The organism is Aeromonas sp. A600620 (assembly GCF_029479985.1).
GTDB lineage: Bacteria > Pseudomonadota > Gammaproteobacteria > Enterobacterales > Aeromonadaceae > Aeromonas > Aeromonas veronii_A.
In genome coordinates, this window is sequence record NZ_JAAKXB010000011.1 from 56,182 (window position 1) to 113,852 (window position 57,671).

The following is a 57,671-nucleotide window of genomic DNA, read 5'->3' on the forward strand; positions in this document are numbered from 1 at the left end:
GTGAACCACCCAGGTAGGCCAGAATAATCATCAAAATCGTCAGGGCCGTCATCTTGGTCGTTTTTACCACGATATGAATGGGGTATGATGCGGGCCACATACGCTGGCATGGGCCCATGCCCACCCAGAGCGCCTCGGCAAGCCTGTTGCCCGGCCAGCATCCCTGCGCTGTCATCACAGCCCATCAAGAGTAAAGAAGAAGTACAGTCATGGACAAGGTGTTTATTCGCGGACTCGAAGTTTTGACCACCATCGGTGTATATGAGTGGGAGAAGGGCATTCGCCAAAAGCTCCGTTTTGACCTCGAGATGGGGTTCGACAACCGCCCCGCGGCAGCAACCGACGACATCAATCTGGCACTGGATTATGCCGACCTCTCCAACAAGATTTGCGAGCATGTCAGCGGCAAGGTGGTCGAGCTGGTCGAGACCATGGCCGAGCAGGTTGCCATGCTGGTGCTCGCCGACGAGCGGGTGCAGTGGGTCAAGGTGACCCTCACCAAGCCAGGCGCCGTGCCCAATGCCGCCGGGGTCGGCGTCGAGATCCTGCGCCATCGCACTCCGGCCGCGAGCAGCAACTGATGACCACCATCTATATCAGCCTCGGCTCCAACATCGAGCGGGATCGCCATATCCGTGCCGGACTCGATGCCCTGCACGCCGAATTTGGCGAGTTGCGGGTCTCCCGGGTATTCGAGAGCGAAGCGGTCGGCTTCAACGGCCGCCCCTTCTACAATTTGGTGGCGGCTGCCGAGACCGATCTGCCGCTGGCCACCGTCTGCCAGCGACTGCGGGCCATGGAGTTCGCCCACGGCCGCGAGCCGGATGCCAAGAAGTTCGCCCCGCGCACCCTGGATCTCGACCTGCTGCTCTATGGCGATCTGGTCTGCGACACCCCGCTGGTGCTGCCGCGCGGTGAAGTGCTCACCAACGCCTTCGTGCTCTGGCCGCTGGCCGAACTGGCCCCCAATCTGCGCCACCCCGTCGATGGCCGCACCATGGGCGAGCTGTGGCAAGCCTATGACAAGGCCTCCCAGCAGCTGTGCCCTATTCCCTTTCACTGGGAAGCGTGCGAATTGCAACATCACTGATCCGCAAGGGCGCCTCACGGCGCCCTTGTTGTTTGCACGGACAGGGTTGCTTATCACGGATAAGAAAGTGTCATTGGGCCTGCCCCTGCGAGGCTGGCAGGATAGCGCCCACTACAGGAGAACCCCATGCCACTCGATACCATTCACCACTTCAACTGCCAGCTGCTGGCCGAACTGCCCCACCAGCGCTATGAGCATGAACCCATCCTCGACTACGCCACCGACGAGAAGGTCAAGGCCCGCCTCGGCTGGCAGGCTGAGTTCAGCAAGACCCTGTTTCTCAAGTTCAAGGATGGCCGCTTCGCTCTGCTGCTGACCCACAGGGACGGGCGGCTCGACAACAAGGCGGTCAAGGCCGCACTCGGTGCCAAGCCCTCCATCTGCACCGCCGAAGAGATGCAGGCGGAGATTGGCTGCCTGCCGGGAGCGGTCTGCCCCTTCCTGCCCCGCGCCGATATTCCGCTACTGGTGGATCCGCAACTGCTCAACCACACCGCCTTCACCTGGACTCCGGGCCACCCGGAGCAGACCTTTCTGCTGGCGACCGAGCATCTGGCCGAAGTGTTGGCGCAGCTCCCCTGCGAGGTCAGCTATCTGCCCGCGCCGACGGCGTAGCCCCATCGCGCGCCAGCTGGGCGAAGATCAGCGCCGCCAGCATGGAGAGCAACCCGACACAGAGGTAGGTAAGGTGGAACCCGGCCAGCCACTGACCCTCGGCCACTAAGGTGCCCGCTGAGGTGCCCGCCGAGAAGAGCCCGAGCAGGCTGGCGGCAATCGCCACCCCCAAACTCATGGAGAGTTGCATCACCACCGAGAGCAGACCGTTGCCACTGCTGGCCAGGGTCGAGCTGAGATCTTGCAGCGTGAGAGTGTTCATGGCGGAGAACTGCAGCGAGTTGATGGCGCCGAAGATCGCCAGCCAGCCCAGCAAGACTCCGTAAGGGAGCTGGTTGTCGATAAAGTAGAAGCTGGCGATCATCGCCCCCAGCAACAGGGTGTTGCCGATCAGAATGCGGCGATAGCCCACCTTCGGAATCAGCTTGTTCACCAGCGTCTTGGTCAGCATGGCGCCAATCACGGTAGGGATCATGGTCATCCCCGCCTTGCTTGGCGAGAAACCGAGCCCCAGCTGCAGAAACAGCGGGGTGAGGAAGGGCATGGCGCCGCTGCCGAGGCGGGCAAACAGGTTGCCCCAGATGCCGATGGCAAAGGTGGTGGTCTTGAACAGGTTCAGGCTAAAGAGCGGCTGCGGTGCATTGGCGGCATAGAGCCAGTAGCTCGCCATCGCCGCTAAGCCGAAGATCAGTGCAAACAACGCCCAACCAGTGGAGATGCTGTGCTCCCCCAGTCCCTGCAAGCCGACCGACACCAACACCATGCCGACGCTGAACATCACAAAGCCCTGCCAGTCGAACCGGGCGGTCTGCTGCCGCAGCTCCGGCATAAAGTGCCAGCTGGCGATAAAGCCGAGCAGCCCCACCGGCAGGTTGATGAGGAACACCCAGTGCCAGCTCGCCACTTCCACCAGCCAGCCACCGAGCGCCGGCCCCATCAACGGGCCGAGCAGCCCAGGGATGGTGACAAACGACATCACCCGCAGCAGCTCGTGCTTGTCATAGACACGCAGCACCGCCAACCGCCCCACCGGCATCAGCAGCGCACCGCCAATCCCCTGAAGCACCCGGGCGGCCACCAGCATGGAGAGGGAATTGGAGGCGGCACAGGCGAGAGAGCCCAACGTGAACAGCGAGATGGCGGCCAGATAGATACGGCGGGTGCCGAATCTGTCAGCCAGCCAGCCGGAAGCCGGGATCAGCAACGCCACCGTCAACATGTAGGCAATGATCACCGACTGCATCTGCAGCGGGCTCTCTCCCAAGGTCTCGGCCATGCTGGGCAGGGCGGTGTTGAGAATGGTGCCATCCAGCGCCTGCATAAAGAAACCGACCGCCGCCAGCAGGGGCAGCCACTTGCGCTGGGCATCTGTCACTGTGTGGCTCATTGCCACCTCCATTATTTTTGCGGGGGAGCGGCGGCGGTCAGGAAGAGATCGACACAACTCAGGGTCCAGGCATCCTGCTCGGCAGCACTCTGGGTCAACGGCAGACCCAGCTCACGGAGCATTCGCTCCTTGCCCTGCCACATCAGCAACAGCTGCAAGGCGGCCTGTTCGCTGTCTTGATGGCAAAGCAGGCCTTGCTGCTTCTGCTGCTCCAGCCAGTTGGACAGCATCTCGGTCACATAGAGCGGGCCCGCCTCGAAAAAAAGGGTGGCCAGCTGGGCATCGTTGCAGCTGATGCAGGTGCGAAAGATATTGATGGCATCATCGCTCAGGATCAACTTGCGAAAGCTGCGGCCAAAGGCAATCAGGCTCTCCCGCACATTGTTGCCACGCAACAATACCTCCGGCATCAGCTCACTGCTGACGCACTTGCTGCCCACCGCTTCGGCAAATAGCGACTCCTTGTTGGCAAAATGGCTGTAGACCGTCTGCTTGGAGACGCCCGCTTCACTGGCCACCATGTCCATGCTGACCAGATGCAGACCGTGCTGACAGAAGAGCCGCCCGGCAGCATCGAGGATCGCAGCCCGCTTCTGCTGACTACGGGGTGAAATGTTCATTTTTCCTCCACAATCAAACTGGACAGTCTAGTTTCGAAAAACTAGACTCACCGGTGTGATTTGATGTTATGTCAACCAGAGGATGATGTCATGACACTTTGCTTAATCCTGCTGGCGCTGTTACTGAGTGGCTGCAGCCCGGTCACTGAGTCAGAAGAAACACCCGCCCTGACCCGGGTGATCGCCCAGCCGCTGCAAGCCAGCGATCACTACCCGGTGCTGCACCGCTTCAATGGCCGGGTGATCGCCCCCGAGCACAGCCAGATAGGCTTCGAGCTGGCAGGGCGGATCGCCACTCTGCACAAGGGACGCGGAGAGCCGGTCGCGGCCGGCGAACTGCTCGCCACACTGGACACCCGGCTGCTGGCAGTGGAAGCCAAAGAGCTGGCCGCCCGGGCCGCCCAGAACGAGGCCGAGCTGACCCTTGCCCGGCAGACGCTCGATCGACTCACCGCCCTGCGCCAGCAGCAGTTCAGCTCCCGTCAGGCGCTGGATGAACAGCAAGGCAAAGTCCGCATGCTGGAGGCAAGCGCCAACCAGCTGGCCGCCGCCCTCGAAGCCAACCGGGTCAAACAGGAGAAATCACAGCTGCGCGCCCCCTTCAACGGGATTGTGGTCAGCCGCGAGCAGGCATTGGGGGCCGTGGTGGCCGCAGGCCAGCCTCTCTTCTCCCTGACCCGCAGCGGCCAGTGGGAGGCCGATATCGGCGTGCCGGTGAAACAGGCCGAGACCCTGATCGTCGGCCAACGCTACCCCCTGCAAAGCGGTGTGCAATCACTGGAGGGGCGCCTGCTTAATCTGGGGGTACAAGTGGACGGGCAGACCCACACCCGCACCGCCCGCTTCCAGCTGACCCGGGGCGGCGAACAACTGGCAGAGGGGCAACTGATCACCCTGTTGCATCAGACCCGCGAGCCCACCCGTGCTTACGAGGTGCCGCTCACCGCGCTGACCCAGGGATTGCGCGGCAGCTGGACCCTCTATCTGCTCAACGACGAAACGCCACCCCGAGTAGTCAGTCGGGACGTCACCCTGCTGCAGCAAGATGGCGAACGAGCCTGGATCAGTGGTGCCCTGAACGGACAAGAACAGCTGGTGACCGATGGCCTGCATAAACTGGTGCCGGGCCAGCAGGTCACCCTGACCACCAGCGTGGATCATCAGGTGGCGCATCCGGAGCCACAGTCATGATCCGCCCGTTTATCGAGAATGGCCGCCTGCTGCTGTTGACGGTCGCACTGCTGCTGACGGCCGCCCTTGCGGCATTGCAGACCCTGCCCAGAACCGAAGATCCCCAGCTCACCAGCCGTTTTGCCAGCGTGGTTACCCACTTCCCCGGGGCCAGCGCCGAACGGGTGGAAGCGCTGGTGAGCGAGCCCATCGAGAACCGGCTGCGGGCCCAGAGCGAGATCAAGCTGATCGAGTCGAGCTCTCGCCCTGGTCTCTCCATCATCAATCTGGAGCTCAAGGATGAGGTCAGCGATGTCGAGCCTGTCTGGTCCAGAGTTCGTGACCGGCTGGCAGATCTGGCCGCCGGACTGCCAGCAGGCGCCAGTGCCCCCAAGCTGGATGACGAGAAGGGCTACCCCTTCACCCGGCTGGTCAATGTGGTCTGGCGCGGGCCGGGCCAGCCGCAGCTGGATCGCCTCGCCCGCTACAGCGCCGAGCTGGAACGCCGGGCTCGCCAGCTGCCGGGCACCGAATACGTCGAGCGGGTCGGGACACCACAGGAGGAGATCGAGGTGCGGTTCGATCCCCTCGCCCTCAGTGCCAGCGGCATGAGTGGCGAACAGCTTGCCCAGGCGCTGAGCGGTGCCGATGCCAAAGTAACCGCCGGAGAGTTGCAGGGCAGCCACAATCGCTTTCAGGTGGAGATCCGCGGCGCCCTCGATACCCTGGAGCGGATCCGCCAGATCCCGCTGCGTACCGGCGAGCAGGGCCAGACCCTGCGCCTTGGCGATCTGGCCGAGGTAAGACGTACCCTGCACCAGCCGGAGAGTCAGCTGGCCTTTGCCAATGGTGAACGGGCCGTGGTGGTCGGCCTGCGGATGGCACAGGATCACCGCATCGACCTCTGGTCGGCACGGGTCGATACAATGCTGGCCAAGCTGCAACAGGACTTGCCGGATAATATCGGCCTCGTCACCAGCTTCGATCAGCAGCGTTATACCGATCAGCGGCTCGATACCCTGCTGCTCAACATTGTGCAGGGCTTCCTCATCATCGTGGCAGTGCTGCTGGTGACCTTGGGAGTCAAGGCCGCCATTATCGTGGCCCTGTCGCTGCCGCTTACCGTGGCGTTCTCTTTCGCCTGCATGAACCTGATCAATCTGCCCATTCACCAGATGTCGGTCACCGGTCTGGTGGTGGCGCTCGGGATCATGGTGGACAACGCCATCGTCATGGCGGATCGGGTGCAGTATCAGCGCCGCCACGGCATGGCCATGAGTGCCGCCGCACTGGAAGCCATCGGCCACCTCTGGCTGCCACTGCTGGGCTCCACCCTCACCACCATGCTCGCCTTTATGCCGATCATTCTGATGCCGGGCCCGGCGGGCGAGTTTGTCGGCGGCATCGCCTGGGCGGTGATCTGTTCGCTGCTGGGATCCTACCTCATCGCCCACACCCTAGTGGCTGGCCTCGCAGCCCGCTGGATTGGCAGTGACCAGGGGGGGCGCTGGTATCAGGATGGCTTGCACCTGCCCCGGGTGAGCGCCCGTTTCCAGCAGAGCATCGCCATGGCGCTGGCTCACCCCTGGCGTACCCTGCTGCTGGTCAGTCTGCTGCCCCTGCTCGGTTTCTGGGTGGCGGGCCGCCTCACCGAACAGTTCTTTCCCCCTGCCGACCGGGACATGATCCACATCGAGGCCGGCCTCTCCCCACAGGCGAGCCTGGCGCGCACCCGCGAGCTGGCTCTGGGGATCTCCGCCGAGCTGGCCAGTCTCCCCGAGCTGATTCGTCAGGATTGGGTGGTGGGCGACAACGCCCCCAGCTTCTACTACAACCTGGTGCCCAGAAAACAGGGGCGGGCCGATTACGCCCAGGGGATGATCACTCTGCAGGATGCCGATGCTGCCGAGCGGCTCATTCCACAACTGCAGCAGCGGCTCGATGCAACATTTCCCGAAGCGCAGATCCTGGTGCGCAAGCTGGAACAGGGGCCACCTTTCAATGCCCCGGTCGAGCTGCGGCTGTTTGGCCCCGACCTTGAACAACTACACCGTCTGGGAGAGGAGCTGCGCAGTCTGCTCGCCAATACCCCGGCCGTGGTGCAGACCCGCGCCACCTTGCAGGCAGGGGCACCCAAACTCTGGTTGCAGGTCGATGAGGAGGCAGCCCGACTGGCAGGCATGAGCCTGACCGATGTTGCCTCCCGGCTGGCGGGCGCACTGGATGGCAGGTTGGGCGGCACTGTGCTGGAAGGCACCGAGTCAATCCCGGTTCGGGTGCGGCTGGCCGAGCCCTTGCGTCAGGATCCGGATGCGCTGCTCAATGTGCCGCTGTCGCTCACCGGCACCGGCCAGCAAGGGGCAGCCAATCTCACCTTGCGGGCGCTGGCCACTCCCGAGCTGCTGCCAAGCTGGGGGGAGATCAGCCGCCGGGATGGTGAGCGGGTCAATGTGATGGAGGCCTATCTGGCGGTCGGCGTACTGCCGCAAACCGTGCTGGAGCAGGTCAAAGAGAGGCTGGCCGCCAAGGCGCTGGCATTGCCGCCGGGCTATCGACTGGAGTTTGGCGGGGAAGCCGCCAAGCGGGATGAATCGGTGGGCAATCTGATGGCGCACGTCAGCCTGGTCGCCGTGCTGCTGGTGGCCGTGCTGGTGCTCAGCTTCAACTCGTTCCGGCTGGCAGGCATCGTCACCCTGGTGGCGATCCAGTCGGCTGGGCTCGGGCTGCTGTGGGTCTGGCTACTGGGGTACCCCTTCGGGTTTACGGTGATCATCGCCCTGCTGGGACTGATGGGGCTGGCCATCAACGCCGCCATCGTCATTCTGGCCGAGCTGAGGGCAGACCCGCTGGCACAACAGGGCAATCTGCCGCAGATCCGCGATCTGGTGGCCGGTTGCAGCCGCCACATCGTCTCGACCACCATCACCACGGTGGGCGGCTTCATCCCGCTATTGCTGGGGGGCGGCGGCTTCTGGCCCCCCTTTGCCATCGCCATCGCCGGTGGCACAGCGCTGGCGACCCTGCTCTCGTTCTACTTCGTGCCGGTGGCGTTTGTGCTGTTCAACCGTCGCCGTCCTGACCTGATGCAGGAGAGCTGCAACGCGCAAGATCAGTTGTCGGGCTGACCCAGCATGGCTTTGAGCCGCTCTTCCAGAGTGGGCTCGGGGGCCTTGAGGGTCGCCATAAAGAGCTGCTCGATACCGGCCTTGTCCTGACTTTTCACGATAAACACCAGTCGGGACTGGGCCTTGCCCTCCGGCCAGTCGCCCAGCGCCTGCAGCGGATAGAGCTGGCCGTGGACGCCGTGGATCACCACCGGCTGGCTCTCCCCTTCCAGCTGCAAAATCCCCTTGAGGCGCAGCAGGGCATCGCCATATTGGGCCTGCACCGCATCGATGGCGGCCAGCAAGCGAGAGGGTTTGAGCGGCTCGCCGATACGCAGGGAGAAACTCTCGATGTTGCCGTGCTCGAAGTGGGTGGGTGCAGCAGTGCCTACCTTGGCGGCGAACGGTTGCATCTTCGGCTGCATCGGTGACGCCAGCCCCTGCTTGGGAGATTCGGTGCGCAGCCAGGCCAGCAGCTGGCGCACATCGCGCCCTGCCGCTTCGTTGTAGACGCCGAGCTTCTCCAGCACTGCTGGCGACAGTTCACCATTGGTCACCTGCTGGATCGGGGCCGCCGGATTGAGTGCCGCCAACTGGGCTTCGACCCGTGCCAGCTGCTCGTCATCCACCAGATCGCCTTTGCTCACCACCAGCAGATCCGCCAGCGCCACCTGTTTCACCGCTTCATATTGAGCCGCCAGCTGTTGCTCGATATGGCCGGCATCCACGACGGTGACAGTGCCATCGAAGCGGTAGCGCTGGGCAATAAAGCCCTCTTCCCTCAACGTGAACAGCACGGGGGCCGGATCGGCGAGGCCAGTGGTCTCGATAATCAGCCGCTTGAACGGTTTGATCTTGCGCTGGATGGCCTTCATAAAGAGCCCCTGCAACGCCTCCACCAAAGAGCCCTGCACCGAACAACAGATGCAGCCGGAGTCGAGCAGCATCACCTGCTCATCCACCTGTTGCACCAGATGGTGATCCAGCCCCACCGAGCCGAACTCGTTGATCAGCACGGCGCACTCACCAAGCTCCGGCTGCTTGACCCAGTGATTGAGCAAGGTGGTCTTGCCGCTACCGAGAAAGCCGGTCAGCAGGGTCACTGGGATACGGGTATCTTGCATATCGGTCATGTCAGATCCTTACCGGTTGGCAAACAGGTCGCTGAGCCAGCGGTTTTCAAAGCGGCCATAGGGGTCGAGCTCGGCTTTCAACGCCACGAAGTCGTTCCAGCGCGGCAGCAGGGCCGGGAAGTCGTAGAGATCCATCGCCAGATGTTTGCCGAAGTGGGGAATGCCGCCGAGCGGCACCAGCAGTTGTTGCAGCTCGCGCATCTGCTCCATGGAGCCGTTGACGAAGGTGCCGTCCGCCGCCAGATAGACCAGAAAACCGATCCAGCAGACCGGCTGGCCATAAGCGGCGCTGAGCCAGGCCTCAGAGGGGCCGGTACAGCGCAGGATAAAGGGGTAGTGCAGCACGCCCGGGTTGGCCTGCTGCCAGGCCTGCAGGGTCTCCAGTGCCTCGTTCATCCGATGAAGCGGCACCGCCACCTCACAGTTGATCTGAGGTGCCGGGATCCCCTTGCAGAGGATCTGGTAGACGTTGCCCACCAGATCGGAGGCATCCTTGAAGCGGCGCACCGTCTCGAAGTGCTCACCGGCCAGCGCCTCATCCTTGGTATCTTTCGCCATCTTCTGCAAGGTGGCATCAATGGTGGCGTTCATGCGGGCGTCGATATCGCCATCCAGCAGCAGCGGCTCGCTGCCGCCAGCGCGGTAGCGGGCCACCTCGTCATCGGAGGCGGGATCCACCAGCCAGATGTGGCTCTCGCCGGTCCAGGCAAACCACCAGCTCTTCACAAAGCCGTGCTCGCGGTTGAGCCGTTCGTTGTGCTCCAGCAGGAAGGGGTAGTCGGTGGTGAACTTGGTGCAGCGCATGATGCGATTTGGCACGGTGCGCAGGGTGACGTCGAGCAGGATGCCGAGCATCCCCATCCCCATCACGAAGGCGCCGAAGCGCGGATCGGTGCGATCCACCCGGATGATGTCGCCATTGGCCAGCATCACCGTCATCGCCTCCACCACATCGCAGAGGGCAGACTGGTGCAGCCCCTGACCGTGGGTACCTGTGCTGAGGGCGCCGCCCAGGGTCTGGATGCCGATAACGCCCGGGGATGCGGGCAGCATCCGCTCCATGGCGATCAGCTCGGCATAAACGGTATCGAGCGGCGTCCCCGCCTGATAGGTCACGGTATCGGCGGTTTTCGCCAACTGGCCGCGCAGGTGGTGCAAGTCCACCAGCAGTGCCTGACTGCCCTCGGTATAGACGCTGTGAATGGGCTCAAAAGAGAGGCCGGAGCCGATAAGACGCAGCTTGCGCTCGGGGTGTTCCCGCAGCAGCGCCTGCAGCTCGTCGCGGTTTTTCGGGCGCCACACCTGATCCAGCGCCCCGAGGGGATTGGTTCTCGACCAGTTGAACAGCACCTCCCGATTACCGATCGCCTTGATGCTGTGAAATGCCTGGAACTGAACCGTCATACCGCGCCTCATCTTTTACTGACGTCAAAATGAGCGCCGATTCTACCGAAAAGTGAGCCACAAGGCATGGAAAACAAGCCCCTGCACTAGAGGGGGGATAGGGGGAGAGCACTCCCCTACCCTGCCAGACGGGAGCGTGGCCGCCCGTCTGTCACCGATAGATCAGGTGGCGTTCGGGATGCCTCGCACCCCATCTGGCTGGCGGGTCTGTGCCTCTTCCGGCAGCAGCTCCTCACAGAACTGGCGCAGCGGCATGGGGCGGGCAAACAGGTACCCCTGCAGATAATCGACCCCTTTGGCCCTGAGGTAGTCAGCCTGACGCTCACTCTCCACCCCTTCCGCCACCAGCGCCAGACCGAGCCGGGTCGCCAGATCGATCACGTTATCCACGATATGCTCCGAGAGCGACTCGGTACCGATGCGGGCAATAAAGGATTTGTCGATCTTGAGGTAATCCACATGAAACTGCTGCAGGTAAGCCAGGCTGGAGTGGCCGGTGCCAAAGTCGTCGATGGCGAGTTTGACCCCCATCTCGTCCAGCTGGCGGAACAGGGAGAGGGTCTGGGGATCTGACATCAGCAGCTCCCGCTCGGTCAGTTCCAGCACCAGTACCACCTTGCCGGGAACAAAGTGACCGAGGAAAGCGCGACACTCGGCCAGCAGGGCAAAATCGTGGCAATGGGCGGCGCTGATGTTGAAGCTGATATGAAACCCGTCGGGCAACTGCTCCTGAGAGCGGTTCAACCGTGTCGCCACCTGCTTCATGATATGGGTGGTCATGGGGACGATCAGTCCCGACTCCTCCGCTTGCGGAATAAAGAGATCGGGCCGGATCACCCCTTCATTGACATGTTCCCAGCGCATCAGCACCTCGGCGCCCATCATCTTGCCGTCGTGGCTGGCAATCAGCGGCTGCAGATAGGGAACAAACTCCCTGGCCCGCAGGGCACGTCGCAACTCATCTGTTGGCGAGCCGGGCCGCCCCAGCACCCACCACACCAGCCAGGCCAGCAAAAGCGAGGAAACCGCCAGCCACGACAGCGCCACATGCCGCGCGGCCCACAGCGACTTCCAGTAGACCGGCATGGCATAACCGGCATGGATGGTGAAAGGATAATGGGATGATGTGAGGGCCTGGCTGATCCCGCGATGGAGGGTGGGCGCCTCGCTCAGATAGCGGCCAGACTCATTGAGCCAGGCCGATCCCACCTGCAGATAGAGCGCACTGGATTTTCCGCTCATGGAGAGCATGAAGCTGAGCTGGGTACTGTCGATGGCGCTCAAGGCGGCATCCTTCCCCTGTTCGGTGCGCACCACCAGCAGCGGGTGATTTTGCCGCACCCGGTTGCCACTCATCAGCAGCAGCTTGCGGCCAGTGTAGATGGAGCCGTCATCGGCATCATTGGCCTCACCAAACAGCGAAGTGCAATTGATGATGCCGTTTCGCACCAGATTGACCGAACGCAGGAAAGGCTCGATGGCGACCTTCTTGCGCAGCACCAGCAGGTTGTCGCGACAGGGAGCATTCACCAAGGGCAGCACGGAGCGATTGGCCTGCTCCGCATGATCCAGCATCGACTCCATCAGGGTTCTGGCCTTGTGGGCCGAGGCACTGGATTCCGCTTTCAGCTCCTGCACATAATTGCTGTGGATGAGCCAAGCTCCCACCAGCAGCGGCAGGGTAAAGACCAGCAAAGCACCGCCGAAGCGTAACCCGGTTCGGGAGAGATCGATCCTGAACAGAAACATAAAGAACCACGCCGCAATTCGTCAGGCCTGCCAACGCAAGCACCCAGTGAACAGATATCCACTTTCCCTCGATAACGATGCCTCATCATTACCGCACATAACCGAACAACATAACCCAAAGCGTTTATAAAACGAACCACCAAACAGGTGGTTGGATCTCTCTAGCAAGGATCGTGCAAACAATCTTCAAAAAAAACGGTGAATAACACACAAATAAATAATGCCGCGTAAATACGCGGCATTATTGGCTTCTTATCGCGCAAATCGCGCAAGAACTCCGTTAAACGGCTTGCTGCAGGATCACCGCATCAGCCTTCTTGGTGTAGGAGGCGATCTCGTTGAAGTTGAGGTAGCGGTAAGTATCTGCCGCAGTGGCATCAAGCGCCTTGGCGTACTGCAGGTACTCCGCCACGGTCGGGATCTTGCCGAGGATGGCGGCAACGGCGGCCAGCTCCGCAGAGGCCAGGTAGACGTTGGCACCTTTACCCAGACGGTTCGGGAAGTTACGGGTGGAGGTGGAAACCACAGAGGCTCCTTCCGCTACCCGCGCCTGGTTGCCCATGCACAGGGAACAGCCCGGGATCTCGATGCGGGCACCGACGCGACCAAAGATGCCGTAGTAGCCCTCTTCGGTCAGCTGATCCTTGTCCATCTTGGTGGGCGGCGCGATCCACATGCGGGTCGGTAGCTCGCCCTGATACTTCTCGAGCAGTTTGCCGGCGGCGCGGAAGTGACCGATGTTGGTCATGCAGGAACCGATGAACACCTCGTCGATCTTGTCGCCAGCCACGTCGCTCAGCAGACGGGCATCGTCCGGATCGTTCGGCGCACACAGGATCGGCTCCTTGATGGTGGCCAGATCGATCTCGATGATTTCGGCGTACTCGGCATCCTTGTCCGCTTCCATCAGGGTCGGGTTGGCCAGCCACTCTTCCATCCCCTTGATGCGACGGGTGATGGTGCGCACGTCGCCGTAGCCTTCGGAGAGCATCCATTTCAGCATCACGATGTTGGACTTCAGATACTCGATGATCGGCTCTTTATCCAGCTTGATGGTGCAACCGGCAGCGGAGCGCTCGGCGCTGGCATCTGCCAGCTCGAAGGCTTGCTCCACCTTCAAGGTCGGCAGACCTTCGATCTCGAGGATGCGGCCGGAGAAGATGTTCTTCTTGCCCGCTTTCTCGACGGTCAGCAGCCCTTTCTGGATGGCGGCGTAGGGAATGGCATGAACCAGATCACGCAGGGTGATGCCCGGTTGCAATTCGCCCTTGAAGCGCACCAGCACGGACTCCGGCATATCCAGCGGCATCACGCCGGTGGCGGCGGCGAAGGCCACCAGACCGGAGCCCGCCGGGAAGGAGATACCGATGGGGAAACGGGTGTGGGAGTCACCACCGGTACCCACGGTATCCGGCAGCAGCATGCGGTTCAGCCAGGAGTGGATGACGCCATCCCCCGGACGCAAGCTCACACCGCCGCGGTTCATGATGAAGTCCGGCAGGGTGTGGTGGGTCTGTACGTCGATGGGCTTGGGATAAGCTGCGGTGTGGCAGAAGGACTGCATGGTCAGATCGGCGGAGAAGCCGAGGCAGGCCAGATCCTTGAGCTCGTCGCGGGTCATCGGGCCCGTGGTGTCCTGAGAGCCGACCGTGGTCATCTTGGGCTCGCAGTAAGTGCCCGGGCGAATGCCCTTCACGCCGCACGCCTTGCCCACCATCTTCTGGGCCAGGGTGAAGCCTTTACCGGTATCGGCCACCGGCTGCGGGCGACGGAATACGGTGGAGAACGGCAGACCCAGCGCTTCGCGGGCCTTGTCAGTGAGGCCGCGACCGATGATCAGCGGAATACGGCCACCGGCGCGCACTTCGTCGATCAGCACGTCGGTTTTCAGTTCAAACTGCGCCAGCACCTGTTCGGTGCCGTGTTTGCAGATCTTGCCGGCATAGGGGTAGATGTCGATCACATCGCCCATTTCCAGCTTGGAGACGTCCACTTCGATAGGCAGTGCGCCGGCATCTTCCATGGTGTTGAAGAAGATCGGGGCAATCTTGCCACCCAGACAGACACAGCCAGCGCGCTTGTTCGGCACGAACGGAATGTCGTCACCCATGAACCAGAGCACCGAGTTGGTGGCGGATTTACGGGAAGAACCGGTACCGACCACGTCACCCACATAAGCCAGCGGGAAGCCTTTCTCTTTCAGGGCATCGATGGTCTTGATGGGGCCGACGGCGCCATCCTTGTCCGGAGTAATGCCGGGACGGGCGTTTTTCAGCATCGCCAACGCGTGCAGCGGAATGTCCGGGCGGGACCAGGCGTCCGGTGCCGGCGAGAGGTCGTCGGTGTTGGTTTCGCCAGTCACCTTGAACACGGTGACGGTGATCTTCTCGGCCAACTCCGGGCGGGAGAGGAACCACTCGGCATCAGCCCAGGACTGCATCACCTGTTTGGCGTGGACATTGCCCGCCTTGGCCTTCTCTTCCACGTCGTGGAAGGAGTCAAACATCAGCAGGGTGTGGGAGAGCCCCTTGGCGGCAAGCGGCGCCAGGGTGGCGTGATCCAGCAGGTCGATCAGCGGTTGAATGTTGTAACCACCCTGCATGGTGCCCAGCAGTTCAACGGCTTCGGCGGCAGTCAGGATGGGAGAGTGGGCTTCGCCCTTGGCGACGGCGGTGAGGAAACCGGCTTTGACATAGGCCGCTTCATCAACACCGGGGGGAATACGGGAGGACAACAGCTCTTTCAGAAAGTCTTCTTCGCCAGCGGGCGGGTTCTTGAGCAGCTCAACCAGGGCGGCGACCTGCTCTGCATCCAGAGGTTTGGCAACCACGCCTTCGGCGGCACGTTCTGCGACGTGTTTACGGTATGTTTCAAGCACGACTAATTCCTCTTTGGTCTTTTTTTGGGGTTCGCCCACGCTCGCGGCGATCGTCCTTGCGGGACACCCCGTAGGGTGCTCCCCACTATATAAGTTTTAACGACTAATTAAAATCCAAACCCTGTTTACTTATTCACTACAAAATCGTAACCAATTAAACATGCTGGTATTTTTTGATAATTAATTGAACGCCATCAATCAGAGTTAACAAATTGGCATCATTTCGGCATTATTCGAACGTACTACCCAATTGCAGATAGAAGACGTCATTGCCCCCCTCCGCCATGCCGTAGCCGAGGAACACAGGGCCGAGGAAGCTCTCCACCCCGACATAAAGCGACCCGGCGGTAAACGAGCTCTCCAGACTGATATCCTCCCCCTTGTTCCAGACCCCGCCCTGCTCCAGAGATCCGCCCAGATAGAGCGGCATCTTGAGGGCACCGAAGTCATTGTCTGCCACCCGATAGATGTAACGCAGGCCACCAAACAGGCTGTAGCGACCGCTCAGCTGGTAGCGCTGGAAACCTGAGAGGCGGAACAGCCCGCCCAGATCCTGAATATGCAGTGGCACCACCTCTTCACTGCCCGAGCCACCCCCTTCGAGGATCAGGTTGAGGCTGTGCCTGTCCCATGACCAGGGCTTGATCATGGAGAGTTGATAATTCCAGCCTTCACTGCGGCCATCTGCCGACTCGAGTCCATCCACACTGACGTGGGAGTGGCCCAGTTTCATATCCCACTTCACCCCCTGATAGGGGAAATAGCGGCTATCCAGATTGTCGTGTTCAAAGCGGACATAGGGGCCCCACGCCGTGGCATCCCCTTGCAGCTCTTTGAAGTTTTTGATCTCGATACTGCCCGTCTGCCCTTCCAGCCCCATAGACAGGCGGCTCCAGGGCTGACGATTCCAGCCGACCGCCAGATCGGCGCTGAAGAAGGAGTACTCGGTATCGAGATAGGTAAATATCGGTTCGTCCGGATCCGGATTAAAGAGGCTTCTCTGGGTCTGGTCATAGGCCAGGCTCGCCTCGCCATAGAAGGTCTGGGAGGGCTCCAGCGGTGTATAGAAGTCGGTCTTGATATGTTTGGCCGTGCCCAGTGATGCCTCGGTCAACCACTCGGCCCCCCACTCGTTGACGTTGGTGAGGGTGTAGGACATGCCGACGTTGTAGTTGGAGGTATTCTCGAAGTCATCGGTGAAACCGAACTGGAAGTTGAGGTAACCAGGCCCCCAGTTCTTCTCGCTGGCATCCACTACCAGCACGTTCTCCCCATCGCGCTCCTCCACTTCATAGGTGATGCGGTCAAACGACTCCAGCGCATAGAGGCGGCGAATGCCAGCCTCCAGACTCTCGTTGGTCTGGATCTTGTCCGGCCGAACCTTCAGCATGGCGTGCACCGTCTCGTCGGAGAGGCGCGACTTGTTGATGATCTCCACCTTGTCGATGAAGTAGGCGGGTTGACCACTTCGCTCGGCACGGCGGCTCAGCTTCTGGTTGCGATAGGCGTTGTACTGCGCCTTGGTGAGCGACAGCTTATCGAGTTGCAGCGACGCCTTGTACGCCGCCGCCTCACCCATTTTGATCCCCTCCGGCATGCGGGCAAAGTCGGCGATCCCCATATCGCCAAACTCGGGAGCGATCAGTATGTCTTTCGGCCCCATCAGCGCCTTCTGCTTGTCGGTACCCACCTGGGTCATGTAGGTGGTGAGCTGGTCGATCATCGCCAACCCTGACTTGAGTGATTCACGGGTACGCAGCTTGGCACCGATATCCACCGCGATCACCACGTCGGCCCCCATTGCCTTGGCGACATCCACCGGCATGTTGTTGACGCTACCGCCGTCCGCCAGGATGTGCCCCTCCCACTCCACCGGCTTGAGGGCACCGGGAATGGACATGGAGGCCTGCATTGCCTTGGCCAGGCTGCCGTGATCCAGCACAAAGGGGGTGACCGTCTCCATGTCGGTCGCCATGGCGCGGTAGGGAATGGGGAGATCGTCGAAGCTCTCCTGTACCGGCAGGTTGGAGGTGGCCCCCCGCAGCAGGCTGGCCATGGATTGGCCCTGGAAAAAACCGTCCGGCAGCTGGGTGGTGTCGCCATTCACCCCGATATCGGTGCGCAGCTGATACTGCTCGTTCTGCTGCTTTTTACGCAACGACAGCTCGTCGCGGCCCACCTTGTCCTGATAGCCCTTGTTCCAGTCGATGGCCAGGGTAGTGCGCTCCACCTCCTCGGCACTGAGCCCCATGGCGTACATCCCCGCCACATAAGAGCCCATGCTGGTGCCGACTATGATGTCGACCGGAATCCGTTTCTGCTCCAGCACCTTGAGGATGCCGATATGGGCCGATCCCTTGGCGCCGCCGCCGCTGAGCACCACCGCAATTTTCGGGCGATCCCCCTGTGCCGCCACAGCCAGCAGTGGGCAGGCCGCCAGCATCACCAAAAGCAGACGGGTCCATCCCGCACCTAAGCTGCGCATCATATTTTCCATATTATTCAGAGGGTCAGTCACCAAGGATGGCCTCTACTATAAGGGGCCCGGCAGTTAGCGCAACCGTCAATCCGCATCCCGCCTGTGCTGCATGGCGAAGGGGCACGCCGCCGCCCCTGTGAGCGCAAACGTAATCCGCAAATAAAGGGCTGCAAGCCTCATGGGTAGCCCCGCGCTGCCGCTAATATGAGCGTCGTCAATCTCAACCTTTTGAGCACCTTTATGCTGGCAACCCTCACTCTTAAACAGAAAATACTGGCCACGGTCACCCTGGCCGTGGTCGTCTCCTGCCTGCTGGTAGGCTACTTCAGCCAACGCTCGGCCCAGCAACTGATCGAAAACCGGATGTTCGAGCAGGAGCTCCCCAACCTGACCCAGCGGATCAGCAAGGAGATTGAACAGGATCTCCACGGCATCGCCCAGGCCGCCCGCCAACTGGCCACCGACCGCTTCATCCTCGACTGGGTGGATCGGGGCATGCCCAAAGAGCAGGAGCCGATCCTCATCAACCAGCTCAAGGATGTGGCCAACCAGTATGGTCTGGTGACCGCCTCCTTCGCCGATCGCCAGAGTGCAGCCTACTACAACCAGGATGGCTTTCTGCGCAACCTGACCCCCACGCAAGACGCCTGGTTCTATGACTACACCAAGAGCCAGAAGGAGATGACCCTCAGCATCTTCCGCGAGAGCAACGGCGAGGTGAAGCTGTTCGTCAACTTCCAGCAGCTCAACGGGCGCGGGCTGGCCGGCTTTGCCAAATCCCTCGACACCATGGTGACCATGGTCTCCAACTTCCGGCTGGAAGAGAGCGGCATCGTCTTTATGGTCGATGGCAGCGGCAAGGTGAAGCTGCACCCCGAGGCCAACCGCATCGAGCGTGACACGCTTGGCAACATTGCCAGCGGAGATACCGGCAGCCTGCTGGCCAAACGCCCCTTTGCCGTTATCAACGCCGAAGTCAATGGCGAGCCCATGGTACTGGCCAGTAGCTATATCCCGCTGCTCGACTGGTATCTGGTGGCCCAGGTGCCAGAAGCCGAGATCTATGCCGAGCTGGATCAGACCCGCAACGAGATCCTGATGATCTCGCTGGTGATTGCGCTGGTCATGGGGCTGATGGGGATGCTGCTGGCAGGTTCGGTCAGCCGCCCGCTCAACGAGCTGGCCCGCCTGTTCAAGGAGCTGGGCAGCGGCGATGGGGATCTCACCCAGCGCCTCAAGGTGGAAGGACGTGACGAACTGAGTCAGGTCGCCACCGGCTTCAACAACTTCGTCGCCAAGATCCACGGCTCCATCGAGCAGGTGGCGGAGAACTCCCGCCAGCTCGCGGCCACCGCCAACGAGGTGGCCAACAAGGCGCAGCTGACCCAGCACAACTGTACTGCCCAGCGCGATCGCACCGTGCAGGTGGCCACCGCTATCCACGAAATGGGGGCCACGGTGAGCGAGATCGCCGGTAACGCTTCGCTGGCAGCCGAAGTAGCCAGACAGGCCAACGATCAGGCCGATGCAGGGGCAGTAGTGGTAGCGCAGGCGCGCCACGGCATCGTCGACCTCTCCGGCGAGATTGAGCAGGTGGCAGGGGTTATCGAGTCGCTGGCGAGCCAGACCGACTCCATCGGCAGCATCCTCGAAACCATCCGCAGCATCTCGGAGCAGACCAACCTGCTGGCATTGAACGCTGCTATCGAGGCCGCTCGTGCCGGTGAACAGGGTCGCGGTTTCGCCGTGGTAGCAGATGAAGTGCGTAACCTCGCCAACCGCTCCGCCGCCTCGACCGCCGAGATCCAGGGGATGATCAACCGCTTGCAGGAGCAGAGTGCCCGCGCGGTCAGCGCCATGGCGCAGGGGCGCAACCAGAGTCTGGAGGTAGTGAGCCAGGCCGATGAGGCCAACGCAGCCCTCGGACAGATCACCGCGCACATCACCCAGATCAACGACATGAATATCCAGGTCGCCACCGCCACCGAGGAGCAGTCCAGCGTGGTCGGCGAGATCAACCGCAACGTGGAAGATATCAACCAGCTCACCATGGAGACCGCCGATATCGCCCACCAGCTGACCGAATCGAGCCGCAGCCTGCAGCAGCTCTCCGGTCAGCTGGACAAGCTGGTTGGCAACTTCCGGTTGTAGTCTGCATCCCACTTATGAAGACTCACCAGAGGGCGCTGCGGCACCCTCTGTCATAGCCACGGCAAACGGTGACGCACGGCCATTCAACCGTCGTTATGCGGCTCTCGAAATGCCTCATAATCAGGGAAATATGAGGAGGAGTTATGGGCAAACTGATAGTGATGGTGTTGCTGGGAGGAGTGCTCAGCGCCTGCAGCAACGGGCCGGTGCGGGTACACGGCGCCGACGTGAGCGTAGACGATACCCGGATCCGGGTCAGTGACGGCAGTGGTGGCGGTTATGGCACCTTCTGCCCGCCCGGTCAGGCCAAGAAGGGGCGCTGCTAACCTCTTAGCCAAACCCGAAAACAAAAAGCCGCTCAAATGAGCGGCTTTTTCATGAAGATGGCAGAAGATTACTTTTTCTTCTTGGCCTTGGCGTTCGGCAGGTCGGTGATGGAGCCTTCGAACACTTCGGCAGCCAGACCCACGGACTCGTGCAGAGTCGGGTGAGCGTGGATGGTCAGCGCGATATCTTCGGCGTCAGCACCCATCTCGATGGCCAGACCGATTTCACCCAGCAGTTCACCACCGTTGGTACCCACGATGGCACCACCGATGACGCGGCCGCTCTCCTTGTCGAAGATCAGCTTGGTCATGCCGTCGGAGCAGTCGGACGCAATGGCGCGACCGGAAGCAGCCCACGGGAAGGTGGCGACTTCGAAGTTCAGGCCCTGTTGCTTGGCTTCCTTCTCGGTCAGACCAACCCATGCCATCTCTGGCTCGGTGTAGGCGATGGACGGGATCACTTTCGGGTCGAAGTAGTGCTTCTTGCCGGCGATAACTTCAGCGGCAACGTGACCTTCGTGCACACCTTTGTGTGCCAGCATCGGCTGGCCCACGATGTCACCGATGGCGTGGATGTGCGCCACGTTGGTACGCAGCTGCTTGTCCACCTCGATGAAACCGCGTTCGGTCACGGCAACGCCAGCTTTCTCGGCATCCAGCATCTTGCCGTTCGGCACACGGCCTACGGCAACCAGCACGTTGTCGTAACGAACCGGCTCGGCCGGGGCGTGTTTGCCTTCATAGGAGACGTACAGGCCGTCTTCGCGCGCTTCAACTGCGGTGACCTTGGTCTCCAGCATGATGTTGAATTTCTTGGCCACACGCTTGGTGTAGATCTTGACGATGTCTTTGTCGGCAGCCGGAACCAGCTGGTCGGCAAATTCCACCACGTCGATCTCGGAACCCAGAGAGGAGTAAACGGTACCCATCTCCAGACCGATGATGCCGCCACCGATAACCAGCAGTTTGCCAGGAACGGTTTTCAGCTCCAGCGCATCGGTAGAGTCCCATACGCGCGGGTCATCGTGGGGAATGAACGGCAGCTTCACCGGACGGGAACCGGCCGCGATGATGGCGTTGTCGAAGGTCACGGTAGTCTTGCCGTCTTCCCCGGTCACTTCGAGCGTGTTCGGGCCGGTAAATTTACCCAAGCCGTTAACAACCTGAACTTTACGCATCTTGGCCATGCCAGCCAGACCGCCGGTCAGCTGGTTGATAACCTTCTCTTTCCACAGACGGATCTTGTCGATGTCGGTCTGCGGGGCACCGAAGACAATGCCGTGCTCGGCCAGCGCCTTGGCTTCTTCAATCACTTTGGCAACGTGCAGCAGCGCCTTGGAGGGGATGCAGCCCACGTTCAGGCAGACGCCACCCAGGGTGGAGTAACGCTCGACGATAATAGTATCCAGACCCAGATCGGCTGCACGGAAAGCAGCGGAATAACCGGCAGGGCCAGCACCCAGTACTACGACCTGGGTTTTGATTTCTTTACTCATCATGACCTCTTTGTCGTTCTTATATCCCCGGACAGCGCAGTCTTATACCGAAACGGGTGGCTGCAGCCGTGAAAAAAACGGGGCAAGTTTACGATCATGTTAATGAAATGAGAAGTAAAAAGGGCAGGCTCTGGGCCCGCCCTCTCACTTACAGGACCAGTCGACGAATGTCGGACAGCACGCCGTTCATGGTGGTGATGAAGCGAGCCCCATCGGCACCATCGATCACGCGGTGGTCGTAGCTCAGAGCCAGCGGCAGCATCAGGCGCGGCGCGAACTCTTTGCCGTTCCACTTCGGCTTCATCTCGGACTTGGAGACACCGAGGATGGCCACTTCCGGCGCGTTGACGATCGGGGTAAAGCTGGTACCGCCGATGCCACCCAGGCTGGAGATGGTGAAGCAACCGCCCTGCATGTCGGAAGCGGTCAGCTTGCCGGCACGGGCCTTCTTGGAGATCTCGGCCAGATCGCGAGACAGTTCCATGATGCCCTTCTTGTTAACATCACGAACCACAGGCACAACCAGACCGTTGGGGGTATCCACCGCCACACCGATGTGGATGTACTTCTTCATGATCAGCTTGCTGCCATCTTCGGACAAGGAACTGCAGAAGCGCGGGTGAGCTTCCAGCGCCTTGGCGGCGGCTTTCAGGATGAACACCAGCGGGGTGATCTTCACGTCAGCCTTCTGCTTCTCGAGCATCGCGTTCTGCTCTTTGCGGAACGCTTCCAGCTCGGTGGTATCGGCTTCGTCGAACTGGGTGACATGAGGGATCATGACCCAGTTGCGGTGCAGGTTCGGACCGGAGATCTTCTGGATGCGGGTCAGCTCGACCTCTTCCACATCACCGAACTTGCTGAAGTCTACTTTCGGCCACGGCAGTACGCCCAGACCGTTGCCACCGGCTACGCCGGCAGAGGCAGGAGCGGACTCGGCACGCTTGATGGCATCCTTCACGTAGGCTTGTACGTCTTCTTTGACGATACGGCCCTTGCGACCGGAGGCTTTCACCTTGGCCAGGTTGACGCCGAACTCGCGCGCCAGACGGCGTACCGCCGGAGAGGCGTGTACGTAAGCGTCGTTGGCAACGAAATCGGAAGAGGCAGCAGCCTGAGTAACCGGAGCCGGAGCAGCAGCAACGGGTGCAGCAGCGACCGGAGCGGCAGCTTGAGCAACCGGCGCGGCGGCAGGCGCAGCGCCAACCACTTCGAATACCATGATCAGGGAACCGGTGGAGACCTTGTCACCCGCCTTCACCTTGATCTCTTTGACCACACCGGCGAACGGCGCAGGCACTTCCATGGAGGCCTTGTCACCTTCCACGGCGATCAGGGACTGGTCGGCTTCAACCTTGTCACCCACGGCAACCATGATCTCGGTGACTTCTACTTCGTCACCACCGATATCCGGTACGTTGACGTCTTTCGCGCCAGCAGCAACCGGGGCGGCGGCAGGAGCGGCAGCCTGAGCCGGTGCAGCAGCAACGGCAGGAGCCGCGCCAGCCACTTCAAATACCATCACCAGAGAGCCGGTAGAAACCTTGGCGCCAGCGGCGACCTTGATCTCGACCACGCGACCGGCGAATGGCGCAGGCACTTCCATGGAGGCCTTGTCACCTTCCACGGCGATGATGGACTGGTCAGCTTCTACCATGTCGCCCACGGCAACCATGATTTCAGTCACGTCCACTTCGTCGTCACCGATGTCCGGTACGTGCACATCTTTGCGCAAGGCAGCGGCAGGTGTGGCGGCCGGAGCAGCAGCAACCGGTGCAGCCACTTCAGCAGGGGCGGCAGCGCCTTCGGCTTCGAAGATCATGATCTGGGAACCGGTGGCAACCTTGTCGCCCACCTTGATCAGGATCTCTTTGACGATACCGGCAGACGGGGCTGGAACTTCCATAGAGGCCTTGTCGCCTTCTACCGCGATGATGGACTGGTCCAGCTCGACCTTGTCACCCACGGCCACCATGATCTCGGTGACTTCAACTTCATCGGCGCCGATATCCGGCACCATAATCTGTTTGGACATTGTGCTTTATCCTCTTGCGTCGATCCGCGTGACTAGCTGATGCCGCCACGCACATCTCGCGTTAACCGTTTTAAATCCTGGCAGGGTCGCGCCGTCATACGGCGCGCCCCTTGAGCCACTTACGCGTACAGCGGGTTGACCTTGTCGGCATCGATGCCGTACTTGGCGATGGCGTCGGCCACAACCTGCTTGTCTACCTCGCCGCGCTTGGCCAGTTCGGTCAGAGCAGCAACCACCACGTAGAACTCGTTCACTTCGAAGTGACGACGCAGGTTGGCACGGCTGTCGGAACGGCCGTAGCCGTCGGTACCCAGCACGCGGTAGTTCTCGGTCGGAACGAAGGCGCGAACCTGATCGGCGAAGGACTTCATGTAGTCGGTCGCAGCGATGGTGGCTTCGGAACCCAGTACCTGAGCGATGTAGGGAACACGCGCTTCAGAGGTCGGGTGCAGCATGTTCCAGCGATCCGCGTCCTGACCGTCACGGGCCAGCTCGTTGAAGGAGGTGACGCTGAACACATCGGAACCGATGCCGTACTCGCTGGCCAGGATCTGGGCAGCCTTGCGCACGTGCCCCAGGATGGAACCACAACCCAGCAGCTGAACTTTCGCCTTGGCACCGGCGACGGATTCCAGCTTGTAGATACCCTTGCGGATGCCTTCCTCGGCGCCTTCCGGCATGGCCGGCATGGCGTAGTTCTCGTTCAGGGTGGTGATGTAGTAGAACACGTTCTCCGGGTTCTCACCGTACATGCGGCGCAGGCCGTCCTGTACTATCACCGCCACTTCATAGGCATAGGACGGGTCGTAGGAGATGCAGTTCGGGATGGTGTTCGCCAGGATGTGGCTGTGACCATCTTCGTGCTGCAGACCTTCGCCGTTCAGGGTAGTACGACCGGAGGTTGCACCCAGCAGGAAGCCACGGGCTTGCTGGTCACCGGCTGCCCACGCCATGTCGCCGATCCGCTGGAAGCCGAACATGGAGTAGTAGATGTAGAACGGGATCATCGGGCAATCGTTGGTGCTGTAAGAGGTCGCAGCAGCCAGCCAGGAGGACATGGCGCCCAGCTCATTGATACCGTCTTGCAGAACCTGACCCTGCTTGTCTTCCTTGTAGTAGGAGACGATGTCGCGGTCTTGCGGGGTGTACTGCTGACCGTGCGGGCTGTAGATACCGATCTGGCGGAACAGACCTTCCATACCGAAGGTACGGGCTTCGTCAGCGAGGATCGGAACGATGCGCTTGCCGATGGACTTGTCTTTCAGCATCACGTTCAGGGAACGCACGAACGCCATGGTGGTGGAGATTTCGCGCGCTTGCTCGCCCAACAGCGGGCCGAAGGCATCCAGCGCCGGGATTTCCAGCTTGGTGGTGCTTTCGCGCAGACGGGTCGGCAGATAGCCTTTCAGGGCTGCACGACGAGCATGCAGGTACTTGTGCTCTTCACTGCCCTCTTCGATCTTCAGGTACGGCAGATCGGCCAACTGCTCGTCGGCCACCGGCAGGTTGAAGCGGTCACGCAGGTGACGCACGGAGTCCAGCTCCATCTTCTTGACCTGGTGAGCGATGTTCTTGCCTTCAGCCGCTTCACCCATGCCGTAACCCTTGATGGTCTTGGCCAGAATAACGGTCGGCTTGCCCTTGGTCTGGGTCGCCTTGTTGAATGCGGCGAACAGTTTGCGAGGATCGTGACCACCGCGGTTCAGAGCGAAGATCTCCTCGTCGGTCATGTCTTTGACCAGCGCGGCAGTTTCCGGATAACGGTTGAAGAAGTGCTCGCGGATGTAGCCACCGTCGCGGGACTTCATGGTCTGGTAGTCACCGTCCACGGTCTCGTTCATCAGCTGGATCAGCTTGCCAGAAGTATCCTTGCGCAGCAACTCATCCCACTTGCGACCCCAGATCACCTTGGTCACGTCCCAACCGGCGCCAGCGAACAGGCCTTCCAGCTCGTTGATGACCTTGCCGTTACCGACAACCGGACCATCCAGACGCTGCAGGTTGCAGTTAACCACAAATACCAGGTTGTCGAGCTTTTCACGCACGGCAACGGTCAGGGCACCTTTGGCTTCCGGCTCGTCCATCTCGCCGTCACCCAGGAAGGCGTAAACGGTCTGCTCGGAGCAATCCTTGATGCCACGGTCGGTCAGGTACTTCAGGAAACGAGCCTGATAGATGGCGGCGATAGGGCCCAGACCCATGGAGACGGTCGGGAACTGCCAGAAGTCCGGCATCAGTTTCGGGTGCGGATAGGAAGGCAGACCCTTGCCGTCCACTTCCTGACGGAAGTTGTCCAGCTGCTCTTCGGTCAGACGACCCTCAGCAAAGGCGCGAGCATAGATGCCCGGGGAGATGTGACCCTGGAAGTAAACCAGATCGCCACCATCCTTCTCGTTGCGAGCACGGAAGAAGTGGTTGAAGCAGACATCATAGATGGTCGCAGAAGAAGCGAAGGAAGACATGTGACCACCCAGGTCCAGGTCTTTCTTGGAGGCGCGCAGCACGATCATCATGGCATTCCAGCGGATGATGGCGCGAATGCGGCGTTCCATCTCCAGGTCACCCGGGTAGTCCGGCTCATCGCTGGACGGGATGGTGTTGATGTAATCGCGATTTGCCTTGGCAGCCACGTCCACACCGCTTGCGCGGGCTTTCTCGGCCAACTGTTCAAGGATGAACTGAGCGCGTTGCGGACCCTCTTCACGCAGCAGGGATTCCAGAGAGGCAAGCCACTCCAGCGTTTCTATCGGGTCCACATCGTTCTTCAGGATATCAGACATGGCTGGTTCCTATGTTGTTGTGATTGCACGGCATTGCACGGCGAAGGGCGCAAGCATTCGACAATAAAGCCTTGTGGGATTAGTTTTCCTGCTGACGGATCCGACGCATGGATCGCTGGATCCGGCTGTCTTCCCTCTGCATATCCAACAAGGTGTCCTCGATAAAGGCCAGATGCTCATGACAAGCTGTTCTGGCCCGCTCCGGAGCCCCCGAAAGAATAGCCTCGATCAGATTCGCACGATGGCGACGTATCTTGGCTACCACTCCCGGGCGGCGATTCAAAATCTCGTTATTCTGCAGAATGTTCTGTTCGAGCATCGGGCTCATGGCCCGCAGCAGGTGCAGCAGCACCACGTTGTGGGACGCCTCGGCCACCGCCAGATAAAACTGGGTCACGGCTGCCGATTCGGCCACCAGCGAGCCCAGCTGGCCCGCCTCTTCGATGGTGGTTTGCACCTGACGAATACGCTCGAAATCAGACCCGGTTCCCCGCAAGGCCGCGTAGTAGGCACAGATGCCTTCCAGCGCGTGGCGAAACTCCAGCAGGTCATACCGGGCTTCCGGGTGGGTACTGAGCAGTTCGAACAGAGGATCGGCGATCCCCTTGCTCAGGGCATTCTGCACATAAGTGCCGCCGCCCTGACGGCGATAAAGCAATCCGCGCGCTTCCAGTCGCTGGATGGCTTCGCGCAGGGAGGGGCGCGATACCTGAAACTGGATGGCGAGTTCCCGCTCGGGAGGCAATTTCTGTCCCGGCTGCAGGCTGCCTTCCAGAATCATCTGTTCCAGCTCGGCGACAATGGAGTCGGCCAACTTGGGTTGCGTAATCTTGCGATAGGGCATGAGGCTACTTTGTTAAATTGGTATTACCAATTTCATGGATGGGGCGAAAATTAGCAGAGGCCTTTTGAAAAGTCCACTCAAAAGATGATCTGAGTCAAGAATCAGCCCTGTCACTTAAGAGGTAAAGCAGGGGAAACATGATTTAGCTCATAGAAAATGGTCTGACCAATATTCTTGACTTCGCTCACAAATAACATTTGCGCAACCAGAGACAAAAATGGCCTGCCAGATAGGCAAGCCATTGATTTTAAAATCCAAACTAAATTTGAATGTTTACTTTAGCTGTTTAGTAGTTGCCGGTAGTAATCCCACTGGAAACTGGCTCCGGGATCCGTCTTGCGCCCTGGCGCGATATCGCAATGGCCGACAATTTTTTCGTGGGTGATGGCCGGATAGCGCTCCGAAATAGCTCGAGTGAGCCCTGCCAATGCCCGGTATTGAGCCTCGGTGTAGGGGATTTCGTCAGTCCCTTCCAGCTCGATGCCGATGGAGAAGTCATTGCATGCCTCCCTCCCCTGCCAGCTCGATACTCCCGCATGCCAGGCGCGCTTGCCGAACGGCACATACTGCACCAACTCGCCATCACGGCGGATCAGGCAGTGGGCCGAGACCCGCAACTGATGGATACCGGCAAAATAGGGGTGAGCCTCCGGGTCGAGTCGCCCCATAAAGAGATTGTCGATAAAGGGGCCGCCAAACTCCCCCGGCGGCAGGCTGATGCCATGCACCACCAGCAGGGAGATATCATCCGGCGCGGCCCGCTCGTTGTGATGGGGAGAAGGCACTCGGCGCGCCTGCTGGCACCAGCCTGCGGCATCGATAGAGAAACAAGGTTGCGAAGCGAGTTGAGTCATCGGCTACTCGAGTTGGCTGATAAATGGCGAGAAAACGAAGATACCTGATAGGCAATCCGGCACCAACTCACTGAATCCAAGGGAAATGGTATGTTAGGCTGAGTCATCTTCCGCTCGATATGGATGGGGTATGCAGCACACGGCACGCTGGATGTGGTTACTGGCCTGGCTCTCTTTGATGGGCCTGCTGACCCTCTATTTTCACTCCCGCAACCAACCAAGCGTCACCGCCAGCGGCGAGCTATTGCTGCGGGCCGACCAGAGCGGCCACTATCGTCTGGAGGGTGCCATCAACGGCCAGCCGGTGCAACTGCTGCTCGATACCGGCGCCACCCGTATCACCATCCCGCAGCAGGTTGCCGAGCGGCTCGGCCTGACCGCTCATGGCAGCAGCCAGGTCAATACCGCCGCGGGGCAGATCCGGGTCGGCAACGGCACCATCGAAACGCTGGCGATGGGGCCATTGACCTTGTACGATCTGGCCATCTTTATCAATCCGGCGGCAGACGGTGACGAAGTGCTGGTTGGCATGAACGCCCTCGGTCGGCTGGAGCTGGTTCAAAAGGAGCGGCAACTGCTGCTCAGACCCTTGCAGGAATAAGGCATGTTTCAACAGGATGTCAGCCGCGCCGTGCGCGCCGCACTACTCGAAGATCTGGGCGATGCCCTCACCACGCTGGAGCAACCGGACGCCAGTGCCGATATCACCGCCCAGCTGATCCCGGCCAACCGGATGGCCAGCGCCCGGGTCATCACCCGCGAGGCCGGAGTGTTCTGCGGCCAGCCATGGGTGGATGAAGTGTTCGTACAACTCGGCGGCGACGTGAAGGTGGAGTGGAAGGTGCAGGATGGGGAAGTGCTCTCCCCCAATCAGGAGCTGTTCCGCCTCCACGGCCCTGCCCGCCTGCTGCTGACCGGCGAGCGCAATGCGCTGAACTTTGTCCAGACCCTCTCCGGCGTCGCCACCCTCACCGCCCGCTACGTGGCTGAACTGGAAGGCACCGACTGCCGCCTGCTGGACACCCGCAAGACCATCCCCGGGCTTCGCACCGCCCAGAAGTACGCGGTCACCTGCGGCGGCGGCAAGAATCATCGCATCGGCCTCTACGACGCTTACCTCATCAAAGAGAACCACATCCTCGCCTGTGGCGGCATTGCCGAGGCGATTAATGAGGCTCGTCATCTCAATCCGGGCAAACCGGTGGAGGTGGAAGTCGAATCGCTGGCAGAACTGGAGCAGGCGCTGGCGGCCAATGCCGATATCGTTATGCTCGATAACTTCGACGTGACCATGATGCGGGAAGCAGTCGCCATCAATCAGGGCCGCGCCAAGCTGGAAGTCTCCGGCAATGTGACCCTCGACACTCTGGCCGAGTTTGCAGCCACCGGCGTCGATTTTATCTCAGTCGGGGCGCTCACCAAGCATGTACGGGCACTCGATCTCTCCATGCGCTTTATCCAACCGTGAGACGTCCCCCACAGGCTTGAGCAAACACTCGATATAACCGGATAAACAACTTGCAAAAGGCGCCAGAGGCGCCTTTTCTTTATGCAGGATCCCTCGGCAAAGGAGTGTACAGACGGACCCTAACTCGGCCACAGAAAGAGTCATAGGAGGCTACTTCTTTTATGACACGCATCAAGTTTTTGCTAAATGAAAGAAGTGTGATTAACAAAATGGACAATCTCTGTTGCCACCCCTGACAGCTCGGATAAGATACTGACGTGCAGATGATTTTCCACCGGCACTTCCCAGGAACCAAGGATAAAAGGATATTTTCCATGAAAAGCGAAATGAAGAAACAATCGGGTTTTACCCTTATTGAACTGATGATCGTGGTCGCCATCGTGGCTATTCTGGCAGCTATCGCGCTGCCGGCGTATCAGACCTACACCAAAAAGGCGAAATTTTCCGAAGTAATAGCAGCAACTGGGCCATTTAAAACCGCCATTGAGATTTGCGCGCAAGCGCAAGGCTTACCTGCAGGCAACGACTTAACCGGATGCGATTCAGCTGGCACAAATGGTATTCCTAGCGATATATCTGCTGCTGAAGGTACTGTGGGTTCTGTTACGATCACAGCCACAACAGGAGTCATTACCGCCACAGCTAATGGCATTACCATGTCTGATGGTACGACTGAATACGATTACACGATCACTCCTACTATAGAAGCGTCAGGGAAAATAACTTGGGCCCCTGGCGGCTCATGCCAAGCAGACGGCATCTGCTAATTTAATGACCTCTAGCCCCAATAGCGGCCTGGCGTTAAGCCTGGCCGCCTCTTCACTGATCAGTGAAGAGGATTCCCAGCGCTATCTGAGCCAGGCCAAGGCCCAGCGCAAACCCTTTGTGACCTTTCTGATAGAAAACGACATCCTCGACAGCAAGGCGCTCGCCGATTTTTGCGAGCTGGAGTATGGGGTACCTCTGCTGGATCTTGCCGCCTTCGATTTGGCCGAGATCCCGCAGAAGTACCTCAATCAGAAGCTGATTGAGAAGCACCACGTCCTGCCCATCTATACCCAGGGCCACACCCTCTATATCGCCATGTCGGATCCGACCAATGTCTCGGCCCTTGAGGACTTCGGCTTCAGCTTCGGGCTCCATACCGAGGCGCTGCTGGTGGAGGAGAACAAGCTCACCGCCGCCATCGGCAAGCTGCTGGAGAGCGAAAACGACGCCCTCGGCATGGAGGAGATCGACGAGGCCGAGATTTCGGATCTCGAAGTCTCCGACGAGAACAGCCGACTGGACGAGAGCGTCAATACCGCCGATGACGATGCCCCCATCGTCAAGTACATCAATAAGATCCTGATGGATGCCATCAAGCGCGGCGCCTCCGACCTGCACTTCGAGCCCTATGAGTTCAAATATCGAGTGCGCTTTCGCATCGACGGCATTCTGCACGAAATCGCAACCCCGCCGGTCAATCTGGCCAACCGCTTCTCTGCCCGCCTCAAGGTGATGGCGCGGCTCGATATCGCCGAGCGGCGGCTGCCGCAGGATGGCCGCATCAAATTGAAGCTGTCGCGCAACAAGTCGATGGATATGCGGGTCAACACCCTGCCCACCATGTGGGGGGAGAAGATCGTTATCCGTCTGCTCGACTCCTCGGCGGCCCGCCTCAATATCGAGCAGCTTGGCTTCGACGACCGCCAGAAGGCACAGTACCTGCGAGCCCTCTCGAAACCGCAGGGGATGATACTGGTCACCGGCCCCACCGGCTCGGGCAAGACGGTATCGCTCTATACCGGCCTCAATATTCTCAACACCACCGAGGTGAATATCTCTACCGCTGAAGATCCGGTGGAGATCAACCTGCCGGGCGTCAACCAGGTGCAGGTCAACCCCAAGGCGGGGCTCACCTTCGCCAGCGCCCTGCGCTCCTTCTTGCGGCAAGATCCGGATGTGGTGATGGTGGGGGAGATACGGGATCTCGAAACCGCCGAGATCGCCATCAAGGCGGCCCAGACCGGCCACTTGGTGCTCTCGACCCTGCATACCAACTCGGCTGCCGAAACCCTGACCCGGATGATGAACATGGGGGTGCCCGCCTTCAATATCGCCTCTTCGGTCACCCTGATCATGGCCCAACGGCTGGCCCGCAAGCTGTGTGACCACTGCAAGGCGCCGGAGGTGGTGCCGGAAGCCGAGCTGCTGGAGCTGGGTTTTACCCCGCAGCAGCTGGCAGCCGGCTTGCGACTGTTCAAACCGGTTGGTTGCAAGGAGTGTTCCGGTGGCTACAAGGGGCGAGTCGGCATCTACGAAATCATGCTAATGTCGGAAAATATCGCAAAATTGATCATGCAGGGGGCCAACTCCCTGCAAATTGCGGCGATTGCCCAGAAAGAAGGCATGCGCACCCTGCGCACCTCGGGACTGGAGAAGGCACGGCTCGGTGTCACCAGCCTGGCCGAGGTCAACCGGGTCACCACCAATTAAACCTCGCCAAGATGCGAGCAAGATGATCTACCAGCAAGCGACCAGATGGTGCCAAGCCGTTTGAGGATATTTATCAGGTCAGATGGTTCAGGGGCTCCCTGACCATCCGCCCAATTGCAGGATGCAAAGATGGCAACCCTAACGAAAAAGAACAACACCCCGAAAAAAGTCTTTGCCTTCCGCTGGCACGGGGTCAATCGCAAGGGGCAGAAGGTCTCCGGCGAGCTGCAGGCTGACAGCATCAATACCGTCAAGGCGGAGCTGCGCAAGCAGGGAGTAAACGTCACCAAGGTGGCCAAAAAATCTCAGGGGCTCTTCTCCAAAGGCGGCGCCAAGATCAAGCCGATGGATATCGCGATTATCTCCCGCCAGATCACCACCATGCTCTCCGCCGGCGTACCACTAGTACAGAGCCTGCAGATCATCGCCCGCAGCCACGAGAAAGCCGCCATGCGCGAGCTGATGGGTGAGATCGCCTCCGATGTTGAGACCGGAACCCCCATGTCGGAGGCGTTGCGCCGCCACCCTCGCCATTTTGACGATCTCTACTGCGATCTGGTTGAGGCGGGGGAGCAATCCGGTGCGCTGGAGACCATCTACGACCGTATCGCCACCTATCGGGAAAAGTCGGAAGCGCTCAAGTCGAAGATCAAGAAGGCCATGTTCTATCCCACCATGGTTATTCTGGTGGCCATAGTGGTGACTTCCATCCTGCTGCTGTTCGTCATCCCCCAGTTCGAGGATATCTTCAAGAGCTTTGGCGCCGAGCTGCCGGTGTTCACCCAGTTTGTCATCGGCATCTCACGCTTTATGCAGAACTGGTGGTATGTCTTCTTCGGCGGAGCTGCGCTCGCCATTTTCCTCTATGTACGCGCCTGGCGCGCCTCCCAGAAGGTAAGGGACAATACCGACAAGTTTGTGCTCACCATCCCGGTGGTCGGTATGATCCTGCACAAGGCGGCCATGGCCCGCTTTGCCCGCACACTCTCAACCACTTTCTCGGCCGGTATCCCGCTGGTGGATGCTCTCATCTCGGCGGCCGGTGCCTCCGGCAACTATGTCTATCGCACCGCCGTTATGGCCATTCGCAACGAGGTGGTGGCCGGTATGCAGATCAACGTGGCAATGCGCACCGTCGATCTCTTCCCGGACATGGTGATCCAGATGGTGATGATCGGCGAGGAGTCCGGTGCCATCGATGATATGCTCTCCAAAGTTGCCACCATCTTCGAGCAAGAGGTGGACGACCTGGTCGATGGCCTTACCAGCCTGCTGGAACCCCTCATCATGGTGGTGCTCGGGGTGCTGGTCGGCGGCATGGTTATCGCCATGTACCTGCCCATTTTCAAACTTGGCGACGTGGTGGGTTGATTCATCAGGGCATGGAGCCAAAGCCATGCCCTTCACTCATTCAATAACTGACGGTTGGTTATGACACTTCTTCTCGAGCTGGCTCACGGCTTGCCATGGCTCTTTTTTTCGCTGGTTTTTATCTTTTCCCTGATGATCGGCAGTTTCCTCAACGTAGTGATCCACCGCCTGCCCATCATGCTGGAGCGAGAGTGGCAGGCCGAGTATCGCAGCTACTTCTCCCCCGACGAAGAGGCCATCGCACCAGAGCGCTACAACCTGATGGTACCGCGCTCCGCATGTCCTCACTGTGGTCACCCCATTACCGCCATCGAGAACATTCCGCTGCTGAGCTGGCTCTGGCTCAAGGGGCGTTGCCGCGACTGTCAAGCGCCCATCTCGGCCCGCTATCCGCTGGTAGAGCTGATAACAGCCCTGCTCTCGGTGGCCGTTGCCATGGTCATAACGCCGGGCTGGGGCACACTGGCCGCCCTGCTGCTGACTTGGGTATTGGTGGCCCTCACCTTTATCGATCTCGACAAGATGTTGCTGCCAGATCAGCTCACCCTGCCCCTGCTGTGGGGCGGTCTGCTGTTCAATCTGGCAGGTGGCTTCGTACCGCTGGCGGATGCCGTGATTGGCGCCATGGTCGGCTATCTGGTGCTCTGGAGCCTCTACTGGGCCTTCAAGCTGCTCACCGGCAAGGAGGGGATGGGCTATGGCGACTTCAAGCTGCTGGCGGCGCTGGGTGCCTGGCTCGGCTGGCAGGCGCTGCCGATCATATTGCTGCTCTCATCCCTGGTCGGCGCCGTGATCGGCATCAGCCTGATCGCCTTGCACAAACACCATCAGGGCAAGCCCATCCCCTTCGGCCCCTACCTCGCCATCGCGGGCTGGATTGCCCTGCTGTGGGGCGATACCATCACCAACTGGTATCTCTCTACCCTGCTTTGAGCAAGAGGCCCCCCATGTATGTAGTTGCTATTACCGGTGGTATCGGCAGTGGCAAGACCACCATCGCCAATCAGTTTGCCGAACTGGGTATCGAGGTGGTGGATGCCGATGTGATCGCCCGCGAGGTCGTAGAGCCGGGCACACCGGCTCTTGCCACCATCGCCGACCATTTTGGCCCGGATGTGATTGAGCCGAGCGGTCAACTCGACCGTCGCACCCTGCGCGAGCGGGTCTTCAGCGACCCGCAGGCCAAGGAGTGGCTCAATGCACTGCTCCATCCGCTGATTCGCAGTGAAATGCTGCGCCAGTGTGCCGCAGCCAGTTCTCCTTACTGCCTGCTGGTGGTGCCGCTGCTGGTGGAGAACAAACTCACCGGCCTCGCCGACCGGGTGCTGGTGATCGATGTGGACGAAGCGACCCAGATTGAGCGCACCTGCCGCCGTGATGGCGTCAGCACCGAGCAGGCCAGAGCCATCATCGCAGCACAGGCCAGCCGGACAGAACGGCTAGCTGCGGCGGATGATGTCATCGAGAACGCCAATGGCAGCGAAATGGCGATAAAAACGCGGATTTTGGCACTACACGAGACATATCTGGCATTTGCCTCTCAACAACCCCGTCAACAGTGAGTACACTAGGCCGGTTTATGGCTGGCCAGGATTAGGCATGATTTACGATTTTCCCCTCAATGAAAAAAGCCGGACCTACCTGCGTCTGGAGTCCCTGTTTTCCCAAATTCGCGACAATCTGGAGAGCGAGCAATCCTGGGCCCATATCGCCTTCTTCAAAGGGCTGTTCGATCTGCAGGAGCTGCTGGAGCGTGGTGACTTGCGCGCTGACCTTATCAAGGATCTGGAGCGTCTCGGCCAACGTCTGAGCCACTGGGCCAGCCTGCCCGACGTCGATCTGGAGCAGATCAAACAGATGCAGCAAGAGAGCAGCCAGCTCTCCCGCAACCTGCTCAACTCGCCACGCCCGGGAGCCCGCCTGAAAGAGGATCGTCTGCTCGGTTCCATTCGCCAGCGCTTCTCCATCCCGGGTGGTCTGTGTGCCTTCGACGTGCCCCAGCTGCACCACTGGCTCGGAACCCCGGCCATCACCCGTCACCAGCAGATGCAGGGCTGGCTTAGCGACATCACCCTGCTGATGAACGCCATCACCCTGTTGCTGCGTCTGTGGCGTGAATCGGGCAGCTTCAGCGAGCAGGTGGCGACCAACGGCTTCTTCCAGGACACCGCCGAAAGCGCCGAGCTGATCCGCATCAAGCTGCCGGGCAATCTGTTCTGCTACCCGACCCTGAGCGGCCACAAGAATCGTTTTGCCCTGCGCTTCCTGCCTACGGGCGAGCAGCAGATTGGCGATGTGCCATTCCAGCTCGCCTGCTGCTAAGGAGTACTTATGGTCACCAAGGTAAAGTGTCCGACCTGCCAGAGCGAAGTGGAGTGGGGCTCGCAGAGTCCGTTCCGACCTTTCTGCAGCAAACGCTGCCAGTTGATCGATCTCGGCGAGTGGGCCGATGAAGAGAAACGGATACCCGGGGAGATCAACCCGGATCTGCTGCCAGAGCAGGAAGAGGGCGATCAGTGGCTATAAGCCCCTGGTCACTCTCCGCTATAAAATAAAAAAGGGCCGATGGGCCCTTTTTTGATGCTTGTTTTTGCAACCGGTTCAAGCCAGCAGGCCTTGAAGCCGCGCGACAATCGGACCGTTGGCATCGGGAAAGTGGTAGTTGTGCAGCTCGGCCACCGGCACCCACAGACACTCCTGCCCCTCCTTGCCGAACGGCTCGCCGCTGAAACGGGTCACCTTCCAGATATCCAGCAACACCTGCTTCTCGGGGTAGTCGTGCTGCAGTTCCATAAAGGGGGCACAATCCAATACCCGGATGCCGATCTCTTCCCACAGCTCCCGATCCAGCGCAGTCAGCAGATCCTCACCCGACTCGACCTTGCCACCTGGAAACTCCCAGCGATCCCCCTGATGGCGATCGGAGGAGCGTCTGGCGATAAAGATATCGCCCTGTTCATTCTCGATGACGCCAACCGCTACCCAGATCCGCTTTTTCTGTTCCATCTTGTTACCTTTGTACGCTATGGCTGACCAGGCCGTTCAATGTGCCCAACCTCCGGCTGGATGAACGGCCGATGATGCCTGATATCCGATAACCCTTGGTCAGATGGCGCCACCACAGTGACGTCGCCACCCTCTGACAAAAACAAGGCGGGCACCGGGCCCGCCTTGTCATAGCACTGCATCGATCAGGTCAACTGACCGTGGCAATGCTTGTATTTCTTGCCTGAACCGCACGGGCAGGGATCGTTGCGACCAACCTTCTGCTCATCGCGCACGAAGGTGGTGTGGCCCTCTTCACCTGCGGCCTGTTCATCGGCCAGCTGGCTCTCAGCCGCGGCATGGGTGTAGGTACGGGGAGCGGCTTCCGCCTGCTGGCGCTGCTGCTCTTCCATCGCTTCCACATCGCGCTCCTGCACCTGAACACGGCTCAGGATGCTGACCACGTCGCGCTTGAGGGTTTCCAGCATCTGGGTGAACAGATCGAAGGATTCGCGCTTGTACTCCTGCTTGGGGTTCTTCTGGGCGTAGCCGCGCAGATGGATACCCTGACGCAGGTGATCCATGGCCGCCAGATGCTCTTTCCACAGACCATCCAGAGTTTGCAGCATCACTGCCTTCTCGAAGTTGCGTAGCACCTCTTTGCCAACCAGCTCCTCCTTGTGGGCATAGAGCTTGGTGGCTTCGTCCAGAATGCGCTCGCGCAGCTTCTCTTCATACAGCTTGTCATCTTCCGCCAGCCACTGCTGCAGCGGCAGATCCAGCGCGAAGTCTGCCTTCAGGCGCGCTTCCAGACCCGGCACATCCCACATCTCTTCCAGAGACTGGGGCGGGATGTACTCGTCAATCACGCTGCCGTAGACATCATCACGGATAACGTGGATGGTCTCGGAGATATCGTTGGTATCCAGCAACTCGTTACGCTGCTCGTACACTACCTTGCGCTGGTCGTTGGCCACGTCGTCAAACTCCAGCAAGCTCTTGCGGATGTCGAAGTTGCGACCTTCCACCTTGCGCTGGGCATTTTCGATCGCCTTGGTGACCCAGGGGTGTTCGATGGCTTCGCCCTCTTCCATGCCCAGCTTCTTCATCATGCCGGTAACGCGATCGGAGGCGAAGATCCGCATCAGGGTATCTTCCATGGAGAGGTAGAAGCGGGAGGAGCCCGGGTCACCCTGACGACCGGAACGGCCGCGCAGCTGGTTGTCGATACGACGGGATTCGTGACGCTCGGTACCGATGATATGCAGACCGCCGGCAGCCAGCACCGCATCGTGACGCACCTGCCATGCCGCTTTCAGCTCGGCAATCTGTGCCTCGGTCGGATTCTCCAGCTTGGCGATCTCCGCCTGCCAGTTGCCCCCGAGCACTATGTCGGTACCACGACCCGCCATGTTGGTGGCGATGGTGACCGCGCCAGTCTGGCCAGCCTGGGCAACGATCTCCGCTTCCATGGCGTGGAACTTGGCGTTCAGCACCTGATGCGGGATCTTCTCCTTGGTCAGGATGCCGGAGAGCAGCTCGGAGTTCTCGATAGAGACGGTACCAACCAGTACAGGCTGGCCCTTGGCCACGCACTGACGGATATCTTCGATGATGGCGGCATACTTCTCATTGGCGGTCAGGTAGACCAGATCGCCCATGTCCTTGCGCACCATCGGCTTGTTGGTCGGGATAACCACGGTATCCAGGCCATAAATCTGCTGGAATTCAAAGGCTTCGGTATCTGCAGTACCTGTCATTCCCGCCAGCTTGTTGTAGAGACGGAAGTAATTCTGGAAGGTGATGGATGCCAGCGTCTGGTTCTCGTTCTGGATCTTCACCCCTTCCTTCGCTTCAACGGCCTGATGCAGACCATCAGACCAGCGACGACCCGGCATGGTACGACCGGTGTGCTCATCGACGATGACGATCTCGTCTTTCTGGACGATGTAGTCCACGTTGCGCTCGAACAGGGTATGAGCACGCAGACCGGCGTTCACGTGGTGCAACAGACTGATGTTGGAGGCGGAGAACAGGGAATCGTTCTCATCCAGCAGCCCCTCTTTCTTGAGCAGCTCTTCCACGAAGATCTGGCCGTTTTCGGTCAGCAGCGCCTGACGGTTCTTCTCGTCTACCGTGTAGTGACCGTCACCGGTGTACTCTTCGGTATCTTCCTTGTCCTGCTTGACCAGCAAGGGGATCAGCTTGTTGACACGAATATAGAGCTCGGAGCTGTCTTCGGCCGGGCCTGAGATAATCAGCGGGGTACGAGCTTCATCGATAAGCACCGAGTCAACCTCATCCACCAGCGCGTAGTTGAGCGGACGCTGTACCCGTTGCTCCGGCGAGAACGCCATGTTGTCGCGCAGGTAGTCGAAACCGAATTCGTTATTGGTACCGTAGGTGATGTCGGCGGCGTAGGCGTCACGCTTCTGGGACGCATCCATGCCGGGCACATTGCACGCAACGGTCATGCCGAGGAAGGCGAACAGCGGGCGGTTCGCCTCCGCATCACGTTTGGCCAGGTAGTCGTTTACCGTCACCACGTGGACGCCACGACCGCTCAGGGCATTCAGGTAAGCTGGCAGGGTTGCGGTCAGGGTCTTACCTTCACCGGTTTTCATTTCCGCGATGCGGTTGGAGTTCAGCACCATGCCGCCGATCAGCTGCACATCGAAGTGACGCATGCCAAACACCCGCTTGGAGGCTTCACGCACGGTCGCGAACGCTTCCGGCAGCAACTGCTCCAGAGTCTCACCCTGCTCGATACGCTGACGATATTCAGCCGTTTTGGCCTGCAACTCAGCATCGGAGAGAGCCTCGAACTGCGGCTCCATGGCATTGATCTGTTTTACAATTTTGCGCAAAGCCTTGAGCGTTCTGTCGTTCCGGCTGCCGATAATCTTGGTAAGCAGTGTGCTAATCATGGGTACCAACTATTTCTGGTTATATAAAGCGTTCCGTCACTGGAACCTGAAGAAAAAAACCTAACCCCGGCTGGCACTGAGAAAGCGTGCGGGGTTGACCTGACGACCATCTTTCAACACTTCGTAATGCAAATGGACCCCGGTCGCGCGACCGGTGCGCCCCATCAAGGCAATTTTCTGCCCCTGATCAACCAGGGTGCCCACCTCGACCAGCAACCTGGAATTGTGGGCATAGCGGGTGACCAGACCATTGCCGTGATTAATCTCCACCATATTGCCAAATTCCGGATGACGGCCGGCCCAGCTGACAATGCCGGGCCCGGTGGCCAGAATCGGGGTTCCGGGTTTGCCACGGAAATCGACCCCTTTATGCATCTTGGCACGCCCATTGAACGGATCGACCCGTCCGCCAAAGCCGGATGAGACCCAAACTCGCTCTTGTTTGACTGGCGTGCCGGAAATAAAACCGGCATCGGTGATATGGTGATTCATGATGAAAGATTCAAGTACCGACAGCTGCTCTTCGCGGCTGCTGAGCTGCTGGCTGAGGTGTTTCATCGAAGCCTGCAGCTCGTTGAGGCTCACTTCCAGATCTTCATCGTAAGAGGGACCGCCCATGGGGGGCAGCTCTTTGAAATTGAACTCGTCGGGATCGAGGTCGGCCTGTTCGGTCAGTCGCTCGCCAAGGGCATTGATACGACCCAGCTGCCCCTGCATGGTGCCCACCTGAGCAGCCAACATGGCCAGCTGTTCGCGCGCTTCATCACCGCTCTGCTCGGCGGAGCGCTGTTCGGCCATGGCCAGCGCTACTTCCAGCGCCTCCATTTTCTGGTGCCAACTCTGCCAGAGCCAGCCACCACCAAGGGCCAACAGGGAGAAAACAATACCGCCGACCCATGCCAGACGTTGTTTGGGCAGGTGCAACTTGCGTCGCTGCTTGCCGTGGAGGATCAGGGTAATGCTCATAGAAATCAGTCTGCTCGGTCAGGTGCGGCCAGGAGCCTGCACGGGAAATAAAACCGGGAGATAATCGGTATTAAAGGATGGAGTAAACAAATGACGGAACGTCGGTGCGGAGAGAGGACCGACGTTCCGTTGCACAGCTATCAGGCCAGAACCAGACCGTTATCGTAGTAAGCGATAGGCGCTTTGTCGCCCTCACCCTCGAAGGTCACCAGTTCCCAAGCCTCCTGCTCGGCCAGCAAGGCACGCAGCAGCTTGTTGTTCAGGGCATGTCCGGTCTTGTAGGCACGGAACTCACCGATGATGCTGCGGTTACACATATAGAGGTCACCGATCGCGTCCAGCATCTTGTGCTTGACGAACTCGTCCTCATAACGCAAACCGTCTTCGTTCAGCACTCGATAATCGTCCAGTACCACGGCGTTTTCCAGGCTTCCGCCCAGCGCCAGGTTCTGGGAACGCAGGTACTCGATATCGCGCATGAACCCAAAGGTACGGGCACGGCTGATCTCTTTCACGAAGGAGGCACCGGAGAAGTCCAGTACGCAACGCTGATTGCGCCCTTCAAAGACCGGATGCTGGAAATCGATCTCGAGATCCATCTTGAAGCCGTTGCGATAGGGGTGGAATTCCGCCCACTTGTCGCCGTCTTCAACCCGGATGCTCTTCTTGATCCGCACAAACTGCTTGGCAGCATTCTGCTCACGGATCCCGACTTCCTGCAGCAGGTAGATAAAGGGATGCGCACTGCCGTCCATCACCGGGATCTCGGGCGCGTCAACCTCGACATAGAGGTTGTCGATCCCCATCCCGGCCAGCGCGGCGGAGAGGTGCTCAATGGTAGAGACACGGACACCGGCTTCGTTGACCAGAGCGGTACAGAGCACGGTATCGCGCACCTGATCGGCATTGGCTGGCAGCTCCACCACAGGATTCAGGTCGGTACGCAAGTAAACGATTCCTGTGTTCACAGGCGCCGGACGGAACGTCATGGTGACTTTCCGGCCCGAATGCAGGCCGACACCAGTCGCCTGAACACTCGTTTTCAAGGTTCTTTGTCTAATCATGGGTGTACCCTAAACAGCTTAAAATCCGGACCAGATGGTCGTTGGCAGGCCATCTTAGCACATTCCTTAAGCAACAGACAAACACGCCTCATAAGAGACTTAGTCTGCCTGCTTGCGCAGGAACGCCGGAATATCCAGATAATCCGGTTCACGACGGGCTTGCGGCTCGGCGTTAACCACCTTGGCCGGGGCTTCGTCCATCACGCGGCCTTGCATCATGTCGCTGACCAGCGGCTGACGTACCGGGCGCTCTTGCACCTGGCTGCTCTTGACTAGCGTGATGTCGGGCTTGCGCTCGGCACCGATACCGGTGGCAACCACGGTCACACGCAGTTCGTCGTGCATTTCCGGATCGATTACGGTACCCACTACTACAGTGGCGTTCTCGGAAGCGAAGGCCTTGACCGCGTTACCCACGGTTTCGAACTCTTCGATGGTCATGTCCATACCGGCGGTGATGTTAACCAGGATGCCACGGGCACCAGCCAGATCCACATCTTCCAACAGCGGGCTGGAGATGGCTTTCTCGGCCGCTTCCTCGGCACGGTCATCACCAGAGGCGGAACCGGTTCCCATCATGGCGGTACCCATTTCACGCATCACGGTACGCACGTCCGCAAAGTCGACGTTGATCAAACCCGGACGGGTGATCAGCTCGGCAATGCCCTGTACCGCGCCAAGCAGCACATCGTTGGCTGCCTTGAAGGCATCCAGCAGGGAGATACCGCGACCCAGCACCTTCAGCAACTTGTCGTTGGGGATGGTGATCAGGGAGTCGACGTTTTTGGAGAGCTCTTCGATACCGTGCGCAGCGAAGCCCATCCGCTTCTTACCTTCAAAGGAGAACGGCTTGGTCACCACAGCAACGGTCAGGATGCCCATCTCGCGTGCCACTTCAGCCACGATCGGCGCAGCACCGGTACCGGTACCACCGCCCATACCGGCGGCGATGAACACCATGTCGGAACCGGTCAGCAGCTCACGCAGTGCTTCGCGATCTTCCATGGCCGCATCACGACCCACTTCCGGATTGGCGCCGGCACCCAGACCCTTGGTGATGCCACCGCCGATCTGCAGGGTAGTGTTGGCGCTGGAGTTACGCAGTGCCTGGGCGTCGGTGTTGACGGTAATAAACTCAACACCCTCAATATTTTGACGAACCATGTGTTCGACAGCGTTACCGCCGCCGCCACCTACACCGATCACTTTAATGACGGCTTCGTCAGTGTGGCTATCCATAAATTCAAACATGTTGTCTCTCCGCTTTATTTGCCTGACTCAGCAAAATTCTTAGAACTCGCCACGCAGCCAGTTGCTAACCCGTTTGACCAGGCCACCGACGCTTGCCTTGGCGGCATATTCTTTGTTGCTACCTGTGGCTTGATGGGTGCGGCCATATTGCAGCAACCCGACCGCAGTCGAGTACACCGGTGCCTGCACGTAATCACTCAAACCACGTATGTTCATGGGCTCTCCCACCCGGACCTGGCTCTGGAAGATCTGCTCTGCACACTCCACAATACCTTCAATCTGGGCAGCGCCGCCGGTCAAGACCACACCGGCTGCCAGCTGATGCTTGACCCCCTGCGCTTTCAACTCGCTTTGTACCCGCACCAGCTCATCATTCACCATGGAGAGCAACTCGGTGTAACGGGGCTCAATCACTTCAGCCAGTGTCTGCCGTTGCAGGCTGCGCGCCGGGCGACCACCGACACTGGGTACTTCAATATTGTCTTCCTTGCTGACCAGACGACCGAGGGCGCAACCGTAACGCACCTTGATCGCTTCCGCGTCGAGCGGCGGCGTGCCGAAGGCGTAGGCGATGTCGCTGGTCACAGTGCTGCCAGCATACGGGATCACCTTGGTGTGGCGCAGGGCACCGCCGGTAAACAGCGACATATCCATGGTACCGCCACCGATATCCACCACGCAGACACCCAGCTCTTTCTCGTCTTCGGTCAATACGGCATAGCTGGAGGCCAGCGCGGAGAAGATCAGTTGATCCACGCGCAAACCGACCTTCTCCACACACTTCTCGATGTTGCGAGCCATGTCGTTGTGGCAGGTGATCAGGTGAACCTTGGCCGCCATCCGCACGCCGGAGAGGCCGACCGGATTCTTGATCCCTTCCTGATAGTCGATCGCAAACTCCTGGGGCAGCACGTGCAGCACACGCAGCTCGTCGGAGAGGCGAACCGACTTGGCGGTGTGGATCACGTTGTCCACATCCTCCTGGGTCACCTCCTCATCGGAGATGGGCACCATGCCGGTCTCGTTGCGGCAGTCGATATGCTTGCCGGACAAACCCAGATAAACCGAGCTGATCTGGCAGTCGGCCATCATCTCGGCCTCTTCCACCGCACGGCGCAATGACTTGACCACGGAGTCGAGATCGTTGACCCCACCCTTCTCCATCCCGCGGGAGGCGTGACTGCCCATACCGATGACGTTCAGCTCACCGTCCGGCAATACTTCCCCGACCAGAACCGCCACCTTGGTTGTGCCGATATCCAGTCCGACAATCAAATTCCTATCTGCGGTGTTGGTCATGCACTTTCTCTTCGCTCTTCTTCCAGCCAACTGCCACACCGGTATCGTATCGAAGATCCACATACGCAACCTGCGAACGGGGTTCGATAACCGGGAAGGCATCGATAAATCGCTGCAACCTGAGCGCTATGTCGTTGCGACCCAGAAACAGCTTGATATTGCCATCCAGGGTCAGCTCCCAGGCATGGCGGGGAGTCAGATTCACTCCCAGCAACTTGTATCCCTTGGCAGCCAGTTGCGACTCGTACTGCCGACTCTCTTTCAACACCATGGCGGCCTGGTCATCCGGCCCCGACAACTGCATCAGCGGCGTCTTGACCCGATCCGGGGCGCTGAACACCTTGCCCTTGGTGTTGACGAAGCGGTTGCCGTTCCAGCGCGCCGCTACGTCCTGTTCCGTCAGGTAGACCTTGATCTTGTTCGGCCACTTCTTGCGTACCGATACCGAGGCCACCCATGGCAAGGCATTGAGCCTTGCCTGCAATTCATTGACATCCAACTCGAAGAAGTTGCGTAATTCGGCACCATCCAGTACCGCTAACCGCAGCTCCTCCGTCTCCAGATACTGATGTTGCCCTTGCAGCAACAATTCGCTCATGGGCAACCGATTGGCATCCGTCAGCCAATCTTTAACATCCAGCGCAGTCCGGTAGCAGCCCCATATCACCAGCAGGAAAAACATCACCCCTGCGATGAAGCCACCCTTGGTGCGCCCCTGTGCCCTTGCCTCCACCCGTTCGATCCCCGTGTAACGCGCTAAACCGGCCTTTGACAGACCGGTTCGCCATTATATAGGCCCCGGCTTGGCGGTCAAAATACTCATTGGGCCCTCAGGCACCAGATTTCATGCTATCTATGCTCAATTTCATCTCGCCAAGACGACGGGCCAGTGCCCCGACGTTCCCGGCGCCTTGAGTCAGCACCAAATCCCCCTCGCCAATCAGGTCGGCCAGCACGGCTGGCACGTCATCCGGTGTAGCGACGAAGATGGGTTCCAGGTTGCCGCGCGAGCGAATGGAGCGGCACAGTGCCCGTCCATCAGCGCCCGGGATCGGCTCCTCACCGGCAGCATAAACCTCCAGCATCACCAGCACGTCTACCTTGGAGAGCACATCGGCGAAGTCCTCGTAGAGGTCGCGGGTGCGGGTATAACGGTGCGGCTGGAACACCATCACCAGACGCTTCTCGGGCCAACCGGCACGGGCGGCATTGATAGTGACCTTCACTTCGCTCGGGTGGTGGCCGTAATCGTCCACCAGCATCGCCTTGCCACGACCAGTTTCGAACTCGCCATACTGCTGGAAGCGACGGCCGACACCTTCAAACTTGGCCAGCGCAGAGATGATGGCCTCGTCGCTGACACCGTCTTCCGTCGCGACAGCAATCGCCGCGGCGGCGTTCAAGGCGTTGTGAATGCCCGGCAAATTAAGGGTGACCTGCAGTTCACCCGCCTCTTTGCGGCGCACCCGGAAGCGGCTGTGGTTGTTGGTCTGGACAAAATCCAGTACCTGCACGTCAGCGTCTTCAGAGAGACCGTAGGTCAGGGTCGGGCGGGCAATCTCCGGCAACATGCCACGGATCACCGGATCATCGATGCAGACCACCGCCAGTCCGTAGAAGGGCAGATTGTGCAGAAACTCGATGAAGGTGGCCTTCAGCCTGGAGAAGTCACCGCCGTAGGTGTCCATGTGATCCGCTTCGATGTTGGTCACGATAGAGACCATCGGTTGCAGATGCAGGAAAGAGGCGTCGCTCTCGTCCGCTTCGGCAATCAGGTAGCGGCTGCTTCCCAAGCGGGCATTGGTGCCGGCACTGTTGAGCAGGCCACCGATGACGAAGGTCGGGTCGCGATCGGCTTCGGCATAGATGCTCGCCACCAGACTGGTGGTGGTGGTCTTGCCGTGGGTACCGGCAATGGCGATACCGTGCCGGAAACGCATCAGCTCGGCCAGCATCTCAGCACGCCGTACTACCGGGATCCGCAGTTCGCGGGCAGCCAGCAACTCCGGGTTGTCCTGCTTGATGGCAGTAGAAACCACCACCACGCTGGCGCCGTTGACGTGCTCGGCGTTGTGGCCAGTAAAGATATGGGCGCCCAGAGCCTCAAGCCGCTCGGTCACCGCATTGCGAGCCAGATCAGAACCCGTTACCTGATACCCTTCGTTGGCAAGTACTTCGGCGATCCCGCCCATACCGGCACCACCGATACCGATAAAATGGATGCGACGCACGCGGCGCATTTCGGGGATCACAGTACGCAGTTTTGCCAGTTCAACCTTGGTCATAATCATCTCTTTAGTCTGCCGCAGGCCATGTACCGTCAAAGCTCGGCTGCACAGCGGCATCAATACATACAGGTACAAGGCTGCACGGAGTCACCACTGCAACCTTGCTCATTAATCTTTACCACTCTGCCCACTGGCGAGCCGCTTGCACTCATCAGCAACCCGCTCGGCCGCATCGGTAATGGCAACGCGACGGGCGGCCTGAGCCATGCTAAACAGGGTCTCCCTGCGGCCAGCCAGCCAGGAGAGGCGCGCCGCCAGCGAGGTGGTGGTCAGCTCGGACTGGGGCAGGAATTCGGCCGCACCACCGTCGACCAGAGTCAGAGCGTTACGGGTCTGGTGATCATCCACTGCATGGGGCAGCGGGACGAAAATGGCTGCCACCCCGGCGGCGGCCACCTCGGATACCGTCAGGGCTCCCGCCCGGCAGACAACCAGATCGGCCCAGGCATAGGCGCCGGCCATATCCTTGATAAATTCACTCACCTCGGCATTGATGCCGTGCTGGGCATAGGCAGCAGACACTGTCTCGGCATTGCCCTTGCCACACTGGTGACGCACCTCGATAGGCACACCAGCCGCCGCCACCGCAGCGGGTACCTGCTGGTTGAGCACCCGGGCACCCAGGCTGCCACCGACGATCAACAGATGCAGCGGCTCGGCTTCGCTGCGAAGCTGCGGATCCGGCAGGGCGACCACTTCGGGACGCACCGGATTGCCGACCACGGCGGTACGGCGGCTCGGCGCGAAGGCACCCGGAAATGCCATCAGCACCCGCTTGGCAATACGCGCCAGCAGCTTGTTGGTCATGCCGGCAGCGGCATTTTGCTCATGGAGCAGTAACGGGATGCCGGAGAACCAGGCCGCCACGCCGCCCGGACCGGAGGCAAAGCCCCCCATACCGAGCACCACATCAGGGCGAACAGTCTTGAGCACCTGACGCGCCTGCAAGATCGATTTGACGATACGATAGGGCGCCATCAGCAGTCGCTTGATGCCGTTGCCACGCACCCCCTGAATATCGATGAAGGAGATGGGATAACCATGGGCGGGCACCAGCTCCGCCTCCATCCGGTCCGCCGTCCCCAGCCAGTGGACAGTCCAGCCCTGCTCCCTCAGTCGATCGGCCACGGCCAGACCGGGAAAGACATGCCCCCCGGTACCACCTGCCATCACCAACAGCGTCTTGCTCACTAAACCTCCCGCACCCGCGCCTGGGCAGTCGCCTGACGCAACTCAAAATCGATTCGAATCAACATGCTCACCGCCACTGTCATGATGATGAGACTCGAGCCACCGTAACTGACCAGCGGCAGGGTCAACCCCTTGGTCGGCATCATGCCGCTGGCTGCGCCAACGTTGACGAAAGTCTGGAAACTGAACCAGATGCCGATACCGATAGCCAGATAGCCATCATAGAGGCGGTCGGCTTGCAGGGCGCGATGCCCCAGCTTCAACGCCTTGATCGCCAACGCAAAGATGAGACACAGGGCGCCCAGTACCCCGACGTAACCCAGCTCTTCGCCGAGGATCGCAAACACGAAGTCGGTATGCGCTTCCGGCAGGTACTCCATCTTCTGGATGGAGTTGCCGAGCCCTTCGCCAAACCAGCTGCCACGGCCAAACGCCATCAGCGACTGGGTCAACTGGTAGCCACTGCCAAACGGATCGGCCCAGGGATCCATAAAAGAGGTCACCCGACGCATCCGGTATGGCTCGACGATGATCAGCATGATCACCCCACCAAGACCGCCACCGATAAGGATCATGAACTGCCACAGTTTGGCGCCAGCCAGAAACAGCATGCCGAACGAGGTGACGAACATCACCACGGTCGACCCCAGATCCGGTTGCAGCAGCAACAGGATCGCCAACACCCCGAATACTGCCAAGGGCTTCAGGAAGCCAAGCCAGGCTTCACGCACCTCGTTCTGACGCCGCACCAGATAACCGGCCAGATAGACGAATAGGGCCAGCTTGCCAAACTCGGCCGGCTGCAGGTTGAAGGGGCCCAGTGGCAGCCAGCGCACCGCACCGTTGACATTGCGCCCGACCACCAGCACCAGTACCAGCAGCAGAATGGCCAGCAACAGCATGGGTCCGTTGTACTCCTGCCAGCGCGCCATCGGCACCTGCAACACAAACCAGGAGATACCGAGCGCCATCACCAGAAACATGGCGTGACGCTTCACAAACATGAAGGGATCATCCCCCAGGGAGATCCCCTCCGGGATCGAGGCTGATGCCACGATCACCACCCCGACCGCCATCAGGGAGAGCGCCAGCAACACCAACTGCCGGTCATAGAGGCCGGCAGGGCGCGCCGGCAATAGCCAGCGCTGGAACAGACCTGCGGCTGCGCGAAGGGCATTCATAGCGCCATCACCATCTCGGTAAAGCGATCGCCACGCACCTCGAACGACTTGAACTGATCGAGGCTGGCACAGGCTGGCGCCAGCAGCACCCAGTCACCGGGCTTGGCATCGGCAGCCGCCTTGGCAACCGCAGCGGCCAGGTCGGCCACCCGTTCGGTCTGCTCACCCAGCGCCAGCAGCACCTCGGCATCCTGACCGAAGCAGTACATGTGATCGATCTGGTTGCCCAGCAGCGCCTGGATCGGGCCAAAATCCTGCCCCTTGCCCTGACCACCGGCCAGCAGCAACAGGCGCCCCTTGACCGACTCGCGCACACCGGCAACGGCAGCTAGCGTAGCTCCCACGTTGGTGGCTTTGGAGTCGTTGATCCAGCGCACCCCGTTCACTTCGCGCACGAAACGGGCACGGTGGGGCAAGCCTTCAAAGCGGCGCAGCACGGTGAGCTGGGCAGCGCGGGGAATGCCGACCGCATCGCACAGCGCCATGGCGGCCAGCGCGTTGGCCTGATTGTGGGCACCGACGATCTTCATCTCGTCCACCGCCAGCAGCGGCTCGCCGTGCAGGGTCAACCAGTAGCGGCCATCCAGCAGGCAGCGGCCATAGCCATTGCAGTCAAGACCGAAGCTCTGCCACACCTGACCCACATCGGGCAAAGTCTGGGGATCGTCGCGATTGACCAGAATGTGTTTGGAGTGCTGATGGATCTCCATCTTGGCGGCACGGTAGTCGGCCATACCCTGATAGCGATCCATGTGATCTTCAGAGAGGTTCAGCACCACAGAGGCGGCAGCACGCAGGCTGTGAGTGGTCTCCAACTGGAAGCTGGATAGCTCCAGTACGCAGAGATCCATCGGCTGCTTGAGCAGCTCCAGCGCAGGCGTACCGATATTGCCGCCCACGCCCACCTTGAGCCCGGCTTCGGCAATCATCTCACCCACCAGGGTCGTGACAGTGCTCTTGCCATTGGAACCTGTGATGGCGATGACCGGTGTCTCGGTCTCGCGAACGAACAACTCGATATCGCCGACGATCTGCACACCACATTCGGCAGCCGCTTTCAATTCAGGGGTAGCCAGGGCAATGCCCGGGCTCGCGACGATCATATGCGCCTGTTTGAGTCGCTCACCATCCAGCCCGTAAATGAGTTCCACCTCGGCAGGTAGTTGATCCTTGCCGGGCGGGTTGGCGCGAGTGTCCATCACCAGTGGGGTGACACCACGGCCGAGGAAGTAGTCGACGCAGGAGAGTCCGGTTTTGCCGAGTCCGATAACGATGACCATGGCCTTACCTCACCTTCAGGGTGGCAAGACCCAGCAGCACCAGCACGAGGGTGATGATCCAGAAACGCACGATAACGCGCGGCTCCGGCCAGCCCTTCTTCTCGTAGTGGTGATGGATCGGCGCCATGCGGAAGATCCGCACGCCGCGCAGCTTGTAAGACCCCACCTGCAGGATCACCGAGACAGTCTCCATCACGAAGACACCGCCCATGATCACCAGCAGGAACTCCTGGCGTACCAGCACGGCGATGGTGCCGAGCGCGCCGCCCAATGCCAGGGAACCGACGTCCCCCATGAAGACCTGTGCCGGATAGGTGTTGAACCAGAGAAAGCCCAGACCTGCCCCGACGATGGCAGTACAGACGATCACCAGCTCGGAGGTATAGGGAACATAGGGAATATGCAGGTAACTGGCGAAGTTGACGTTGCCGGTTGCCCAGGCGATAAACGCAAAGCCGCCCGCCACCATCACGGTCGGCATGATGGCCAAGCCATCCAGACCATCGGTCAGGTTGACCGCGTTGGAGGTACCAACAATGACGAAATAGGTGAGCAGGATAAACATCAGGCCAAGTTGCGGCATCACATCCTTGAGGAAGGGCACCACCAGCTGGGTCTGACCATCATGGGTGGCCGTGGCGTAGAGGAATACAGCCACTCCCAGCGCAACGGCGGATTGCCAGAAGTACTTCCAGCGGGCGATCAGGCCGTCGGTATTCTTGCGCACCACCTTAAGGTAGTCGTCGGCAAAGCCGATGGCGCCATAGGCACCCAGCACAAACAGCACCAGCCAGACATAGGGGTTGTCGAGGCGGCACCAGAGCAGCACAGACGTGAAAATCGCAGCAATGATCATCAGACCACCCATGGTCGGAGTGCCCCGCTTGCTGAGGTGGGACTCGGGACCATCGTTGCGGATCACCTGACCGAACTTCAGGATCTGCAGGCGACGAATGAGGCGCGGCCCCATCCAGAGCGCAACTCCCAGACCGGTAATGATCGACAGGATGGCGCGAAACGTCAGGTAGGAGAAGACGTTGAAGAAGGTGAAGTGCGGGGTGAGCAGTTCGGCCAGCCAGACTAGCATGTGGCTGACTCCTGATGGCCTTTGACCATCTCGACGATATCTTCCATGCGGGAGCCACGGGCACCCTTGACCAGAATCGAAATTTCCTGATGTGTATTTATCATTTGCGCAAGCACTTCAAACAACGACGCCTTGTTATCGAAATGTCGGCCAGCCGCGGCATCTGCGGTATAGCGACTATGTTCCCCTACTGTCAGCACGGCATCCAGACCGCACTCGCGGGCATGACGGCCAACCCGGGCATGTTGCTCGGCAGACTCCTCACCCAGTTCCCGCATGTCGCCAAACACCAGCACCTTAAAGCCGCTCATGGCGGTCAAGGCATCGATGCCCGCCAGCACGGACTCCACGCTGGCATTGTAGGTATCATCCACCAGAGTCAGACCGCCCCAGCGCTGGACGCAGAAGCGTCCCTTGACCGGTGCCATCTGCTCCAGCCCCACCTTGACGGAGTCGAGGGATGCGCCGAGGGCCAGACAGCCCGCGGCGGCAGCCAGCGCATTGGCCACGTTATGGCGGCCGGGGATCGCCAGAGTCAGGCTCACCTCACCCTGCGGGGTTACCATGACGAACTCGGCACAACCCTGAGCGTTGAGAACCACATCGCGAGCATGGAACGGCTGGCTCTGATCCTCGATGGAGAAGGCGCAGCGAATGCCACGCTCGCGCCACTTCGGCCAGAATTCGTTGTCGGCGTTGACGATGGCGGTGCCGCCTTCGCTCAAGCCCTCAAAAATTTCGCTCTTGGCGTGGTAGATCCCCTCAAGAGAGCCGAAGCCCTCAAGATGGGCAGCTGCGACGTTGTTGATGATGGCGGCATCGGGCTTGGCCAGCGAGGTAGTCCAAGCGATTTCGCCCTTGTGGTTTGCTCCCAGCTCCATCACCGCAAACTGGTGTTGCGGCTCGAGGCGCAGCAGGGTGAGCGGCACGCCCACCTCATTGTTGAAGTTGCCAGCGGTGGCCAGCACTTCCCCTTCGTTGCGCAGGATGGCAGTTGCCATCTCCTTCACCGTGGTCTTGCCGCAGCTGCCGGTAATGGCCAGCACTTTCGGGTTGATGCGCTCACGCACCAGTTTGCCAAGGCGGCCCAACCCCTTGAGGGTATCGGCTACCACCAGTTGGGGAATGGCCAGCGGCAGCTCACGCTCGACCAGCAGAGCAGAGGCCCCTGCCTGAACAGCCTGCTCGCAAAAATCGTGGGCATCGAAACGCTCGCCGCGCAGGGCAACGAACAGGGCACCCGCGCCCAAAGTGCGGGTGTCGGTACTGACAACGGTGATCTCGCCATCGTCACCAATCAGACGGGCATCGAGTACCTGCGCCAGCTCGGCAAGCCTGAGGGTCATCATTTGAATGACTCCAATAATGTGTGCAAGGCGGCCGCGACGGTTTCCCGGTCGCTGTAGTGCCGCTTGTCGGTTCCAATGATCTGATAATCCTCATGGCCCTTACCGGCCACCAGGATGATGTCCTGCTTGCTCGCCTGACCGATGGCCAGCGCAATCGCCTTGACCCGGTCGTGCTCCACCTGCACCGCAGCAGGATCGCGAAGACCCGCCACCATGTCGGCCATGATCCGGGCCGGCTCCTCGGTACGGGGATTGTCGTCGGTCAGGATCACGCGATCCGCATACTGCTCGGCCATGGCGGCCATCATGGGACGCTTGCCGCGATCGCGGTCGCCACCACAGCCAATCAGACACCAAAGCTGGCCGGTGCAGTGCACCCGCAGGGCCTGCAATGCCTTTTCCAGCGCATCAGGGGTGTGGGCGTAATCGACCACCGCCAGCGGCGTATCACCACCGCCGAAACACTCCATACGACCGGTCACTGGCTGCAATTTCGGGGCAGTTGCCAGTAGCTCGTTGAAGTCGTAACCGAGCACCAGCATTACGCCCATCGCCGCCAGCACATTGCTGACGTTGAAGCGCCCGAGCAAGGGGGCGGATAATACACCATTCCCCCAGCTGGAGTTAATCTGCGCGCGAAAACCTTGCTGGTGAAAATCGAGCTGCTGCGCCGTTAATTGACGGCCAAAATGGTGTTCAATCGGGCCATTCACACTGAAAGCCACCGCTGCCGGGTATTTTTCGAGCCACTTGGCACCCAATTCGTCATCTCGGTTAATCACCGCATTCGACTCGTCGACCAGCTGCAGCAGCTGCTCCTTGGCCGCGCCATAGGCTTCCATGGTGCCGTGGTAGTCGAGGTGATCCCGGCTCAGGTTGGTAAAGACAGCGGCGGAAAAGGGCAGCGCGGCGACACGGTGCTGCACCAGACCATGGCTGGAGACCTCCATCGCCACCAGATCCGCCCCCTGCTCTTGCAGCGCAGCCAGATTGGCTTGTACCTGCACGGCGCTGCCAGTGGTATTTTCCGCTTCGATCAGATGGCCAAACAGGCCGTTGCCGATGGTGCCCATCACCCCGGCCTTACCACCCAGCAGGGTGCGCCAGTTGGCGACCAGCAAAGCGGTAGTGCTCTTGCCGTTGGTGCCGGTGATCCCGACCAGATCCAATTTTTGGGCTGGCTGATCGTAGAAATAGCCCGCAAGAGCAGAGAGGTGAGCGGGCAGATCCCGCATCCCGATACAGGGAACCGGAGTCGATGGTGGGATAAATTCACCATCCTCCTCAAACACAACAGCGGTCGCTCCCTGAGCAACCGCCTGTTCGATGAAACGTCTGCCATCCACCTGATGACCGCAAATAGCCACGAAGAGCGAGCCGGGGCCAACCCGCCGACTATCCAGCTGGATATCGGTCAGAGTGAGCGCCGGCGCCTGAATACCGAAGGGGCGCAGTAATGCATCAAGTGCGCGGGACAAGAGGAGCCTCCGTACGGGCAAGTTTGGCGGGCACCGCTGTGGGCACCGCATCAGGACGAATATTGAAGAGTTGCAGTACCCCGCCCATGGCCTCTGCAAACGGCGGGGTCGCCACGGCACCGCCATAGTAGGCGCTGCCTTTTGGCTCGTTAATCACCACCACCATGACGAAACGGGGATTACTGGCAGGGGCAAAACCGGCAAACCAGGCCATGTAATCCTTGCCGTAGCCTCCGGCAACGGCGACCTTGGCGGTACCACTCTTGCCACCGACCCGATAACCCGGAATCTTGGCCTTGGGAATAGCGTTGTCGACTACGTACTCCAGCGCCTGCAGCATGGCGGAGGCGTTGTTGTGATCGATCACCTGCTCACCCTTGGGCGGCGTGGTCACCTTGACGATGGAGATGGGCACTCGCTTGCCCTTGTTGGCCAGGGTGGCGTAGGCGGAAGCCAGTTGCAGCGGGGTAACCCGCAGACCATAACCGAACGAGAGGGTCGCTCGCTCGATATCGGACCAGCGACGACGCTGGGGCAGCATGCCGCTGCTCTCGCCCATCAGCCCGCTGCCAGTATCCATGCCGAAACCGAACATGCTGAGGGTATTGATCATCTCCTGCGCCGGCATCCGCAGCGCGATGCGCGACATACCGATGTTGGAGGAGTAACGCAGGATATCGTAGAGGTTGGTCGCCTTGTGGATACTGACGTCCTTGATCTGCTTGGCACCGATAAAGAGCGGACCACCGGGAATGAAATCTTTCCAGCTGGTGACACCTGCCTGCAAGGCACTGAGCAAAATCAATGGCTTGACGGTCGAACCCGGCTCGTAGGTATCAGTCACCACCCGGTTGCGTACCCGGAAGCTCTGATACTGGCCGCGGTTGTTCGGGTTATAGGAGGGGGTGTTGACCATGGCGAGTACTTCGCCGGTCTTGATATCCAGCATCACCATGGAGCCAGAGGTCGCCTTGTTCTCGTCGGTTGCTCGCTTGAGCGCCCGATAGGCCAGAGCCTGTACCCGCTGATCGATGCTGAGCTGCAGATCGTTGGCGTTCTTGCCCTCTTTGACGATACCAAGACGCTCGATGACCCTGCCCTGCCGGTCCTTGCGCACCCGCATCTCGCCCGGTGTCGCCGTCAGCCACTCGTTGTAGCTGCGCTCGATCCCCTCGATCCCGTTGCCATCGATGTTGGTTACCCCCACCAGGTGGGCACTGATTTCGCCAGTCGGATAGAAGCGGCGCGACTCGGGACGCAGATAGACACCACCCAGCTTGAGCCCCTTGATGTATTCAGAGACAGCGGGCGTTACCTGACGCTGCAGATAGACGAAGCGCTTGCTGGGGTTGGCGATACGTTGCTTGAGAGTATTGATATCGATTTTGAGGACTGCTGAGAGAGCCATCCAGGCCCGCTCATTGTGGATAGCGCCGGACTCGTGCACTGTCTTGGGATCGGCCCAGACCGCCTCGACCGGAACGGAAACAGCCAGCTGTTCACCATTGCGATCGGTGATCATGCCGCGCACCGCCTGGGTGGAGGTGGTTCGCAGAGAGCGCATGTCCCCCTCCTGACGCAGACGATCCGGATTGATCACCTGGATCCAGGCCAGACGGAGGATCAGCCCGACAAAGGCGATGCCGATGAATACGACCAGCGTGCGGAAGCGCCACGGATAGATAGATGGCGCTTTAACGTTCGCTTTAGCGGTTTTGGCTGTAGCCTTCCGTTTCATGGCAGAGTAATTACCTTCTCGGTGGTCACCAGAGGGCGACCCATTTGCAACTTGTCCATGGCCAGCGTGGCGACTCGGGAGTGTTCCGCCAGAGTGCCCTGCTCCAGCAAGAGGTGGCGCCATTCGATATTGAGGCGATCCTCTTCCGCCATCAGGTCATTCTGTTTGGCGGTGAGGCCACGGGTCATGTTGGTCACCAGGATCACGGCAAACGCGGTCACCAGTACGGCAACCGACAGAAAAATCTGCAGCTTGTGCCGCCAGAGATCGGCAACGATCTCCTTGGCTAGGTGGACACGTACTTCGCTCATCGCTTACTCCGCCAGCCGCTCGGCGACCCGCAGCACCGAGCTGCGCGAACGGGTGTTTTCAGAGACCTCATGATCAGAAGGCTTGAGCGCCTTGCCGACCGACTTCAATTTGCGACCGCCAGCCAGCTGGGCCTCGGTCAAGGGAATGCCGTAGGGCACTTCAGGCCCTTTCTCGTGCTTGCGAATGAAGTGTTTCACCAGCCGGTCTTCCAGCGAGTGGAAGCTGATCACAGACAGACGGCCATGTGGTGCCAGCACGTCCAATGCACCGTTGAGCGCGGTTTCGATCTCCTCCAGCTCGCTGTTGATATAGATGCGGATGGCCTGGAAACTGCGGGTTGCCGCATGCTTGCCCTTCTCCTTGCTCGGATTGACCCGGGCAATCATCTCAGCCAGCTGACGGGTACGTACGTAAGGCTCGGTCACCCGGTCGTGGACGATGGCGCGGGCGATCTTCTTGGCAAAGCGCTCCTCACCGAAGGTCTTCAGCACCCAGGCGATATCATCCACATCGGCCTTGGCCAGCCACTCGGCGGCGCTCTGGCCGGAAGTGGGGTCCATCCGCATATCGAGCGGACCATCTTTCATAAAGCTGAAGCCGCGCTCGGCATCATCCAGCTGGGGTGAAGAGACCCCCAGATCCAGCAGGAAGCCATCCACCTTGCCCAGCAAACCGCGCTCATCGAGATAGGAGGCGATGCCGGAGAAGGGGCCGTGCACAATTTCGAAACGGGGATCCTGGATCTTGGCCGCTTCGGCGATCGCCTGGGGATCGCGGTCGATGGCGATCAGGCGGCCATTGGGGCCAAGGTGCTGCAGGATCAGACGAGAATGACCACCACGGCCAAAAGTACCGTCGACGTAGACACCATCCGGCTTGATGGCCAGACCTTCAACGGCTTCGTGCAGCAGCACTGTGATGTGTTCAGCGGCTTGGGTCATTTATAAAGAGAAATCCTGTAGTCGTGGTGAGCTTGCCCAATCGTCCCCGGGCAGACCTAAGATGTCGTCATTGACCTGTTGTTGCCAGCGGGCTTCATCCCACAACTCAAACTTGTTGAGCTGGCCCACCAGCATGATTTTCTTGTCCAGCCCCGCATGGTTGCGCAGTGGCTGACTGAGCAGCAGACGGCCATTGCCATCCAGCTCGCATTCGGTTGCATGTCCCAGCAGCAGGCGCTGCAAACGGCGCTCTTGCGGATTCATGCTGGAGAGGGTCTTGAGCTTGCGCTCGACCTCTTCCCATTCATTCAGGGGATAAAGCAGCAGACAGGGATGGGCAATATCGATGGTGCAGACCAGCTGGCCGTCGCTTTCATCGCGCAGCCAATCACGGAATTTGGTCGGAATTGCCAACCGCCCTTTACTGTCCAGGCTGATGGCATGAGCGCCACGCAACAAATTGCAGTCCCTGAAGGTGAGTGAGCAGGCAGATTGCCCCTCTAAAAACCACTTTGATCCACTTTTCCCCACCTTGAAGTTTAAGGACGTGCAGGGGGCTTTTCAAGCAAGGAGATGAGGCAGAGGGAACATATTGACGCAGCAATTGCATGCTGCGGATTGAGTGGGTTGATTTTCCACAAGTTATTTGGCGTTAAACTCTGGTGATTAATTGAAATAAGTGAATGAACTGAGAACACACACAATATGTGGGTGCGAACAACCATCCTGGGTTCTATCACCATCTATCGCTGCCATCGTGCCAAATACAAAACTATTCGATTGATTTAAAACATATATTTTCATGCAAAATGACAAGGTCGAAAATATCTTGCCAACGAAGCCATATTTTCTCATGCATAAAAAAGAGCCCCGCGATAAATCGCGGGGCTCTTCGGAATGAGGTC

47 protein-coding genes and 1 other RNA gene (2 of these 48 only partly in view) are annotated in these 57,671 nt (G+C 59.9%); 16 read left to right on the forward strand and 32 right to left on the reverse strand.

Annotated elements, in window-relative coordinates; translation table 11 throughout:
* On the reverse strand, window positions 1-52 hold the start of the coding sequence (gene plsY / locus G5533_RS14200) for a glycerol-3-phosphate 1-O-acyltransferase PlsY (RefSeq protein WP_421255489.1). The gene continues 611 nt to the left of window position 1, outside the view; the window shows 52 of its 663 coding nt (coding positions 1-52); the start codon lies at window positions 50-52; its stop codon lies beyond the left edge, outside the window.
* Between the two features lie 157 nt (window positions 53-209).
* Here plsY and folB point away from each other — a divergent pair, with 157 nt between their 5' ends.
* From folB to G5533_RS14215, 3 genes are all read left to right on the forward strand, one after another.
* A complete protein-coding gene (gene folB / locus G5533_RS14205) occupies window positions 210-581 on the forward strand; it encodes a dihydroneopterin aldolase (protein ID WP_005355064.1) in 372 nt (123 codons plus the stop codon).
* Window positions 581-1,090: a 2-amino-4-hydroxy-6-hydroxymethyldihydropteridine diphosphokinase gene (gene folK, locus G5533_RS14210; protein WP_139435022.1), complete on the forward strand. Its 510-nt coding sequence runs from the start codon at window positions 581-583 to the stop codon at window positions 1,088-1,090. The genes folB and folK overlap by 1 nt, the downstream gene beginning before the upstream one ends.
* A 126-nt stretch (window positions 1,091-1,216) precedes the next feature.
* Window positions 1,217-1,705, forward strand: coding sequence for a YbaK/EbsC family protein (locus G5533_RS14215; protein ID WP_005336108.1), 489 nt, complete (start codon window positions 1,217-1,219; stop codon window positions 1,703-1,705).
* Here G5533_RS14215 and mdtD read toward each other — a convergent pair.
* Window positions 1,677-3,092: a multidrug transporter subunit MdtD gene (mdtD, locus tag G5533_RS14220; protein ID WP_265062012.1), complete on the reverse strand. Its 1,416-nt coding sequence runs from the start codon at window positions 3,090-3,092 to the stop codon at window positions 1,677-1,679. The genes G5533_RS14215 and mdtD overlap by 29 nt on opposite strands.
* Before the next feature lie 11 nt (window positions 3,093-3,103).
* Window positions 3,104-3,712, reverse strand: a complete 609-nt coding sequence (locus G5533_RS14225; protein ID WP_005355070.1) for a TetR/AcrR family transcriptional regulator — start codon at window positions 3,710-3,712, stop codon at window positions 3,104-3,106.
* 90 nt (window positions 3,713-3,802) lie between these two features.
* On the opposite strand from G5533_RS14225, the gene G5533_RS14230 reads away from it, so the two are divergent.
* Together G5533_RS14230 and G5533_RS14235 are read left to right on the forward strand one after the other, a co-directional pair.
* A complete protein-coding gene (locus tag G5533_RS14230) occupies window positions 3,803-4,903 on the forward strand; it encodes an efflux RND transporter periplasmic adaptor subunit (RefSeq protein ID WP_441254933.1) in 1,101 nt (366 codons plus the stop codon).
* On the forward strand, window positions 4,900-8,007 hold the full coding sequence (locus G5533_RS14235; protein WP_441254935.1) for an efflux RND transporter permease subunit: 3,108 nt from the start codon (window positions 4,900-4,902) through the stop codon (window positions 8,005-8,007). The genes G5533_RS14230 and G5533_RS14235 overlap by 4 nt, the downstream gene beginning before the upstream one ends.
* Here G5533_RS14235 and G5533_RS14240 read toward each other — a convergent pair.
* The 5 genes from G5533_RS14240 to G5533_RS14260 form a co-directional block, all read right to left on the reverse strand.
* Window positions 7,992-9,119 carry a CobW family GTP-binding protein gene (locus G5533_RS14240; RefSeq protein ID WP_258721559.1) on the reverse strand — a complete coding sequence of 376 codons (1,128 nt, stop codon included), beginning with the start codon at window positions 9,117-9,119 and terminating at the stop codon, window positions 7,992-7,994. The genes G5533_RS14235 and G5533_RS14240 overlap by 16 nt on opposite strands.
* A gap of 9 nt (window positions 9,120-9,128) precedes the next feature.
* Entirely contained in the window at window positions 9,129-10,523 is a 1,395-nt protein-coding gene (locus G5533_RS14245; protein ID WP_421209441.1) for a D-arabinono-1,4-lactone oxidase, read from the reverse strand.
* A 162-nt stretch (window positions 10,524-10,685) separates the two neighbouring features.
* Window positions 10,686-12,272 (reverse strand): EAL domain-containing protein, encoded by a 1,587-nt coding sequence (locus G5533_RS14250; protein WP_088868335.1) that lies wholly within the window; start codon window positions 12,270-12,272, stop codon window positions 10,686-10,688.
* Between the two features lie 280 nt (window positions 12,273-12,552).
* Window positions 12,553-15,150, reverse strand: a complete 2,598-nt coding sequence (gene acnB / locus G5533_RS14255) for a bifunctional aconitate hydratase 2/2-methylisocitrate dehydratase (protein WP_441254936.1) — start codon at window positions 15,148-15,150, stop codon at window positions 12,553-12,555.
* A gap of 229 nt (window positions 15,151-15,379) precedes the next feature.
* Window positions 15,380-17,635 (reverse strand): patatin-like phospholipase family protein, encoded by a 2,256-nt coding sequence (locus G5533_RS14260; RefSeq protein ID WP_266134893.1) that lies wholly within the window; start codon window positions 17,633-17,635, stop codon window positions 15,380-15,382.
* 234 nt (window positions 17,636-17,869) lie between these two features.
* Here G5533_RS14260 and G5533_RS14265 point away from each other — a divergent pair, with 234 nt between their 5' ends.
* Complete coding sequence (locus tag G5533_RS14265; RefSeq protein WP_128834314.1) at window positions 17,870-19,780, forward strand: methyl-accepting chemotaxis protein; 1,911 nt, start codon at window positions 17,870-17,872, stop codon at window positions 19,778-19,780.
* Between the two features lie 143 nt (window positions 19,781-19,923).
* Window positions 19,924-20,106 (forward strand): hypothetical protein, encoded by a 183-nt coding sequence (locus tag G5533_RS14270; protein ID WP_216952195.1) that lies wholly within the window; start codon window positions 19,924-19,926, stop codon window positions 20,104-20,106.
* 68 nt (window positions 20,107-20,174) lie between these two features.
* Here the strand turns inward: G5533_RS14270 and lpdA are convergent, their stop codons facing one another.
* The 5 genes from lpdA to ampD all read right to left on the reverse strand — a co-directional run bounded on the left by lpdA (window position 20,175) and on the right by ampD (window position 28,112).
* Window positions 20,175-21,602 (reverse strand): dihydrolipoyl dehydrogenase, encoded by a 1,428-nt coding sequence (lpdA, locus tag G5533_RS14275; RefSeq protein WP_005341659.1) that lies wholly within the window; start codon window positions 21,600-21,602, stop codon window positions 20,175-20,177.
* Between the two features lie 148 nt (window positions 21,603-21,750).
* The gene (gene aceF / locus G5533_RS14280; RefSeq protein WP_441254938.1) at window positions 21,751-23,634 is read right to left on the reverse strand and encodes a pyruvate dehydrogenase complex dihydrolipoyllysine-residue acetyltransferase; all 1,884 of its coding nucleotides are present in this window, start codon (window positions 23,632-23,634) and stop codon (window positions 21,751-21,753) included.
* Window positions 23,635-23,753: 119 nt separating this feature from the next.
* Complete coding sequence (gene aceE, locus G5533_RS14285) at window positions 23,754-26,414, reverse strand: pyruvate dehydrogenase (acetyl-transferring), homodimeric type (RefSeq protein WP_270905385.1); 2,661 nt, start codon at window positions 26,412-26,414, stop codon at window positions 23,754-23,756.
* A 79-nt stretch (window positions 26,415-26,493) separates the two neighbouring features.
* On the reverse strand, window positions 26,494-27,258 hold the full coding sequence (gene pdhR / locus G5533_RS14290; RefSeq protein WP_159144446.1) for a pyruvate dehydrogenase complex transcriptional repressor PdhR: 765 nt from the start codon (window positions 27,256-27,258) through the stop codon (window positions 26,494-26,496).
* 278 nt (window positions 27,259-27,536) lie between these two features.
* Window positions 27,537-28,112 (reverse strand): 1,6-anhydro-N-acetylmuramyl-L-alanine amidase AmpD, encoded by a 576-nt coding sequence (gene ampD / locus G5533_RS14295; protein WP_441254940.1) that lies wholly within the window; start codon window positions 28,110-28,112, stop codon window positions 27,537-27,539.
* Between the two features lie 130 nt (window positions 28,113-28,242).
* Between ampD and G5533_RS14300 the strand changes: the two genes are divergently transcribed.
* The 9 genes from G5533_RS14300 (at window position 28,243) to yacG (ending at window position 35,955) form a co-directional block, all read left to right on the forward strand.
* Window positions 28,243-28,713 carry a retropepsin-like aspartic protease family protein gene (locus G5533_RS14300; protein WP_040068932.1) on the forward strand — a complete coding sequence of 157 codons (471 nt, stop codon included), beginning with the start codon at window positions 28,243-28,245 and terminating at the stop codon, window positions 28,711-28,713.
* A gap of 3 nt (window positions 28,714-28,716) precedes the next feature.
* The gene (nadC, locus tag G5533_RS14305; RefSeq protein WP_421313065.1) at window positions 28,717-29,580 is read left to right on the forward strand and encodes a carboxylating nicotinate-nucleotide diphosphorylase; all 864 of its coding nucleotides are present in this window, start codon (window positions 28,717-28,719) and stop codon (window positions 29,578-29,580) included.
* A gap of 314 nt (window positions 29,581-29,894) precedes the next feature.
* Window positions 29,895-30,347, forward strand: coding sequence for a type IVa pilus major pilin TapA (gene tapA / locus G5533_RS14310; RefSeq protein ID WP_441254942.1), 453 nt, complete (start codon window positions 29,895-29,897; stop codon window positions 30,345-30,347).
* A 4-nt stretch (window positions 30,348-30,351) separates the two neighbouring features.
* Window positions 30,352-32,058, forward strand: a complete 1,707-nt coding sequence (gene tapB / locus G5533_RS14315) for a PilB family type IVa pilus assembly ATPase TapB (protein WP_266134898.1) — start codon at window positions 30,352-30,354, stop codon at window positions 32,056-32,058.
* A gap of 129 nt (window positions 32,059-32,187) precedes the next feature.
* Complete coding sequence (locus tag G5533_RS14320; RefSeq protein WP_227341827.1) at window positions 32,188-33,429, forward strand: type II secretion system F family protein; 1,242 nt, start codon at window positions 32,188-32,190, stop codon at window positions 33,427-33,429.
* A gap of 60 nt (window positions 33,430-33,489) precedes the next feature.
* Complete coding sequence (locus tag G5533_RS14325) at window positions 33,490-34,362, forward strand: prepilin peptidase (protein WP_216952201.1); 873 nt, start codon at window positions 33,490-33,492, stop codon at window positions 34,360-34,362.
* 14 nt (window positions 34,363-34,376) lie between these two features.
* Window positions 34,377-34,991, forward strand: a complete 615-nt coding sequence (gene coaE / locus G5533_RS14330; RefSeq protein ID WP_421209458.1) for a dephospho-CoA kinase — start codon at window positions 34,377-34,379, stop codon at window positions 34,989-34,991.
* A 37-nt stretch (window positions 34,992-35,028) separates the two neighbouring features.
* Window positions 35,029-35,751 carry a cell division protein ZapD gene (gene zapD, locus G5533_RS14335; RefSeq protein WP_216952203.1) on the forward strand — a complete coding sequence of 241 codons (723 nt, stop codon included), beginning with the start codon at window positions 35,029-35,031 and terminating at the stop codon, window positions 35,749-35,751.
* 9 nt (window positions 35,752-35,760) lie between these two features.
* Window positions 35,761-35,955: a DNA gyrase inhibitor YacG gene (gene yacG / locus G5533_RS14340; protein ID WP_216952204.1), complete on the forward strand. Its 195-nt coding sequence runs from the start codon at window positions 35,761-35,763 to the stop codon at window positions 35,953-35,955.
* A gap of 75 nt (window positions 35,956-36,030) precedes the next feature.
* On the opposite strand, the gene mutT is transcribed toward yacG, so the two are convergent.
* The 19 genes from mutT to rnpB form a co-directional block, all read right to left on the reverse strand.
* Entirely contained in the window at window positions 36,031-36,435 is a 405-nt protein-coding gene (gene mutT / locus G5533_RS14345) for an 8-oxo-dGTP diphosphatase MutT (RefSeq protein ID WP_219594806.1), read from the reverse strand.
* Between the two features lie 185 nt (window positions 36,436-36,620).
* Window positions 36,621-39,341 carry a preprotein translocase subunit SecA gene (gene secA / locus G5533_RS14350; RefSeq protein WP_421332948.1) on the reverse strand — a complete coding sequence of 907 codons (2,721 nt, stop codon included), beginning with the start codon at window positions 39,339-39,341 and terminating at the stop codon, window positions 36,621-36,623.
* A gap of 60 nt (window positions 39,342-39,401) precedes the next feature.
* Entirely contained in the window at window positions 39,402-40,307 is a 906-nt protein-coding gene (locus G5533_RS14355; protein ID WP_257124209.1) for a peptidoglycan DD-metalloendopeptidase family protein, read from the reverse strand.
* Window positions 40,308-40,447: 140 nt separating this feature from the next.
* Window positions 40,448-41,371 (reverse strand): UDP-3-O-acyl-N-acetylglucosamine deacetylase, encoded by a 924-nt coding sequence (gene lpxC / locus G5533_RS14360; RefSeq protein WP_005336146.1) that lies wholly within the window; start codon window positions 41,369-41,371, stop codon window positions 40,448-40,450.
* Between the two features lie 99 nt (window positions 41,372-41,470).
* Entirely contained in the window at window positions 41,471-42,622 is a 1,152-nt protein-coding gene (ftsZ, locus tag G5533_RS14365; protein WP_005336147.1) for a cell division protein FtsZ, read from the reverse strand.
* A gap of 39 nt (window positions 42,623-42,661) precedes the next feature.
* On the reverse strand, window positions 42,662-43,921 hold the full coding sequence (gene ftsA, locus G5533_RS14370) for a cell division protein FtsA (protein WP_005336148.1): 1,260 nt from the start codon (window positions 43,919-43,921) through the stop codon (window positions 42,662-42,664).
* Window positions 43,902-44,654 carry a cell division protein FtsQ/DivIB gene (locus tag G5533_RS14375; protein ID WP_216952206.1) on the reverse strand — a complete coding sequence of 251 codons (753 nt, stop codon included), beginning with the start codon at window positions 44,652-44,654 and terminating at the stop codon, window positions 43,902-43,904. The genes ftsA and G5533_RS14375 overlap by 20 nt, the downstream gene beginning before the upstream one ends.
* Before the next feature lie 97 nt (window positions 44,655-44,751).
* Window positions 44,752-46,206 (reverse strand): UDP-N-acetylmuramate--L-alanine ligase, encoded by a 1,455-nt coding sequence (gene murC, locus G5533_RS14380; protein ID WP_216952207.1) that lies wholly within the window; start codon window positions 46,204-46,206, stop codon window positions 44,752-44,754.
* A 111-nt stretch (window positions 46,207-46,317) separates the two neighbouring features.
* Window positions 46,318-47,400 (reverse strand): undecaprenyldiphospho-muramoylpentapeptide beta-N-acetylglucosaminyltransferase, encoded by a 1,083-nt coding sequence (gene murG, locus G5533_RS14385; protein WP_216952208.1) that lies wholly within the window; start codon window positions 47,398-47,400, stop codon window positions 46,318-46,320.
* Window positions 47,400-48,581 (reverse strand): cell division protein FtsW, encoded by a 1,182-nt coding sequence (ftsW, locus tag G5533_RS14390; protein ID WP_005341699.1) that lies wholly within the window; start codon window positions 48,579-48,581, stop codon window positions 47,400-47,402. Before ftsW ends, murG begins: the two co-directional genes overlap by 1 nt.
* The gene (gene murD, locus G5533_RS14395; RefSeq protein ID WP_216979978.1) at window positions 48,578-49,861 is read right to left on the reverse strand and encodes a UDP-N-acetylmuramoyl-L-alanine--D-glutamate ligase; all 1,284 of its coding nucleotides are present in this window, start codon (window positions 49,859-49,861) and stop codon (window positions 48,578-48,580) included. The genes ftsW and murD overlap by 4 nt, the downstream gene beginning before the upstream one ends.
* Window positions 49,862-49,865: 4 nt before the next feature.
* On the reverse strand, window positions 49,866-50,948 hold the full coding sequence (gene mraY / locus G5533_RS14400) for a phospho-N-acetylmuramoyl-pentapeptide-transferase (RefSeq protein WP_005341701.1): 1,083 nt from the start codon (window positions 50,946-50,948) through the stop codon (window positions 49,866-49,868).
* A complete protein-coding gene (gene murF, locus G5533_RS14405; protein WP_441254946.1) occupies window positions 50,942-52,297 on the reverse strand; it encodes a UDP-N-acetylmuramoyl-tripeptide--D-alanyl-D-alanine ligase in 1,356 nt (451 codons plus the stop codon). Before murF ends, mraY begins: the two co-directional genes overlap by 7 nt.
* Entirely contained in the window at window positions 52,294-53,826 is a 1,533-nt protein-coding gene (gene murE / locus G5533_RS14410) for a UDP-N-acetylmuramoyl-L-alanyl-D-glutamate--2,6-diaminopimelate ligase (RefSeq protein WP_421255500.1), read from the reverse strand. Before murE ends, murF begins: the two co-directional genes overlap by 4 nt.
* On the reverse strand, window positions 53,759-55,513 hold the full coding sequence (locus G5533_RS14415; RefSeq protein ID WP_421255501.1) for a penicillin-binding transpeptidase domain-containing protein: 1,755 nt from the start codon (window positions 55,511-55,513) through the stop codon (window positions 53,759-53,761). Before G5533_RS14415 ends, murE begins: the two co-directional genes overlap by 68 nt.
* A complete protein-coding gene (ftsL, locus tag G5533_RS14420; RefSeq protein ID WP_216952213.1) occupies window positions 55,510-55,824 on the reverse strand; it encodes a cell division protein FtsL in 315 nt (104 codons plus the stop codon). Before ftsL ends, G5533_RS14415 begins: the two co-directional genes overlap by 4 nt.
* 3 nt (window positions 55,825-55,827) lie before the next feature.
* Complete coding sequence (gene rsmH / locus G5533_RS14425; RefSeq protein WP_421255502.1) at window positions 55,828-56,766, reverse strand: 16S rRNA (cytosine(1402)-N(4))-methyltransferase RsmH; 939 nt, start codon at window positions 56,764-56,766, stop codon at window positions 55,828-55,830.
* Entirely contained in the window at window positions 56,767-57,225 is a 459-nt protein-coding gene (gene mraZ / locus G5533_RS14430; RefSeq protein ID WP_013723406.1) for a division/cell wall cluster transcriptional repressor MraZ, read from the reverse strand.
* Window positions 57,226-57,667: 442 nt separating this feature from the next.
* An RNA gene (rnpB, locus tag G5533_RS14435) (RNase P RNA component class A) lies at window positions 57,668-57,671 on the reverse strand (it continues 383 nt past the right edge of the window).

Bases quoted from the DNA above. Each gene is read 5' to 3' on its own strand.
- folB (WP_005355064.1), top strand. From the start codon at position 210: ATGGACAAGGTGTTTATTCGCGGACTCGAAGTTTTGACCACCATCGGT.
- folK (WP_139435022.1), top strand. From the start codon at position 581: ATGACCACCATCTATATCAGCCTCGGCTCCAACATCGAGCGGGATCGC.
- G5533_RS14215 (WP_005336108.1), top strand. From the start codon at position 1,217: ATGCCACTCGATACCATTCACCACTTCAACTGCCAGCTGCTGGCCGAA.
- mdtD (WP_265062012.1), bottom strand. From the start codon at position 3,092: ATGAGCCACACAGTGACAGATGCCCAGCGCAAGTGGCTGCCCCTGCTG.
- G5533_RS14225 (WP_005355070.1), bottom strand. From the start codon at position 3,712: ATGAACATTTCACCCCGTAGTCAGCAGAAGCGGGCTGCGATCCTCGAT.
- G5533_RS14230 (WP_441254933.1), top strand. From the start codon at position 3,803: ATGACACTTTGCTTAATCCTGCTGGCGCTGTTACTGAGTGGCTGCAGC.
- G5533_RS14235 (WP_441254935.1), top strand. From the start codon at position 4,900: ATGATCCGCCCGTTTATCGAGAATGGCCGCCTGCTGCTGTTGACGGTC.
- G5533_RS14240 (WP_258721559.1), bottom strand. From the start codon at position 9,119: ATGACCGATATGCAAGATACCCGTATCCCAGTGACCCTGCTGACCGGC.
- G5533_RS14245 (WP_421209441.1), bottom strand. From the start codon at position 10,523: ATGACGGTTCAGTTCCAGGCATTTCACAGCATCAAGGCGATCGGTAAT.
- G5533_RS14250 (WP_088868335.1), bottom strand. From the start codon at position 12,272: ATGTTTCTGTTCAGGATCGATCTCTCCCGAACCGGGTTACGCTTCGGC.
- G5533_RS14260 (WP_266134893.1), bottom strand. From the start codon at position 17,635: ATGCGCAGCTTAGGTGCGGGATGGACCCGTCTGCTTTTGGTGATGCTG.
- G5533_RS14265 (WP_128834314.1), top strand. From the start codon at position 17,870: ATGCTGGCAACCCTCACTCTTAAACAGAAAATACTGGCCACGGTCACC.
- G5533_RS14270 (WP_216952195.1), top strand. From the start codon at position 19,924: ATGGGCAAACTGATAGTGATGGTGTTGCTGGGAGGAGTGCTCAGCGCC.
- lpdA (WP_005341659.1), bottom strand. From the start codon at position 21,602: ATGAGTAAAGAAATCAAAACCCAGGTCGTAGTACTGGGTGCTGGCCCT.
- aceF (WP_441254938.1), bottom strand. From the start codon at position 23,634: ATGTCCAAACAGATTATGGTGCCGGATATCGGCGCCGATGAAGTTGAA.
- aceE (WP_270905385.1), bottom strand. From the start codon at position 26,414: ATGTCTGATATCCTGAAGAACGATGTGGACCCGATAGAAACGCTGGAG.
- pdhR (WP_159144446.1), bottom strand. From the start codon at position 27,258: ATGCCCTATCGCAAGATTACGCAACCCAAGTTGGCCGACTCCATTGTC.
- ampD (WP_441254940.1), bottom strand. From the start codon at position 28,112: ATGACTCAACTCGCTTCGCAACCTTGTTTCTCTATCGATGCCGCAGGC.
- G5533_RS14300 (WP_040068932.1), top strand. From the start codon at position 28,243: ATGCAGCACACGGCACGCTGGATGTGGTTACTGGCCTGGCTCTCTTTG.
- nadC (WP_421313065.1), top strand. From the start codon at position 28,717: ATGTTTCAACAGGATGTCAGCCGCGCCGTGCGCGCCGCACTACTCGAA.
- tapA (WP_441254942.1), top strand. From the start codon at position 29,895: ATGAAAAGCGAAATGAAGAAACAATCGGGTTTTACCCTTATTGAACTG.
- tapB (WP_266134898.1), top strand. From the start codon at position 30,352: ATGACCTCTAGCCCCAATAGCGGCCTGGCGTTAAGCCTGGCCGCCTCT.
- G5533_RS14320 (WP_227341827.1), top strand. From the start codon at position 32,188: ATGGCAACCCTAACGAAAAAGAACAACACCCCGAAAAAAGTCTTTGCC.
- G5533_RS14325 (WP_216952201.1), top strand. From the start codon at position 33,490: ATGACACTTCTTCTCGAGCTGGCTCACGGCTTGCCATGGCTCTTTTTT.
- coaE (WP_421209458.1), top strand. From the start codon at position 34,377: ATGTATGTAGTTGCTATTACCGGTGGTATCGGCAGTGGCAAGACCACC.
- zapD (WP_216952203.1), top strand. From the start codon at position 35,029: ATGATTTACGATTTTCCCCTCAATGAAAAAAGCCGGACCTACCTGCGT.
- yacG (WP_216952204.1), top strand. From the start codon at position 35,761: ATGGTCACCAAGGTAAAGTGTCCGACCTGCCAGAGCGAAGTGGAGTGG.
- mutT (WP_219594806.1), bottom strand. From the start codon at position 36,435: ATGGAACAGAAAAAGCGGATCTGGGTAGCGGTTGGCGTCATCGAGAAT.
- secA (WP_421332948.1), bottom strand. From the start codon at position 39,341: ATGATTAGCACACTGCTTACCAAGATTATCGGCAGCCGGAACGACAGA.
- G5533_RS14355 (WP_257124209.1), bottom strand. From the start codon at position 40,307: ATGAGCATTACCCTGATCCTCCACGGCAAGCAGCGACGCAAGTTGCAC.
- lpxC (WP_005336146.1), bottom strand. From the start codon at position 41,371: ATGATTAGACAAAGAACCTTGAAAACGAGTGTTCAGGCGACTGGTGTC.
- ftsZ (WP_005336147.1), bottom strand. From the start codon at position 42,622: ATGTTTGAATTTATGGATAGCCACACTGACGAAGCCGTCATTAAAGTG.
- ftsA (WP_005336148.1), bottom strand. From the start codon at position 43,921: ATGACCAACACCGCAGATAGGAATTTGATTGTCGGACTGGATATCGGC.
- murC (WP_216952207.1), bottom strand. From the start codon at position 46,206: ATGACCAAGGTTGAACTGGCAAAACTGCGTACTGTGATCCCCGAAATG.
- ftsW (WP_005341699.1), bottom strand. From the start codon at position 48,581: ATGAATGCCCTTCGCGCAGCCGCAGGTCTGTTCCAGCGCTGGCTATTG.
- murD (WP_216979978.1), bottom strand. From the start codon at position 49,861: ATGGTCATCGTTATCGGACTCGGCAAAACCGGACTCTCCTGCGTCGAC.
- mraY (WP_005341701.1), bottom strand. From the start codon at position 50,948: ATGCTAGTCTGGCTGGCCGAACTGCTCACCCCGCACTTCACCTTCTTC.
- murF (WP_441254946.1), bottom strand. From the start codon at position 52,297: ATGATGACCCTCAGGCTTGCCGAGCTGGCGCAGGTACTCGATGCCCGT.
- murE (WP_421255500.1), bottom strand. From the start codon at position 53,826: ATGCGGTGCCCACAGCGGTGCCCGCCAAACTTGCCCGTACGGAGGCTC.
- G5533_RS14415 (WP_421255501.1), bottom strand. From the start codon at position 55,513: ATGAAACGGAAGGCTACAGCCAAAACCGCTAAAGCGAACGTTAAAGCG.
- ftsL (WP_216952213.1), bottom strand. From the start codon at position 55,824: ATGAGCGAAGTACGTGTCCACCTAGCCAAGGAGATCGTTGCCGATCTC.
- rsmH (WP_421255502.1), bottom strand. From the start codon at position 56,766: ATGACCCAAGCCGCTGAACACATCACAGTGCTGCTGCACGAAGCCGTT.